The sequence below is a fragment of the Anaeroglomus insulsum genome, from assembly GCF_050689095.1.
Lineage (GTDB): Bacteria > Planctomycetota > Phycisphaerae > Sedimentisphaerales > Anaerohalosphaeraceae > Anaeroglomus > Anaeroglomus insulsum.
In genome coordinates this window covers 230687-288357 of sequence record NZ_JBOGCL010000001.1, presented here as the reverse complement: position 1 = coordinate 288357, position 57671 = coordinate 230687, and the positions used below count along the sequence as shown (strand labels likewise).

Genomic DNA, 57671 nt, shown 5'->3' with positions numbered 1-57671 from the left:
GTGCTTCGGAATAGCGTTCCGAAAGGAGCGGTAATACCGGATGATATCAGCGATCGCAGGATTGCTGATCAAAGATTTATCGGCGCGGGAGCGGCCTATCTCCTATCAGCTAGTTGGTGAGGTAACGGCTCACCAAGGCGATGACGGGTAGCGGGACTGAGAGGTTGACCCGCCACATCGGGACTGAGACACTGCCCGGACCTCCACGGAGGGCTGCAGTAACGAATATTGGGCAATGGGCGAAAGCCTGACCCAGCGACGCCGCGTATAGGATGAAGTCCTTCGGGATGTAAACTATTGTCAGGGGTTCGAAAGCCGTAAGGTTGATCAGCCCCAGAGGAAGTCACGACTAACTTCGTGCCAGCAGTCGCGGTAATACGAAGGTGACAAGCGTTATTCGAAATCACTGGGCTTAAAGGGTGCGTAGGCGGAGATGTAAGTGTCTTGTGAAATACCTTGGCTTAACCAAGGCATTGCTCGGCAAACTGCATTTCTTGAGGCAAGCAGGGGTGTGTGGAACTCTTGGTGGAGCGGTGGAATGCGTAGATATCAAGAGGAACGCCGAAGGTGAAGACAGCACACTGGGCTTGTCCTGACGCTGATGCACGAAAGCGTGGGGAGCAAACAGGATTAGATACCCTGGTAGTCCACGCCCTAAACGATGTCGACTAGGTTGTAGTGGTTCTGACACTGTTACAGCCGAAGCAAAAGTGTTAAGTCGACCGCCTGGGGAGTACGGTCGCAAGGCTAAAACTCAAAGGAATTGACGGGGGCTCACACAAGCGGTGGAGCATGTGGATTAATTCGAAGCAACGCGCAGAACCTTACCTAGGTTTGACATGTACGGATGCTGCCCTGGAAACAGGGTTAGTTACCTTCGGGTGAAACGTACACAGGTGCTGCATGGCTGTCGTCAGCTCGTGTCGTGAGATGTCGGGTTAAGTCCTTTAACGAGCGAAACCCCTGCCGTTAGTTACCAGCGGGTCATGCCGGGAACTCTAGCGGGACTGCCGGTGTTAAACCGGAGGAAGGTGGGGACGACGTCAAGTCCTCATGGCCTTTATGCCTAGGGCTTCACACGTGCTACAATGGCGACTACAGAGCGACGCAAGACCGCGAGGTGGAGCAAATCGCAAAAAAGTCGCCCCAGTTCAGATTGTAGGCTGTCAATTCGCCTGCATGAAGTTGGAATCGCTAGTAATCGCGTATCAGCTATGACGCGGTGAATGTGTTCCTGAGCCTTGTACACACCGCCCGTCAAGTGATGGGAGCCGGAAGTACCCGAAGTCGGGTTGTCAACCGCAAGGAGACGCCTGCCGACGGTAAGTTCGGTGACTGGCACTAAGTCGTAACAAGGTAGCCGTAGGGGAACCTGCGGCTGGATCACCTCCTTTCTAAAGGAAAACTGTTCGTTCGAGACATAGATTTGTCTCCTTATAAAAACGAACATTGTCAGGCGTGATCGCTGCTTTGGCTTAACTGTTGATTTTAAAAGGCCCTGCTCACAAGGCAGGGCCTTTTTTTATGCGCATAGGATGGCTCATTTGGGTATGAGTATTCTGTCTTAAACGACTTTGGTGTGAAGAAATTCCTTTTAATCCAGGTTCATCTGTTTACGTTGCCAGCTTCCAGTCCCACATTTACCACTGTGTTTTGTCCGTTGGGCAAAGTATTCGATAGCGTGTCCCCTCCCGCGGTGCGGCCATCCAATCGGCAACGGTGTCCCGCCATTTGAGATAATGAGCAGTTTTTTTATGGGCCGCCGCGGCTTCTTCGGATTCATAGGCTTCATACAGCATAAACTGGCACGGATTCTGTCCATGCTGGAGAATATCGAAACGCAGATTTCCCGGCTCCAGAACTGAGCCGCGATGGTTTTCGAGGGTTGCCTGAATAAATTCCTCGATATGGTCTGGCTTGACATGAACGGTCACACAAGTCACATGCATACGTAGTCTCTCCTGGAAGGATTAGTGATTGATGGATTTCCGATGTCCGGAACCCTCCCGAAATAAGTCAATCATCTGACGAATCGACGGAAAACCAAATAATTCTGTCTTTAATTGCGATGGATCGACAAATCGGCAGTCGGCGATTTCATCCGCCAGTTTTAAGTTGCCAAACTGTTCCACCCTGCACAAATAGCCCAGATCCATCGTATGATAGGTGACATTCATATATGGATATTGATTCGGGGAGGAAAACAGGTAAACTGTGTCCGTCACCTCTAAATTCAGCTCTTCCTTGATTTCCCGCCGGATGGCCTGCTCGGCATTTTCATAGGGGTCGATGAACCCGCCGGGCAAATCAAGGGTGCCTTTGCCGGGGTCTTTACCCCGCACGGTAACCAGCAGGCGGCCCTGGGCATCCGGAATAAATCCCGCCACGGCCGCGGCGACATTCAGATAAAATTCAAATCTGCATTCCGTACAGCGATAGGCCTTGACCTCGTGGGGAATGAGGGCTTGCCTGCCGCATCGGGGACAAAAGCGAAACGGAGACTTCTGTGAGCCGTGTTGTGTTTGCATGGGCTGTTTATATCCTCTCGTACGAATGATACGCATCATCATTTCAGCGTATCCTAACTCCAGATGACGGTTTAGGCAAGGTTTTATCAAGGGGCGGCAATGTGCCTTGACTGTTTCTGAAGCTGCTCAATGGCCTGGGCGATTTTATGCCGCTGGGCTTCGATGGTCGTCGGGTCGGTGGTAAAATGCATTAGGTCTTTGGAAATCGTTTCAGGGACCGTTAATAACTCAGCATATTGTTGATAAACGGTCTTGTCCAGGGACTCTTTCCTCTCTGTCAGCAGTTTTTTAAGCATCGTCAGATATTCATAGTCCTCAATTCCATCGCGGAGCATCTCCCAGCGGATGCTGTCCACCGGTCCGTCCAGCACCGGAGATGTCGGCTTGCCGTCAGCCGCCGCAGCCGGTGGATAAATAAACCGCCCATCTCCATTGCCCCACGCCAGCTTTTTGCCTGCCGGCGTCGAATAGCCGCTGGTCCAGCTCATCGGGTCCTGATAAGGATTTTGCGGATGAGCTGCATCCGGATACGCTGCCGAACTGGTCCAGTAATTGGTTTGCCAGATGAGAATGCCCTCGATATTGCGTTCCCAGGTCTGCCACAGCCACACCCGCAGCTCCGTGCCCGGATGATCGATAAACAGCGTACAAAACGGCGCCTTGGGCCCGCAGCAGATATACCACCAGAACCGGTCACCCTCTGCGCGCCGCTGCTGGGCCGCCGAGTGCCGGTACAGATAGGAAATGACGCAATAGATGTTCGGCCCGCCAAACAGCGGCGGTTCCGGCTGTTCGGTCAGCATCCGGCTAATCTTCGGGCAGGCCCGCTTGAGCTTGTCAAAGCCGTGTTTGACGAACGCGTATTGATGCGGATCCGGCTCGTCAAACCAGTAGATAAACGCCTTATCGGTCCAGCCCTTTTCATCCAGATGCTGCTGAATCTGACGGCAGTAGGACTCGAACAGGATGGCGTATTCAGGGTCGTCTTCAGTAAAGCCCAGCAGTTCCGGCTGGAAGATCTCGTGAAACGTGCCGCCGCCCATGCCGGGTATATGCAGTTGAAACGAATTAAAATGATAATCGTTCATCGCCCTGCTCATCGCCTTGTCCCAGGCGTCAAAATCCAGCACCGGCGCCAGCGTTTCGGCGGGGGCCAGCAGCTCCGTTCGCCGGATGGTTTCAAAATCACCGCCGACGAGGAGTTCCTCGCCTGTCTGTGCGTTTTTCAGTGAGACATTGTCAAACCACGTCAGTCCTGTGAACTGCCCATCATCCTGCCAGCGGGTGGCCCGCAGGTGAAGGCGAACCGAACAGGCTCCCTCGGGGAATTCCGTAAATGTTTCGGAAAATTCCTTCCAGCGTCCGCCGCTTTGCACCGGAATATCGCGGTTTTGCCCCGACATCCAATTCCCATCGGCGTCATAATGATTCAGCGTGACCAGGGCGGTGTCGTCGGGCAGGGCGTTGCGCCATGCAAAAGACAGCTTAAGCCCGGCTTTGGGAATCGCAATCAATGGTTTATAGGTCACGGTCGTGTTAGCGGTTTTGTCATCATCAAAAATGACGATCGCCGCATTCCCCTGATACGCCTCGTTGGTGACGATCCGGAGGTTGTCCCAGTTTTTAAAACGGGATGGCGGCGGGGATACCTTCGGCCAGGTGACCCGGATGGGATCCAGCGGCGCCGGATCAAAAGGGGAAATACGGTGGGCGGCGAAGCTGGCCAGATACTTATCAAGAACCAGTCGCTTGTCTTTTTCGTCTTTGAGGCCATGATACTCAAAGACAGTCGACGCCGAAAATCCAAAAGCGCTCGTGCAGCTTGCACGATCCGGCAGGGTAAAGTCATACACTTCGACGTGCAGCGGAATCGCTGCGGCATAATCCCCGGCCTTCAGGAGAATCTGCCCGCTGTATCGGCCTGCCGGCGCCGCCCGCGGCACGGACACCCGAATCCACAGCGGCTGGTTGCGGCCTGCCTTCAGGTCGATGGGATCTTTGAGCGGCGGCAGCGGGTCCGGCCACTCCCCGACGGTAGTGCTGATGTCGGTGGCCTGCGTGGTCGTTACATAATCCACACGCAGAATCTCCACCGCATCCGCGGCAAGGACTTCGCCCGCATCGCTTCGCAGCCGGCCCACTGCTGCTGACAGGCCGGTTAAATCAGCCGCCGGACGGATCACCAGTTGCACGGCTTCCGCTTCATTGCGGGCGGCGCGAACAAGAATGGCCTCCTGTTTGTCCTGCGGTATTGAGCTGTCCGGCTTAATCTTAATGCCCGATGAGACAGACCAAAGGGTGACGCCCTCCGACGAGCCAGGCAGCAGGAAGCCGCCTGCGGTATTTTGCCCGGCCGCAGAGCACACAGAGACCAGGACGATTGCCAGCGAGATGAGAGTTGAACGCATAATCCATTCTCCTATTACGAATTTCTTGACGATTCGCCGTTTTGCGGGGCTGTTTGGCAGTTGCTGCACAGGGAATAACATAACCGCTGGATAATGAAAAATCAATGCGTTTCAATTCCGCAGGCAAAAATTCTTCGGGCTGTCTATACCAGGGCAATTGCCGGGAATGGCAAAACAAAGCGGATGTAAAAGACTTATTGGATTAATGGTCGGTTTTAGGCCGCCCCTTTATCGTTGATACGGCCGAAGGAATGCCATCACGATGAAGAAATGTCCTGAATTAAATCATGGGTCAGTCTATAGTAAATAGAACCGCTTATGAAAACAGAATTATCGGATGTACCTCTGGCCGGTGAGAGGTGGATAATCTCTGATAGTATTGAATCCAATCATTTTTTCTGCAGGATTAGAGTAATTCGGTTATGGATTAGATCCTGGAACTGTGGCGTCTGTGCCTTAAACAAACCGGGGTATTTACGAACCAGCTTGAGATGATGCGTGTCGTTAATAACCCTTCTATGGATCACATCGGCTTTTGTGGTCACGCTTTGGAATAATTGGTCGTACTGCTTCAGACTCCATTGATTAAGCGTTTTGGCGGCGATAAATTGCAAATTGTTTTTTGCGACGTATTCTTTCATCATTTCATAGTCGAATAAGTACTGACTGTACGGAACATAGATGCATTTATAAAGGTGAAGCCCATAGGCAGAGTAATAAATCGGGCCAAAATCAAGGTAGACAAAACCTTTGGGCTTTGTCACACGAAGCATTTCAAGCAGCGCTTTTGACGGATCCATGAAGTGTTCAAAGGCATCAAATGAGACGACACAGTCGAATGTGCAGTCCTTAAACTCCATGTTTGTTACATCCATGATCTTAAAATCGATTTCATTTTTCTCAAGTTCCGGATTGGGTCTGATACTCAGATCAATTGCCGTAGCCTGGATGCCGTATTGTCGTTGAGCGACAATTGAGAACAATCCATCACCGGCTCCGGTTTCAAGAAGAGTCTCGGGCCTTCTGTCTTTGGGAAGAAGTTGAAGCAGAGTGTCTATGCGATGCTGAGCCAATTGCACAGCTTGTTCTAAGGTAATGTTTTTGCGAGGACAGACGTATTGTTTTTGGAGAGAGTCAAGTTCTTGCCACCCGAGCTTTTGATGATGCTTTTTGGCAAAAAGAAAAACAAGATAGGTACTAATATACTCAAAACAGACAGGTATTTTCCAGATGAGATTCAAGATGCTCTCAGGTAAAATGAGCTTCATTACTTTTTTGATTCTAATCCAAAGCATTATCGGGATACCCCTAAATGTTCTGCTCTTTCTTTTTATGCCAGCTTCTGCGAGAGAATATTCCGACATCCGCAGTCGTTTACGATGCTGTTCGATCCATAAGTAGTATTCCGCACCGGATTGTATTGTCTTTCATCGATCATTTCAATCCAATTTGTCCGATTCCTTGTATCCATCTGATTCGAATCGTATGCTTTCCGTATCGCGCCAAGGACACGGCCTGGGAGGGCTCAAACGGAACAGGCCGCAATGGGAAACGGAGACTTCTCTGAGCCGTGTTGTGTTTGCATGGGCTCTGTTTATCCTCTTGTCCGAATGACACGCGTCATCGTTTCAGCGTATCCTAACTCCTGAAGACAGTTTAGGCAAGGTCTTTTGAGGAAGACGACAAAGTCGACTTGTATTCTTCAAATCCAAAGGAGAACTGAGTTGGATGTGAGGGGGCTGTTGACTAGTAATCCCAAAGCATGGAGGTTTTATGGCGTAGAATCCCAAGAGAGGGTTTAGATACCTACCTGGCAGCAAAACATTGGATTTACATAATTGTACAGGCTTGCTGAATAACCAGGAGAATTTGGTCGAGATTAGAGGGTTCCGTTACGACGGCATCAAAGCCTTTATTCCGGAGGGCCTTTGATTCGTTTTCACCAAGTCCGGCTGCAATCGCGATGACCTTGGTGTCTTTGAGATCATCATTATCCCGAATATGGTTGCACAGCTGCTGGGCATCAATCTGGGTTGACATCAGATTAATCAGGATGACATTTGGCAGGAATTTCTGGGCCATCAAGCCTGCATCAAAGCTGTTCTGAGCGGATTCAATATCAAACGCCCCCTTGGAAGTCAGGGCTTCGGTCAGAGTCGTACAGGCTGTCTCGTTGCTGTCTATGAGTAATATCCGGACATGGCCTTTGTCGAGTCCGTCTGTCGGGATATTGTGAGCCTTCATAAAGCGGATCAATTCACTCAGCGGAATCCGGCGGTCCCGTGAGCCGGGGATCCGATAGCCGCGAAGCTGGCCGGAGTCGAACCATTTGGTCACAGTACGAGGAGCGACATTGCATATTTGAGCGACCTGGCCGGTCGTGAGAACATCTTTTCTTTTCAGCATAAAAAATACCCTGAAATGAAACAATTCATTATGCGGCTACTCAATCATTCCGCTGGAAACAGATTCGTCAAGAAAGGGGGCTCGATTAACGAAAAACCTTGTTTTAATGAATATAATGCCTTTGGGGTTAAAACGAGTCCGATAATATAAGAACCCAGAATATTTGTTGTAGAAATGGTTTTCGCTTGACCGAAATCAAAGAGTGGGTATGATAAAGGATAGACCCTTTGCGTAGAGGGTTAAATATAGATAGCGTTTCCGTCTGGCCGAGGATGATTTGGTTCGGAGGATGGAAACCAGCACAGCCGACCACGAAAAGTGGGCAGGCAGCAGAGCTTCATAAACATCGGTCTGCGACAAAGATGGGCGAAAGGCGGGACAAGAAGTGGTCCTGTCAAGTCCGAAATCGGTGTCGTGTCGGTGAATGTAGTCAGGACAGAGTTGTATAATAACAACGGCTTCGGCCAGGGTGCCGGGGAATGGGAAGCAACCCAATGAATGTATTCTATCGAACAGGCAGTTTCGGCTCCACCCACAAGAGCGGTCTGCCTGAGAAGGGGATGTTGCGCCTCAAGCGTTGCTGATACGGGTCTTGTTAAATTGACTTCATACCTTTGCTCATGCTGCTGTAACCCCTTGCGGGACCTGTGCATAAGACCGAATATGCAGTAGTAAAGGAAAGGTGCAGCATGGTAATATTAGCACAAGCGATGGGGGGAACTATCATCATCGGATTAATTTTGGGGCTTATCATAGGCGGTGTAGGCTCGCTTCTTCTGGTTCTTGGATTTGCCAAAACACGGTCCAAAAAGGTCGAACAGGAGATTCAGAATCGCATAGAGACAGCTCGTCGGGAAGCCGAAACGATAGTGAAAGAGGCCCGCTTGGACGCTGCCTCTGAGCAGATGAAAAAGCGTCAGGAATTCACTGCTGAAGTGGAGAAAAAAGAAAGCGAGCTGCGGAATCAGGAATTGCGTCTATCCAAAAGAGAAGACGTTCTGGAGCGACAAACCGAACAACTCATCCAGCGTGAAAAACAGGTCAAGCAATCCGAGCAGGAAGTACAAAGGCAAATCCAGAGCTATAATGCCAAAAATAAGGAGTTATCAACGGTTCTTGCCCAGCAGAAAAGTCAATTGCTCAAAATCACCGGGATGGATGTTGAGCAGGCTCGCCAGCTGCTGTTAACCAACCTGGAAGAAGAATGCGAGCGGGAGATGGGACAATTGATTTCCCGCAAAGTTGCTCAGGCGGAAGAACAGGCCGAGGAAAAAGCCAAGGAAATCATCAACCTGGCAATTCAGCGGTATGCGGCAGAGCAGACCTGTGAGGTCAGTGTTTCGATGGTGGATATCCCCAATGACGAGATGAAAGGTCGTATAATCGGTCGTGAGGGGCGGAATATCCGGGCGTTTGAAAAGGCGACTGGCGTTGACGTGATTGTGGATGACACGCCAGGTGTGATTGTGGTCAGCGGTTTTAATCCGATTCGTCGGGAAGTGGCCCGGCTGAGTATGGAGCGTTTGATTCAGGATGGGCGCATCCACCCGAGCCGAATCGAGGAAATTGTGGCCCAGACCAAGAAAGATGTTCACGCTAAGGTGATGCAGATTGGTAAGGAAGCGGCTGAAGAAGTGGATGTTCGTGGTCTGAATAATAAGATTCTTGGTATGCTGGGGGCGCTGCATTATCGTACCAGTTATGGGCAGAATGTATTGCGGCACAGCGTCGAAGTGGCGTTTTTGGCCCAGGTGATGGCCGATGAGTTGGGTCTGGATGGCACCATGGCCAAACGAGCGGGGCTGCTGCATGATATTGGCAAGGCGATGGACCGCGAAATTGAAGGCGGTCACCCGGCTATTGGGGCCAATTATCTGCGTCGGTTTAAGGAGCCGCAGATCGTGATTAATGCGGTTGAGGCACACCATGGCGATTGCCCGCCGGATAATCCGTATACGCCGCTGATTGCCGCGTCAGATGCCATCAGTGCATCGCGTCCCGGGGCTCGCCGTGAAACGCTGGAGCGTTATATCAAGCGACTTGAAAAACTGGAAGAAATTGCCGGCAGCTTCAAAGGCGTGGAAGGGTGTTTTGCGATCCAGGCGGGTCGTGAGATTCGTGTGATTGTGGATGCCAATCAGATTAATGATGAATCTGCAATGAAAGTGGCACGTGATATTGCCAAAAAGATTGAAGAAGAAATGACCTATCCGGGTGAAATCAAGGTGACCTTGCTGCGTGAAGTGCGCTGTGTGGAATACGCTCGGTAATCCTAAGGGGCAAATACGGGATGCCGCCTCCGGTGCGAGCCGGTCGGCTGCATTGCGTAAGCTGCCGCAGGGAGTTGGATGAAGCTGACTATTTTGTGTATCGGGGATATTGTCGGCCGACCTGGACGACGGGCCTTGGCGTTGCGTCTGTCTGGCCTGGTCAGGGAACGACAGATCGATTGCGTGATTGCCAATGCGGAAAATGCCGCCGGCGGGTCTGGGCTGACGCCTCAGATTTATGAGAAGCTGAATAAATATGGCGTTCATTTAATCACCCTGGGGGACCATGCATTTCGAAAAAAAGAGATTATCCCTGTTTTAGAAGGGAATACCAACATTGCCCGCCCGGCGAACCTGTCGGCCAGTGCAGCGGGTCGTGACTATGCGATATATCAGACAGGCCGCGGCGTATCGGTGGCGGTGATACCGCTGATTGGGCGGATTTTTATGAAGCCGGCGGATTGTCCGTATGCGAAAATAGATTCCATCCTGTCGCGTGTGGCCCAGCAGGCCGAGATTGTTTTTGTCGAAATGCACGCCGAAGCGACCAGCGAAAAAGTGGCGATGGGATATTATCTGGATGGCAAAGTGGCCTGTGTGTATGGGACCCATACGCATATTGTGACCGCGGATGAACGGATTCTGCAGAAGGGGACGGCGTATATTACCGATATCGGCATGACTGGATCGCATGATTCGGTACTGGGACGTAAAAGCGACTGTGTGATCCGTGCGTTTCGTACACAAATGCCGTACCCCTTTGAGCTTGCCACCGGTGATGTGCGAATGAGCGGTATTCTTGTGACAGTCAACAGCCATACGCGTACGGCTGAAAAAATCGAACGGATTCAATTGACTCTCGATGAGGCGGAAGCGATTGAGTACGACAATGACGACGGCCGTCCGGACTACCCCAATACGGGGTTTTATCCGTAAGAGGTCGTTTCTGCTCAGATGGCTGTCCGAGCAGAAAGCCAGTCGAATGGGCTGCCAGACGGGGCGTGGGGTGATTCCCCGTTCTTCAAACGTCGTCCATTCCTGAAATCAACCTGTTGATTTTTTGACTCCCCAGACGAATTCGTGTTACTTGTTAACGATGGGGGGTGTCTGTATGGTAGATCCGTGTGGTACAGGAGGTGTTTCGATGCAGGACCAATACAAGGCAAAACAGGTGAAGATTATGCAAAACAGTATTATTGCGAGGATATTGGCGTCCGTCGTTTTTATGCTCTGGATTTGTGCTTCTTCGTTTGCGATTTCACGCGAGGATTATCAGCGGGCTGAAACGCTCCGGGAAGCATCTTCCAACAAGGTTTTCAAAAAGACCATCCAGCCCAATTGGTTTGATGAGAATCAGAAGTTCTGGTATCGCAATAACTTGAAAGAAGGCAAGGAGTTTGTTCTTGTGGATTGCCGTGAGGGGACCCGTGGCCCGGCGTTTGATCATCAGCGTCTGGCGGAGGTGCTTTCGACGGTTTTATCAAAGCCCTATGTGGGGCAGAACCTGCCATTTGATACGATTGAGCTGCTTGAAGGAGGAAAGATTCTGCAATTTTACCTGGAAGGCAGGCGGTGGCGGTTTGATCTGGAGACGTATGAATGCCAGACCCCTGGCGGGGAAGCCGTGGCTGACCAGAAATCAGAGCCCGAACCTCCTGGGCGTCCCTGGCAGAGAAATCGCAGACCCCGACAGAATAACAGTACTCTGTCGCCTGACAGGGCCTGGGAGGCGGTGACCAAGGAGTACAATCTCTATCTGAAATCCACCCGGGACAGCCGTGAATTTCGAATCAGTCATGATGGTGATCCAAACCATTACTATGGCTGGCCGAGCTGGTCACCAGACAGCAAGGTTCTGGTGGCCTATCAGATTCAGCCTGGTGAGAACAAACCGGTTTATCGGATCGAATCCTCGCCCAAAGACGGCGGGCGGGCTTTGCTGCATTCCAATGATTACCTGCTGCCGGGGGATCGCTATGACATTCTGGAGATGAATCTGTTTTTCACCGAGACCAAGGAGCGGATCAAGGTCGATGACCAGCCGTGGGATGCGTTTGGTGTGCCGCGGATTCGCTGGGCCAAAGACGGCAAGAGTTTTCTCTTTGAGCATCCTTATCGCAGCCATCAGCGGCTTACGGTGGTGCGGGTCGATGCGCTGACCGGCCAATCGAAAGTGATTATTGATGAGCGGTCGGAGACCTTTGTGAATATCAATTACAATCCCGTCGAGCCGCAGTATCTGCAGGACACCGATGAGATTATCTGGTCGTCAGAGCGGGACGGCTGGCGGCATTTGTATCTGTATGACAGCAAGACGGGGCAATTGAAAAATCAGATTACCCAAGGCAACTGGATTGTGCGGGAGATTGTCCGGGTGGACGAAAAAGCCCGGACGATTGAATTCAAGGCCTCAGGGATGGAGGCAGACCGCGACCCATACTATATCCAGTATTATCGGATTGGGTTTGACGGTTCCGGGCTGGTCTGTCTGACGCCGGGACATGGGACGCACAGCGTACAGTTTTCGCCTGACAGGCGTGTTTTGATCGATACTTATTCCCGTGTCGATATGCCGCCGGTACATGAACTTCGCAAGGCGGACAATGGGGATCTGATTTGTGAATTGGACAGAGCCGATGCGGAGGAGCTGTTCAAGACCGGCTGGCGGGGGCCGGAACCATTCTGTGCCAAAGGTCGTGACGGCAAGACCGATATCTGGGGGGTTATCTGGCGTCCGCGTACGCTGGATGAGTCGAAGAAATATCCCATCATCGAAGATATTTACGCTGGTCCGCAGGATTCGTATGTGCCCAAAAGCTGGCGGGATTATGATGCCAACCAGTCGCTGGCGGAATTGGGTTTTATTGTTGTCCAGTGTGACGGAATGGGGACGCGAAACCGCTCCAAGGCGTTTCACGATGTCTGCTGGAAGAATCTGGCTGATGCCGGGCTTCCGGATCGCATTTTGTGGATCAAGGCGGCAGCGGCGAAGTATCCGTATATGGATATTGATCGGGTTGGCATTTTCGGAACCAGTGCCGGGGGGCAATCTTCCACGGGGGCGGTGCTGTTTTATCCGGAATTTTACAAGGTTGCTGTTTCCTCGTGCGGCTGCCATGATAACCGAATGGACAAGTCCTACTGGAATGAGCAGTGGATGGGCTATCCGGTCGGGCCGCATTATGAGCAGCAGTCCAATATTACCCATGCCGGCAAATTACAGGGACATCTGCTGCTGATGGTGGGCGAGCTGGATGATAATGTTCCGCCGGAATCCACGTTTCGACTGGCCGATGCCTTGATTAAGGCCAAAAAGGAATTCGAACTGGTGGTATTGCCGGGGGCGGGGCATACCTCCGGCGACTGGTTCGGCAATCGCAAGCGATGGGATTTCTTTGTGCGTCATCTGCTGGGCGAACAGCCTCCCCACTGGAATGCTGCCCTGCCTTAGTGTGCTGCGGGCAGGGGGAAGCGGTGATTACGCCATATTTTCCATGCACCATTCCAGAAGCCGGGTCTGATTTTTGTCCTGAGAATCCATGGCCTGGCGAAGCTGTTTGAGGGCTTCGGACAGGAATGGATTTTTGAGGGTCTGAGCCAGTCTGACCAGTGTTCGTGCTGCTGCACGCCGTACCGAAGCGACATCACAACCCATGGCGGCAATCAAAGAAAGGATGGCCTGTTCGGTTGATAATCCGTATTTGAGCAGTACATCCCCGGTTTCACCGTCTTCGGTGTAAGCGATTTCCTCAATGAGCCGCAGCGCGTCCAGATGGACCGGCAACGCAGTCCCCAGCACCTTGGCGAACATGTCGATATAATCCCGCAAGGGCTTAATCCAGCGATGATCTCGCGTGAATGCATGGAATACCAGGTCGTCGTAATCCAGGGGTTTGGGTTTTCCATCGGCGTCTCGATAGAGTCTGCGTCGTCCGTGATAATAGATTTCCACGGCGTCGAGCATGGCTTCCAGCAGCCCTTCACCGCTGAAGCCGGTAAATTTAATGCCGTTTGCAGGATAGTCCTTGTCCCCGAAATCATTGTCGGAGACGGTATGCTGCAGACCGTCCTGATGATGGGCGATCACAGGGGTTCCGCCGGCGTGGGCTTCCTGCTGACTGATGCCGCAGGGTTCGCCGACTTCGCCGCCGGAGGGCATGACAAAATACTGGCATCCCACGTAGAGATTGCGGTACAGGTCCGGAGTGAGATTGCCTTCGGGATAGTAGGCAAATCGCCCGGCCATGTCCGGACGTGACGCAATTCGCCGCAGATGAGCATCATATCGTCTGCCGTCAGGGCTGTCTTCAACCCGTCCACAGATGACAAACTGAATGCGCGGATTGGACTGGAGAAAATGTTCCAGAACGGTATTGCCGTTCATGTTCCAGGTTTCGTGGCGGACGTAACGGTTTGGGCCGTCAGTATAGACTTTCCAGTCAACCAGCAGTTCAAAGCCTTTTTGTTTGCTGATGCGGTGGAGCATGCCGAAGATGACATGGTCCAGGCTTTCGCTGTCGGGTGTCAGCCGGATATGGGGGTTATTCTGGAGGTCCAGTTTGGCCGTTTTCTTGGCGGCATAATATTTATAAAACAGGCGTCGGCGTGCGGAAGGCTGCCAGGTTTCGACAAGGCTTTTTTTGGTGCCAAACCAGAATCGCTGACGTGCGGCCATATTAAATCCATTGCGTCGGGCAAAGAACATCCCGAGCCGTTCTTTTTCGGCAAATTCCCAGACGTGATCAAACAGCCAGGTTTCTTTGAGCATACGCTCTTTCATTGCCCGGCTGACGGTGCCGATAAAATGAGAGCTTCGCAGCATGGTATGCATCAGATCGATTTGATGACCGTGGGGGCTGTAGCGATTGACGGCCAGATCGTAGTGGAATCGCGGGTCCAGCCCCAGGACATTGCAGTAATAATTGCGTTTGACCGGATTGGCCTCGTTGAGTGTGATTCCGTAGGAAGGATGCGGGTTGTGCATCATGCTGCCGACTTTGGTCTGGGCGAAATGCGGGTCGTCACGGTATTCTTTCCAGGTGGTCATCAAGGCGGCAACCAGCCAGGACGGCCATTCATTGGTCTGGATAATCGAAGGATAATAATTATAGGCCCGCAGGGCTTCCAGAGTGCCCTGTGCCAGGACGCGGGCACGGCGGATTTTGTCTTCGCCGGTCGTGCCGCTGTAGGGGGCGTCCAGATAGGCGGCATTTTCCAGATACAGGACTTCGATACGGGCACGTTTGCCGTGTTTGCGGCGGAGCAGGTTGGCCCGCAGGATGTTGACAATCTCCACTTTTCCCGGTGATGTGGTCTGGGTGGTGTCGTTGAAATCCGGAAACTGGATGGAGAACTGGTGGCCTTCGAATTTCGGGGCAAAATGGGACAGGATCTGTTTGCGGTTTTTCTCGTACAAGGGGGTTACCAGTACGACATGGAAGCCCAGTTCGCTGAGCACATCAGCGATGTCGGTGGTATAGATGCCGACGCCGCCGGAAGCCCCGCTAAAACGCGACTCCGGCGAAACCAGCACGATGGTTCCGATGGCGATGGATTGCAGGATATCGACCGCAGCACGGGTGAGGTCTTTGTCAAATCGGTCTTTTTCATTGACGGCAATCCGCATCAGGCAGTCGATGACTACCTGGCGGACGGAGGGGTTGGCGTCGCTGATTTCCCGCAGCAGCAGGCCGACGGACGCGGCACCGAAATCGTTTTCTTTGATCGACCAGTGAATCAGCAGGCTGAACAGCTCACTGAAACGGTCAAAGTCGGCCCGTTCGGGATGGCAGCATTCCGAAAAGACACGGGCGACATAGCAATGGCGAATGCGATCGGCTCGGCCGTACCGGAAGAATCGCCGGAACGAATCAAAGAGGACTTGTTTTTCCTGGATGGCCTGCTCCTTGGAGACGATTTCAAAGACACTGCTGGAAACCGGCTGGATGACACCGCCGAATCCCAGTTCGAGCAATTCGTGGCCGGACCAGAATTCCTTTTGTCCCCATCGCATTTTGCCTTCAACGTTGTTGTAGCGTTCCCGCATTTCATAGAATTCGCCGAATTCTATGCCTTCGACAGGCTGGCCGGTATCGGCGTTGCGAAGGCGGAAATTGTAGGTGCGGGCCAGGGCCTGCTGGCCGTCGAGCATCGGGTTGGGGAAGTTGAAGACGCACAGCAGTTTTTCTTTCTGGTAGCTGCGGACAAAGGCGGCAATACGGCCATTGCCGGTAGCAATGGGGGTCAGCGTGCCTTTGGTCAGTGCCGGATGTTCATCAGCAAAAGCGAACAGTCCTCGCAGGTAGGTGCCGAAGCCTCGCAGGTAAGGATAATGATTCAGGATATCCTGGCGAGCCAGGTTTTCGTCGTACCAGGGATGGGAAAAGCGGTTGTTGACCCAGTGCTTCCAGCATTCGGTATAAGCCATATCGAATCGGCGGGAGAATGAACCTGCCTCGGGGCCTGGCAATCGGCTGATATGGTACATAATCGGGCCGTAACTGCTGAAGACCAGCAGGGCTGCCGCCGGCCAAATCATGTTTTGGTAATTGCTGGCAGGGGATTCCTCGTCGTGACTGTTGAACAGGGACAGGGTTTGGCCGCCGTAGCGGTGCAGCAGCCGCTGAAGATAGTCGAGATTGTTATTGAGTCCCAGCGGACTGTGGACGGCCTGACCGCTGCGGATATTTTCGAGATTTTTGATGATGGCATTGTAGGGAATGGTTGCCGATTTAATCATGCGGACTTCGTTGGCGTGCCATTGTTCGCTGTAGGCCAGCAGAGCACCGGGAACGGCTTTCTGGACGCGGTAGGCAATATACATCAGAGCAATGTTCGGCTCATTGGTGCCGCGCAGATCAATCGGCTCAAATCCCTTGACGGTCACTTCGCCCAGCAGTTTGGGCATCTGAGCCAGGTCCGGGCGCACGGGGAAAACGGTGTCAAAGCCGTGACCGACATCGATACGAAGTCCAAATCCCATTCGGGTCAGGTCCGTACAGACATCGACCAGATATTCCACATTATCCAGGTCCCGCATATTGACCATGAAGCTGTCCAGCCATTCGTCCCATTCCCCATCCCAGCCGGCCCGACGGGTCAATTTGCCGTCGGGACCTGCAATGTAAACCGGCATGGCATACGGCCAGCTATGCCACGCGCGTGAAAAATGGCTTAGCACACACAGCAGGATTTTCATGCCGAGTTCATCCGCTTTTTGTTTGAGCCGCAGCAGGGCTTCAAGGCCGCCCAGGTCTCGCCGGACGGTGCGGCCGTCCCAGATGGAAAAGACCGACGGGTCCGGGCCGGCTTCTCCAGCCCAGCCCAGTTCCAGAGCTCCCAGCGGATAGATACGGGTGTAACCTTCTTTTTTGATGGAGGCAAGCTGTTCGGCCAGGTCGTCAAAGGTCCCATAGACAAAGGCGCCGGTTTCATCCCGCACAGGACGCATGTTGTCATCCAGTTTAAGGTTAAAGGTATCGGCGTACAGGCTCAGGACACGCTGGCCGCGTTCATCAGCGACGCGTTTGAGCAGGCCGTGGGAATTTTCGTCAAACTTTTCGAACTGCCAGGTTTTGCCGTCATCAAAGGACGTTTGGACGGAGTAATGAATCCATCCGTTTTTGCCGGGAAGGTGGGCTTCGAAGACCAGTTTTTCTCCCGTGCTGGCTTGTTTGTCAAGAACCATTGCCACAGGTTTCTTGCGGTGACCGTTGACTGACCATTGAATCCGGGCCTGAATATGCTTGAGGCTGATACGGGCGGGCTTACTGAAATGGACACGCACCGTCGGAGATTCTCCGCGGAAAAAGCTGCGATTGATGCGGGCAGTCGGGAAAAACGGCGGACGCTCCGTCAGTAAATCTTCCAGAATTTTGCTGATGCGCAGACACACCGACCGGCTGATGCCTTTATTCGGGTGAAACCAGTAATACAGACCCGCATAAAGCAGTCGCAGGGATTCCTGAGGATTTTGTTTGAGGCGGATGCGTCGAACCAGTTCATCGATGGCTGCGTTGACTGTATGGACGTGGTCGGAAATCAGCATACGGGACAGTTCGTCCAGCGCCGGGTCTGCGGCACGGGCTTTGAGGCGTTCAATCCACGGCCTGATAAACGGTCCATGGTCGTGGAAAATCTCGGTGCGGACTCCGTTATATCGGACACTCTGGCAGGCGGCATCGGTACTCATGGCATCGACGAAATGGTCCGGTGCCAGCCGTACGGCCTGCATGAGCTGGTTTTTCAACTCGTACAGAACAACAATGGTTCCGGCATCAAAGAATAGATGTTTAAATCCGGCGGCTAATTTTTTGACAGCGGTCAGATTGAATTTTCGATGCTCGGCATACAGCGTTGCTTCATGTATCACAATCGACCGCAGGTGGGGGCGGCGTTTATCTGAGTCCACCTGCGAGAATTTTAAAAATTCCACTGCAGATGCCGTTGTTCCGAAATAGGTCCAGAATTCCTGAAGGGATGAAATGGTATCCAGCTGAACCAGGACATTTTGCAGATAGCTTAAAGTCGAATCGTCGGCAAATGCATCCAGTTGACGAATGCTGGCTTCCAGAATGACCTTGTGGGCCTTGTAGAATTGCAATGCAGCATGGTGAATGCAGCTGATATGCAAATCGGCATGACACAGATGATACAACACCATCGCCAGGCAGCCGATAAGAAAGGATTCCCGCTGTACTTGCTCTTTGGGGTTGAAGTCCAGCAGCCGGGTATTGAACAGAATTTCGTGCGGCATCAAGGTTGGAGCCATCGGAACCGCCGGGCTGACGCGCAGACGAATTTTACGCGTGTTAAGATGGGCAAAAGCCTGGGGGTTGTATTTTTGTACGGTTTGCCAGGTTAATTCGAGGCACCGGTGCAAAAACAGGGCCTTGTCTCTGCCCAGACCATTCAACACCGCTAAATCGTTCTGAATTTCACATTGCCCCTGCGGGGTAAATGAAAAAACCGCAACTGTATCCAATCCTTTGACCTGCGACTTTTCGGCGCTCATGAATCATCCTCGTCAGGGCATCCCTTTGACCCGCAGACACACAGGCCTTTGATTATTTCTGTACAATATCATTGCAATTTGTCGTGATTTTGTCAAGAGGATTGGTATTGAATCGGGGAAATATACCGAATCAGTTTTGTGTGCTGCGAGGTTGGCCACAGCATGGATCGACCAGGACCATCGCTGTGTCGGTGGCGAACAATGTCGTTGAGCGTCAGAATCACGGGGGCAAAATTGAGGGATTATTCGGCTTTCAGCTGACGACTCATCAAATCGGCCAAGGCCCTATGCACACTCTTGTGACCGTGAATAATGGCATAGACAGCCTCGGTAATCGGCATTTCAACCTGATATTGTCTGGCCAGTCCCAGGACGGATTCGCAGGTTGCCGCACCTTCGACAACACTATGTGTCGCGGCCAGGGCTTCGGCAGCCGATGCCCCTTTGCCGATACGCTCTCCGAAGGAACGGTTTCGGCCTTTAGGTGACACGCAGGTGGTGACCAGGTCGCCAAGGCCCGATAATCCTGCGAACGTTTTCTCTTTGGCCCCCATTGCAATACCGAGCCGTTCAATTTCGGCCAATCCCCGGCTCAGCAGAGCGGCTTTGGCGTTGTCGCCGGCGCCGATGCCGTCGATGATGCCGGCGGCGATCGCAATAACATTTTTCATTGCGCCGGCCAGTTCCACGCCAACCACGTCGTCGTTGGTATAAACGCGGAACATGGAGGTATTAAAGGTATGCTGGATCTGTTTGGCCAGTTTGCCATCTGCGCAAGCGGCTGTTGCGGAGGCTGGTAGTTTGCGAGCCAGCTCGTCGGCAATCGTCGGCCCGGAAAGGACTGCCAGCGGATGGCTATCACTCAAAATTTGCTTTAAAATTTCGGTCGGACGAAGCAGGGTTTTGTTTTCTATCCCTTTGGTGGTGCTGACAATGGGCACTCCGGACGGAAGATGCGGTTTGAGCCGGGTCCAGATACCCCGCATATATTGACAGGGGACCGCGGAAACAATCATTTCCGCATGGGCCAGTGCCTTTGCATCATCCGCTTCGTATTGTAATTCTTTTGGCAACGGATAACCCGGCAGAAATCGGATATTTTCCTGTTTTTCAGCAATCTGGGCAAGCTGCGCAGCATCAAATCCCCACAGGGTTGTCCGGATACCGTTTTCACACAACAGCATCGCACATACACTGCCCATTGCTCCATCGCCAACAATTGTTACGGTTTTAAACATAGCCGGTATTTAATCACCAAATGGATAGAAAATCAAGGATTTACACAGATAATCAAAATGTGTATAATCTGCCTTTTATGAGGTATTATACCGGGTAAAAATAAGCGAGGAAACTGCACGTGCGAAAAAAAGAAATCAAATCACCGTTTAAGCCGCGGCAGCTTGTGCTGGCCTGTGTATTTATTGTACTGGTACTGGCGTTTTATGTTTATTGGTTGTTTCTGAAGCCCATTTCCCCCGATCCGCATTTTGCATCATTACGGATTGCCCATGCCGCCGCCAACCCGAATGGGCCGGAGGTGCAGAAAGCTCTGGCTGCTAATCATGCCGTGCGGTTTGATCTGCCCGGCTGTTCCAATTTGCACAAAGTCAGCGACTCCCTGTATCGTGGTGCCCAGCCGACCAGAGAAGGCTTTGAGAACCTCAAAAAACTGGGTATCAAGACGGTGGTTAATCTGCGGGGCCACCATTCTGATGAGGACCTGCTGGCCGGAACGGGACTGGATTATAAGCCGATTCCGATGGATACCTGGGAGGTGACGCCGGACAAGGTGCTGGCGTTTTTACGCATAGCCGCCGACCCCAATGCGGCACCGGTGTTTGTTCATTGTCAGCATGGCTCTGACCGGACTGGCGTTATGGTCGCAGCATACCGGACGATCATTCAGGAATGGAACCGGGATCGTGCCATTCGTGAAATGACCCACGGCGGATTTGGGTTTCATCCTCTCTGGACAGAACTGCCCGCCATGCTGCGCAAGCTGGATATTGAGGCAATCAAAAAAGAACTTAATGCCGATTAAGCAGAGGGTGTTAAAGAGTCCGGGGATTATTTACGGATAATGACCTGGGGGGTAAATGCGGTATGCAGAATAGCCCAGATTTCATTGGCATTTTCGCACTGCATGATATCCTGTCGAATGTGAGGATTGCTTATCACGCGGGCAATCAAGCCCAGGATTTGTACCTGCACATCGTCATCCGAGGCGGGAGTCAGGATTAAAAAGATCAGCCGGGCCGGCTTGTTGTCGGGCGAATTCCATTCGATCCCCTCCAGGGATCTGCCAAACACAACGATCGGGCTTTTTATTGCGGCAAGCCGTGCATGGGGAATGGCTATCCCTTCTTCCATAGCCGTGCCCATGGTGCTTTCACGCTCAAGCACATGCCGGCAGAGGTCTTCGATATCCAGCGAATCGTCAATGCCTGCTGCCAGGACGCAAAGCTCTTGTATCGCCTGTTCACGCGTTACCGCCTGCATTCGGGGAAGGATGGCCCGATGGAAAAAGTATTCAAGAATGCTGATTTCCCGTCGTTTGCGAAGGGAATACCCCAGCCAGGGCCCGAGGATCACTGACGACGCGACAGCACTGAAAACAATGGCCACAAACATCGGCTCGGTAATAAGCCGGTCTTCCATAGCAAGCATTCCGATCACAATGACCATGGCACCTCCGGGGGTGTGAGCTATGGCAATCGAGTTCAGATTGGATTTGGGCAGGCCGGTGGCAACGGCTCCCAGCCAGGCACCATAATATTTGCCCGCAATCCCCACGACTGTAATCAGCAAAACCAGAAAGACATTAAAACTGCCCAGAAAATCGACTTTCAGGCCAATATTGACAAAAAACAACGGCACGAATATCGCATACACCATTTGCGATATAATCTGACGGACATTTTCAGAAAGGGCCTTACTGCCGCCGGCCATAATTCCGGCAATGAAAAATCCAAACAGGGCATGAATGCCGATCTTCTGGGTGATGGCTCCGCACAAAAGCCCCAGCAGGCAGATGAATGTCAGCGAGATGCCCGGCTGGGGGAGCTGTTTTGTCTTGATTTTGGTCAGGGCGGTATCGGTCAGCGTCCTGCCGAGGGTCAGGCAACAGGCAGCAAAGCCGATCGTGGCAGCTGCAATCAGGATGATATGCAGGGCATTCAGGCCGGTCTGCATGAAAAAGCCGAGGATCAGTGTGAACAAGAGCCATCCAATCAGGTCGTTGACCGACAGTGCCGAGATAATCAGAAATCCCAGGTCGGTTTTGGATAATTTCAAATCGTGCATGGCCCGGGCGGTAATCGGTAAATCACTGATGGTCATGATGGTTGCCATGAACAGGGCGAAGATTATTCTGCGTTCCGGGTCGGCCAGAAAAGCGTCCGGCAGAAAATAACAGGGAATAAAGGCAATAATCATGGGAATAATGACGTCCCACAACGCGATAGCCAGAGCTTTGCCGCGCTGCCGCCAGGCGGAGGAAAAGTCGATCTCAAGGCCGGTTTCCAGCAGGAGGAATAAAACGCCGATCCACGCCACGGTTTCCAGCATATTCTGCTGAACCGGGTCTGTCGGGAAAATCGCATGCTGCCAGCTCGGCAGGAATCGGCCCAGAATAGTTGGCCCCAGCAGAATGCCGACCAGGATTTCAGCGGTCAGGGGCGGCTGCTTCCATTTGCGAAATAATTCTCCCAGCCCCCGGGCCAGGCCCAGCAGCACGAACAACTGAACCAGAAAAATAAAGATGTGGTGTTCGCTGAGATTCTGCATTGTCCTGTATCCCATTCACCAGGTTGAACGGATCCAGCCTGTATATCAACTGTATCGTCGGTCTGAAACCGTTATCGGAATAAAACGGATAATTGGGCTTTGATTTTCGGGTCCATGGCCTTCGGATTGGTCCAGACCGCCATTTCCAGTGTTTTTCGACAGGGGCAGGTGTCATCGCACAGACTGTCGCGGGTGTCCAGCACCGCCTTAATCAGGCTGATGGCGTTGTCGGTGGCGGCATTGAGATTGCCGATAATTTCCTTGAGCAGCAGCTGCTTGTCCGTTTGGCCGTGATGCTCCTGCCAGCAGTCATAATCGCTGACCAGAGCGACAAGGGCATAACACATCTGAGCCTCCCGGGCGAGTTTGGCCTCGGGCATAGCTGTCATCCCGATTAAATCCCCGCCCCATTTCTGATGCATGATGGACTCAGCCCGTGTGGAAAACTGGGGGCCTTCCATACAGACATACGTGCCGGCCGGGTGCACCGTCGTATGGATTTTTTGGGCTGCATCCTGAAGCCGTTTTCGCAGTCGCCCGCAGCAGGGCTGGGCCATCTCGCAGTGGACTGCTCCCAGGGCGTCAAAGAATGTGCTTTGGCGTCGGAAGGTTTTGTCGATGAACTGGTCTACGAGTACCAACTGCCTGGGGGCGTAGTCCTGCCGCAGGGAACCTACCGCAGCGCTGGCAATCAGGGCAGTAACGCCGATTTCTTTGAGGGCGAAGATGTTCGCTGCGTATGGCACGCGCGAGGGATTGAAGCAATGCCCCGGTCCGTGACGATTCAAAAATGCCGCTTGACCGCTGCCCAGTTTGCCGATACGTATCACATCACTGGGACTGCCGAAGGGGGTCTTGACTGTCTCTGTCTGTACGTCGGTAAGCTGATCGATAATAGCCTGCCCCAGTCCGGAGCCGCCGATAATTCCAATCATGGTTTTTTCCTCATATGGATTGACCCGCGGGACTTCCAAAGATGGACAAATCCGGTCTGGCCTGCGGGTCGGACAGATTATAATCCGGGGATTGGGTATGCTGCAATGATTTCAATCGCGGATCAGACAGGTCGAGCCGATACATGATCTGATTGTATTCATATCGGGGAGTCGCCTGTTTTTCATCTCCGGAAAAGGTGGTACAATAAGTTCCTTCCAGATATATCAGCCGGCCGTTATCCTGGTCAAAGTACGGGTGCTGTTTGGGATTATAAAACGAATACTTATTATGGGTGATGATTTTCACAGCGGCAGTCCATGGCCCGACGGGTGTGTCTGCCTCGGCGTACCACACTTCCCCAAGATTTGAGCTGTCGCCGCCGAACTGATTGAAGATCATAATCCATTTTTGCCTCCATCGATTCCAGCAGACCGACCCGCCATGCGGTGTAATCTGTTTTTTGCTGTCGCTGTCCACCATGTGCATGGCCTCATGTTCCTTCCGAAGGGCCTTTTGTGCAGCAGCCCTGGAGCCCAGACGATCGGCCAGTGTGCCGAAGGCGATCCATCGGCTTGAGGGTTGTCCCGCATCCTGTCCCAGTGCGGTCAGGACCTCATACTGATTGGGATCTCCGGCCTTGCTCAGTAAGGCCTCAACGCGCATTCGAACCGCCGCCGGAAAGGGGATCGTAAAATACCAGTAGGAAACGCCGTTGACCAGTACCGGTGTTGCATGGCCGCAGGCATGATAAGGCATCAGCTGTTCCGTGTCCCGCAGGATCGGCTCAAAGCACTGTTTGCTATCGTTAAAAATCCCGATTCCCCGCTCGTGGAATGAACCCAGATCTTTCATTCGGGCAAAGTGACACAGCATCCGCTGTTTGCCCTGGGGATCCTTGACGGTGATGATGCCGTCAATCCAGACCATTCCCGGCCCGTCGAGCGGAAACATCTTTTTACTGAAGCCGGATTCGTCGGCAAAATAGGTCAAGTTGACTCCCTTATCCGGGTCAAGTCCGCCTTTTTCCGGCAGGGTACTGACAGCCCCGGAGGTGGCAAATTGCCCCAGCCCATAGCTGACTCGTGCCGTATCCCCCCAGAACCAGTAGAGTTTGCCCTGATACAGGCAATTGTTGGCCGAATCCTGTCCGCAGACCTGGGCATTCAGCAGCGGCTGGTCAATCGGCACTTCCCGTCCGGCCAGGATGCTGTCCCGGTAAATCCCCTGGCCGGTGATGCGATACAGCCGCTGGGCAATCTGGGTTCGTTTGATCCTGATGATAGCGGTTTTGCCCGGCTGCGTATCCAGGGCGACTCCGCGCATTCCAAAACCATCGGCGGCAAATTCATAGCCTGGGCTTTCGACGAAGAAAAAGACCTTTTGTCCCATCAGGCCGGGTTCATAAAATGCCGCCATGCCGCCGCTGTCGGTATAAAGCCGAATCATGCTGGTTGTGCGAAGCTCCACCAGCGGCACACCCCGGCCGGTTTGCTCCTCCACGACATGGATGAAAAAATAATCCGAAGCAGCCGCCCGGCAGACCGAGGCAGGGGAGCACAGCATCACTGCGACCAGACATAGTGCGGTGTATCTGACGGGGTTCATCATTGACCTCTTTTTTTAGAATGCTTTCTCGTGCTGGGGTGCCGGGGTTGTTTCCGTTTCCGGCTGAACTGCTTTGGCAGCATCTGTTTTTTCAGTTGGGGCCGCAGCGTCCAGCTTCAGGTTGACAATCCGTCCCCTGGTCATCCGTTTGACCGACAGCTTCAGCTCGCCGCCGGACTGAATCATCTTCTCAAAGGCTTCCACATCCGCCACCGGCGCATCGTTGATATGGGTAATAATCTCAAACGGCTTGATTCCGCCGACGCTGGCTTTGCTGCCCGGTTCAATCTTGGATACGATAACGCCCGGGTCATCCGGGGTCAGGCGGAAGTACCGTCGAACTTCATAGGTCAGGTTGCGCACGGTCAGGCCCATGGCCTCAGACTTGAAGCGGTTGGCCGAGTTATAATGGGAGGGGCTTTCGGTAATCACCATCTCCTTCATTAACACTTGGCCTTGGCGGAAAATCTCGGCCTGAAAATGCGTTCCGAATCCAAAATCCGTCAGGGAGCGAATCACGGAATTTTCCGCGTCGGCCCAGGGGGTTGGCAGCTGGTCGTAATAGTCTTCCGACAGGTCGCTGAGCTGCTCCCAGGGGAACATTTCCCCGAAACCGCGGTCGTAATCGTCGAGGGCCACTTCCAGCGGGCGGGGCTGTTTGTCGATATGCAGACGAAGCAGAATATCGCCCACCTCCAGCCCGGCCTGGGAAGCCGGGGAGTTGTCGTAAACATACGAAATCATTGCCCCGATTTCGCCGTCGCGGGTCAAGGCGGATACCTGGTTAATCCGGGCCAGTTCCGCATCCAGCGGCTGCATTTCCACTCCCAGCCAGGCGATACGATTTTCGTCGGATTCCGCCAGCGGCACATTGGTCGCATCGAAGCTGGACGCCTGAGCCTTCATAACCGGCCCAAGATAACAGACCGCAGTGAGGGTCTGATTATACTCCGACATCCAGCGGTCTTCCTCGGACATGATTTTCTCTCGTCGGGACAGCGGCAGGGCGACCAGGCGTCCCTCCAGATCGAATAAATAGCGATTGTTGACCGCCCCGAGCAATTCCGGCTGAAGCTGCCGCCGCCACCCCAGCGCAAAGGAGGCGATTCGATATTGCTGAACATATACGGTTTTATTTTGCCCCTGAATCCGAACCTCAGCCCCCAACAGCAGTTTCTGGTCGTATGCCATGATGGGGTGGGGTGACAGGGCTGTCTGGACATTATGCAGCGGGCGATCAAGGCTGATTATCAGTCCGCCATAATCAGCCAGCGAACCTTCAAATCGGCCTTCCACCGGCAGACTTTTATGGGGATAAACCACGACCCGTTCCAGCCGCGCAGTCTGCTTGGGCGGCAATTTAGCTAAAATCAGGATATGGTTGGGGTCGATTAAAAGCCCGGCTTTGTTCATTTCCGTGGCGCTGCTGTCTTCTTCGCTAAAGCCGTATCCCCGGTAATTATCTTCGGTGTTCCGTGGGCTGCGGAAGTTCAGTTGAACGCGAAGGATTTCCCGGCTGATTTTACTCTCAAAGTCGGTTAGTTTTCGAGTCAATTCCTCCGCCGAAATCGCCGGCCAGTCCAGCGGCGACTGCTGCCAGGAGCCATCGACCGGCAGGGCCTGACCCATGCAAACCGCTGCGGCAATGCCGTTGGGGTCCAGAATCAGGCCAGTCGTCGTTGCTGCGATATAGGAAAATCCATCTTCCCGCAAAGTGGGCACTTCCTGCATCTTTTCGATGCTGATGCTCCATTGGCCGTTTTGCTCGGAATAGGATGCCACCTTGAAGGCCTTGGCGCTGCTTTTGGCAAATACTATTGGGCGGGCCTTCTGCAGAGGGCTGTCCAGCTGCAGGATGACGGCACTTTGTTCGAGAGGGTAGGCCGCCGGCCTGGCATCGATCAATTCATCCTGAAAACGAATACGGATTTTTTCCACAAAGCGGGGATGAACCATAATATCCGGCGTAATGACCTTGTCTGCCGACAGCACAAAGCCTGCCACTTCCAGCGGACGCTCCTGGCGAATCAACTGGCTGGCGTCGCCATAGCCGTGAATCTGGCCGCAGGAAGGACATCGCTGTCCCCAGCCGGCCACTTCCGGAGCTTCACCCTTGTCAAATCGCAGAGTATATTCCACCCGCACCAGCGAGGGTCGAACCTGTTGAATGATATCCGAATCCGACACAGCGGCTGCTGCCAAACCCTGCAGTCCCACCGTCAGAATGAATCCATAGATTATGACCTGTTTCATAGAAGCCCTTTCCTGGGTAAAAGAGTATCAAATCAATGTTTTTCGTAATCCCGTGAAAACTCCAGCACGGCCTGCTGCATCAGGCCGTTGCGCAGCACCGTGAAGACGCAGCGATTTTTCTGCTGGACGGCGGCAATGGCCTCCGCGTGAATGGCCCGGACATCATCCAGGGTCTTGACGTCCCGCCCGTCGATTTTCAGGATAATATCCTGCTGCCGCAGGTTGGAATTGGACGCATTGCCCGGATACTTGATGCCGAAGATAAAGACCCCTTCCTTGCGATAATAATACAGGTCAGGATTTTCAAATTGGTTGATGGCCTTGACCGTGAAATCCCAGCGCGGGCAATCCAGTTCGTCGCCCTGAACCTTGCCCTTTTCCGTCGGAATCAGCTGGACTTTGATCGTTTCCTGATTACGTACCAGTTCAATCTCGACAGCCTTTTCCTTTTCCAGCAGCCCCAGCGTGCGCCGCAGCACAGGCAGGTCTTCTTCCGTCATTGCTGTGACAGGCTTGCCATCAATACGAACAATTCGATCACGGGCTGCAATTCCGGCCCTGCGAGCCGGACTGTCCGGGTCGGTCTCGGCAACAATAACGCCCTCAGTGGCATCAAAGTAAATATTACGGTTAAAATCCCGGAGCGGCTGAAGCTGCAGACCCAGCCAGCTCCAGTTGACCTTGCCGAATTGACGAAACTGCGGCACGACATGCTGGATGGTCTCGCTGGGGACAGCAAATCCCAAATCACCGCCTATCAGTCGGGCCAGTGTGTTAATGCCCACAATTTCGCCTTTGGTATTGACTAAGGGACCGCCGGAATTACCCGGACTGATCGACGCATCCGTCTGCAGCCACAGGCTGTATTCCCCTTCGGGCAGATACCGATGGGTACAGGAAATAATCCCGATGGATACACTGCGGGACAATCCCCACGGTGCCCCCATCGCCATCACAAAATCGCCCTCCTTGAGGACTGTCGAATCCCCCAGCTTCGCCGTCGGCAGGGCAGTGGTGTCGTTTTTGCGTTCCAGTTTCAGCAGGGCCAGGTCGGTGTCTTTGTCCGACCCGATGACAGTCGCATAATAGGATTTACCGCTGTACAGCAGACACCGGATTTCGACGGCCTTGTCCACGACATGCCAGTTAGTCAGAATCTCGCCTTCCGGGGAGATAATCGTACCGCTGCCGGCCACTTCCTGGGTGATTTTCTTGCCGCTTTCGTGATTTTCGCTGAGGCACTTGATATACACCACCGCCGGAAAGACCTTATCCTTGGCCGCCTGAACGATCTCGCGAAAATCCAGTGATATCTGGTCCTGGGCAACTTGTCCTGCCCCCGGCTGGCTGAGCATGATGCCCCCCAGCACAATACAGGACCAGATCTTGAATCGTTGACCCATCACAACGCTCCTTTCTGAGTCTCTGGTTTTCCAATCTGAAAATTCCATGATGCATGTATGGGATTCTGATAACCACTGTACTGTATTATAGCATCCAGATGGATGATGGCAAGCCGAGAATCTGATGTTCTGTCAATAAAAAAAGAGACACGACTCGCTCAGAAATCGTGTCTCCTTTGGAATGTGCAGAAAGAATTTATTCGACCGTCACACTCTTGGCCAGATTGCGGGGCTTGTCCACATCATAGCCCTTGAGCACCGCGGCATGGTAGGCCAGCAGCTGCAGCGGCACCACCGTGACCATCGGCTGCAGCGGTTCGCAGACATCGGGCACATAAATCAAATGATCCGCAAAGGCGCGGATATGTTCATCGCCTTCGGTGGCCACGACAATGGTCTTGCCGCCGCGGGCACGAACTTCCTGAATATTGCCCAGAATCTTTTCATATTGGGAGCAGCGAGTCGCGATAAACACCGCCGGCATCTGGTCGGTGATCAGGGCTATCGGCCCGTGTTTCATCTCTGCCGCAGGCAGGCCTTCGGCGTGAATATAGCTGATTTCCTTAAGCTTCAGCGCCCCCTCCAGTGCCACCGGGTAATTAAATCCGCGTCCCAGGAACAGCCAGTTGGGTTTATCGATATTGGCCGCCGCAATCTGCTTGATATACTCGGATTGTGACATAATCGACGCCACTTTGTCGGGAATCAAAACCAGGTCATTGAGCAATTGCTGGGCCGCATCGCAGCTCAAATGACGCCGGCGTCCCAGTTCAATCGCCAGCATGGCCAGAACCGCGACCTGAGCGGTAAACGCCTTGGTGCTGGCTACGCCGATTTCCGGCCCCACACGCAGATACACCCCTGCGTCGGTAGTGCGGGCAATGGTGGAGCCGACGACATTGACAATTCCCAGTGCCAGCGAGCCGCGTTCCTTGGCCAGTTCAATGGCCGCCAGCGTGTCGGCGGTTTCGCCGGACTGACTGATGGCAATGACCACAGTGCCCTCTTCCAGGATTGGATTGCGATAGCGAAATTCGCTGGCGTATTCCACTTCCACGGGAATCCTCGCCAGTTGCTCCAGCAGAAACTCCCCCACAATTCCCGCATGCCACGCCGTCCCGCAGGCGGTCACAATAAAGCGTTTGGCTCGGGTTAGTTCGCGGAAATAATTCTGCAATCCGCCCAGAATCACCCGCCCGTTTTTCAGATCAATACGACCGCCTAAGCAGGTTTCAATTGCCTTGGGCTGCTCGGCAATTTCCTTCTGCATGTAGTGGTCAAAACCTTCCAATTCAATCTGATCCAGCGAAATCTCAATTTCCTTGAGTTCTTTCTGGACCTGCTGATTACTGATAGTCTTGGTATAAAAGCCGTTATCGCCGACAGTCACCATCTCGCCGTCGGACAGGTAAATGGCCTGGGTGGTATGCTCGACAATTGCCGCAGCGTCCGAGGCAATAAGATATTCGTTTTCGCCGACACCCAGAATCAGCGGACTCCCCTTTTTGACGCCGATCATCATATCCGGACAATCCGAACATAAAATCGCAAGCCCGTAAGTGCCATGGACTTCATTGAGTGCCTGCTGGACTGCCCATTCAAACCGATGGCAGTTCTGGGGGGCCTGTTTGCCATCTTTGGTTTTCTGATTGGCGTAAAAATACCCGATCAGGTTGGCCAGGACTTCCGTATCGGTTTCACTCTGGAAGGTGCATCCTTCTTTTTGCAGCCACTTTTTCAGCGTGGCATAATTTTCGATAATCCCGTTATGCACCAGGCAAATCTTGCCGGTGTAATCGACGTGCGGATGGGCGTTTACGGTATTGGGTTTGCCGTGGGTAGCCCAGCGGGTATGCCCGATACCGATGCTGGCCGTGTTGGCAGGACGGGGCAGCAATTCCTCCAGGGCGCTGATCCGGCCGCTGGTCTTGAAGATCTGAAACGAATGATCCTCTTCGACAAGGCAGATGCCTGCGGAGTCGTAACCTCTGTATTCAAGACGTTTGAGCCCTTCAATCAAAATGGGTTGTGCTGTTTTCTGGCCAAAATACGCAACAATTCCACACATAATGCGTCCTTTATCAATAGAATAGTACCTTATTTAGTGCGGCTGAAGTATTATCGGTAAATTGCGATGGCCTGTAAAGTTAAATTCTGACGCCTCCAAATCATCAGCAAAAAGAGAGTTATCCACCACAACTGCAAACCAGTCAGGTCCGATAATGACAAATAACAGGGGCCAATTGATCCGCCTGTTTTGGTTCTTGTGCCCAAACGGCAGGTTAAATTAGAGAATTTCGACGGCCAGGAGGGTGATATCATCGACTTCGGCCCCGCTGCGGCGCCAACGCGTGATGGTATTTTCTAAGGTAGACATCATCGACATCACAGGGCTGTCGCACAGATTCAAAAACAGCTCGGTGAATCGGAATGTGCCGCTGTGATCTACTTCGCCTATCAGCGGTTCCACGCCGTCGGAGTAAAGCAGTATTTTGTCGCCGGACTGAACCGGAACCAGCACCTCTTCGAATTCCATCTCGTCAAAGACGCCCAACAGACCCCCGCGGCTATGCAATTGCTGTGGCGTCTGGCCCGGACGCAGCAGGAGCGGATAGGGATGGCCGGCGCGGGCGAATGACAGTTCCATGGTATCCGTATTCAGCTGGCAGCAGCAGGCAGTGGCGAACAGGCAACCCTTGAGTTGCTGCTGAATCATCTGCCGGTTGAGATGGTTCAAAACCTCACGGGGGCGGAAAATATGATACTGATTGCCGTGTGTTTCACGCAGTACGGTGGTATGTTTGAGAAACATTGTCAACAGAGCCGCGGGCACCGAGTGGCCTACCGCGTCGGCGATGTAAAAGCCGATGTGAGTCTCATCGAGGCGGACAGCGTCGAAGATATCGCCTGAGACCCACTCTGCGGGATAATAAATGTGGGCAAAGCGAACCCGGTTGGTAGCTGGCAGTGTCTGGGGCAGAAAATTCCGCTGGATGGCACCGGCGATTTTGAGCTGCTCCTGAAGCTGACGCTGCTGTTCTTCCTGCTGGGGAATTTCGGCCAGAGCCGCGGCGAAGCACATTGCCGATTCAATGCGAGCCCAGATTTCTTCGATGGACGAACTGCGAATTCTGGAGGCCAGGCGAAAACGACTGAATTCCATCGATACCGGCCAGTTGAGCAGAATGACCGGGATGTTGGCCTGGTCCAGCCGGCGAATCTTGTCGTCAAGCTGTTTCCAGTTGATGAGGTGGACATCACCGGCATCCAGCAGAACTGCACCCGGTTTGAAGGTCTCGGGCTGAGCGTTAAAAAAGCCGTTCAGGTCAATCAAGCGTCCGGACCATTGACGTGCGGAAAGACGTGTGCGAACCGTATCGGTCAGGTTTAGACGATCAGAGACAAATGTCAGGGTCGGGGCATGGCCGGAGGCGATGATCCCTGTGTCTGTCGGAGGTAGTTCTGCCATTGTGTATCGAACCCGTATATTGTACCGCCACAAAGACTGCAACGAATCCTTCGTGTTGCCTTGGGCGGATTCATCGTATCCCAAATCATAATCATGCCCGATAGCCGATTTGCTTGCCGGGGATGATTCTTTTAATGCATCGGCCCAAAGCCAGGGGAACTTAATCATAAAAAAGGTCCATAGTGCAAGATTATGACAGGTTATAGGACGCAAGCAGTAAAAACCTCAGAATCCGCAAATCAGGCGAAGATGGCAGAGCCGATCCGGACCATCGTGGCGCCCATTTCGATGGCGATTTCGTAATCCTGGCTCATGCCCATGCTCAGGTGGCGGAATTTGGAGCCGGCCACTTTTTCGGTGCGAATCTCCTCGAACAATTCGCGAGCCCGAGCGAAGCAGCCTCGGACGATGTCTTTGTCCATGGTCAGCGGTGCCATGGTCATCAGGCCTTCCAGGCGGAGATGGGGCATGGACTGAATCTGTTCGACCAGATGCAGGGCCGCACCGACAGGAACACCGTATTTTTGCGGCTCGCCGGAACAGTTGACCTGCAGCAGAACGGGAGCATGGATAGCCATCCTGGCAGCGGCAGTGTCGATTTCTTCGGCCAGACGCAGCGTGTCGACAGAATGAATCAGTGAACAGACTTGCAGGGTGGCTTTGACCTTGTTGCGCTGGAGGTGTCCGATCATGTGCCAGCGGATCCGTGACGCCATATCGGCCTGGCCGCTTGCACCCAGTGACTGACTGACCTGGTCGGCGATCTGCTTGAGGTGCTGAACGCGGTTTTCTCCCAGTTCCGTGAAGCCGGCCCGCACGACCTCCAGAATCTGTTCAGGCGCAGCCGTTTTGGTGACGACAATCAGACGTACGCTGTCGGGCTTGCGCCCGGCTTTGACGCTGGCGGCAACAATGGAATCCTGAATCTGTTTGAGTCGGTCGGCAATCTGGCTCATTGCGATATCCTGACACAGGACAATCAGGGTAAAAACTTCGACGGATTTTTCAGCTTGGACGGAAGGTATTCAGTGACGACGTATTCCAGACCGTGCTTGGCGAATGCCTGCTGTTCGACACGAACGCCCATATTCAGCATTTGGTTTATCGCTGCCTGCCAGGGTTTGTAGTGTTTGACGAAGGGGTCGTTTTTCAGGGCGTCCTTGGCCCGCTTGATATCCACATCCTTGAGAGGATGGGTCGGCAGCTGGTAATCGATGACATCCTGCGGTGTGACGCCCAGGAAGGTGGCTTGCGGCACACAGAAGTATTCGTTGAGGTGAGCCGCATTCCCGGAGCCGACTTTCAGGGTGCGGTAGATGTTGAAGTAACCGTACGGATCGCCATCGACAAACGCATACACCGGAATTCTGAGTTTGTCGGCAAGTCTGCGGATAAACCGGCGGCATGCCCGAGTCGGAACGCCGCCCATGCTGATCAGGATACAGTTGGTTTTCTTCCAGTAGTCGTATTTAACCAGCCGCTGAAACGCACCTGCGGTCTCAATGGCCAGAATGAACTTGGCATCGGATTCAAAATCGAGCTCTTCGACATCGGTGGGAATCGAGTAGGCCCCGGAACCAAACTTGGTGCAGTCAATTTTGAGTTTCTTGCCGGAGGCGTCTTTGTCGAAGACAAAAAGCTTGCCGGCCACGTCGCCGCCTTTTTCTTCCGGGACAAATTTTAACTGCTCGCGGTTGACGCCGAACATGGCCTCGATATCATCCATGATGGTATCGGATTCAGGCTGCTCGGCAAAGGCTGCCTTGCCCCAGTTTTTCGAGATGTAGTAGGCCTCTCTTTTGGTGGCCATATCGTTTTTTTCAATCAGCTCTTTGCTCAGAGCCATCATCTTGAGTGTCTGGGCAAAAGTCTTTACCGTGGATACCGTCAGGGTCCTGTTTTTGATTTTATCCTGAATCTGGAAGTGCCCTTTTTTCTCGAGGTATTTGACGTTGGCCAGCGAACGCACAGGGGTACTCATCGTCGGTTTCTGATTGGCCATGATTTTGTCATAGACCCCGCGTGCATTCTTTTGAATATCGTCAACGACATTATGTTTCTTTGCCATATTATATGTCTCGTGTTAATTCGCGTCCTGAGGCGATGTCCTTTGTTTATCCTCTCAGGCCTCTTTGTGCCTGATACATCCTGTCTAATGTATGATAAAATCGAGTTCTTGGCAAGGGGGATTTAGGTCAGGATGGACGTATCGAGCTATTTTTCTTGGCACCCAAAGAATCCGAGTGATTTGTGACTAAGTGCTTTGCATTTCAATACTTGCCTTTGCGATCGGGAGTCTTGATGGTGCTGTCCCAAAAGGGGATACGCCAAACATCAATGCAGTAGGCCCGTATAAATACGGATATAAATTTAAGAGAGTATTATGAAAAAAGCCTCAATTTTTCCTTAAATTTTGACGATACAGGATTGACAAGAGCATTCGAAGGGACTATATTTGATAATTGAATACTGCGGTTGCTTCGGCGTATAGAAGCAGTCGAAGTCATAAACCTCGGCGAGGCTACGTGGCTATCCGTTTTCCCCCCCAGACGGACCCACCACCTCGCCATTTTTTTTGTCATTTCAAATAGCGGACAATAAATGTCTTGTAAACAATTGTTTATTGCCCCATAATGTGGACGTGAACCGAACGCGTTCGCGGGCCGTCGAATTCACAGAAGAACAGACCCTGCCAGGTTCCGAGTACAAGCCTGCCCTTGCTTAGGATAACCTGCCTGCTGCAGCCTACCAGGCTGGATTTGACATGGGCGTCGCTGTTGCCTTCGCAGTGCTGATAACCCGGCAGGTTCTGCGGCAGGAGCTTGTTGAGGGTCAGCAGGATATCATGGCAGACATCGGGGTCGGCGTTTTCATTGATGGTAATCCCGGCCGTTGTATGTGGACAAAAAACGGTGACAATCCCATCCTGGATGCCGCTTTTGGACACGACCTGTTCAACCTGACGAGTGATGTTAAGCAATTGATTGCGGCTGGACGTGGATATAGATAATATTTGCTGTGTCATATTCATATATATACCTTTACATTTCTTGTTCTCAATCTGGCCGCTATTTTATCAATCGGACAGGCTGCACTGAAGTAAAAATTGACGTGCGGCGGAAAGGGGCTTAGGCCCGGCTATCGGCGTCATAACATTCTGTTGGACATTTACTTAGGATATTTATAGATAATCCTTGACGGTCCGGACAGATGTAGGTTATCCTTGTTCAATTCGTGACAATTTCAACAATTAAGGATATTATATGTCACAAGCAGTCTCTATTATCTGCCATGTCTTTGGTGGTCTTGGAATCTTTCTGCTGGGTATGAAGAACATGTCCGATGGGATGCAGGCGGTGGCGGGTGAAAAAATGCGCAAGCTCATCGGCCTGACCACGAATAATCCGCTGCTGGGGGTCGGTTCGGGTCTGGCAGTCACCAGCCTGATTCAATCCAGTTCAGTGACGACAGTCATGGTTGTCGGTATGGTCAATGCGGGTCTGATGACCCTCAAGCAGTCTATTGGGGTGATTTTGGGGGCCAATATCGGTACCACTGTCACAGCCTGGATTATGGCCTACAGCCTGGAACAATGGGGGCTACCGATAGTCGGTTTTTCCGCCTTATTTTATTTGTTTTCCAAATCCGATCGGATTCGATTCTTTGCAGTCTTTGTGCTGGGGCTTGGGATGGTCTTTTTCGGATTGGATTTAATGAAACAAGGGCTGACACCCATACGCACAATGCCGGAATTTATTGCCTGGTTCAGTAAGTTTCAGGCCGACAGTTACTGGGGAATTGTCAAGTGTATCCTGGTGGGGGCGGCGGTCACTGCCATCGTACAGTCCTCGTCGGCAACAGTGGGTATTACGATGGCCCTGGCGGGAACCGGAATTATCGGTTTTTCATCAGCAGCGGCCCTGGTTCTGGGAGAAAATATCGGTACGACGATAACCCCTGTTTTGGCGTCGCTGGGCACCATTGCCAATGCCAAACGATCGGCCTATGCTCATGTTTTGTTCAATATCCTGGGGGTGCTCTGGATTACACCGCTGTTTTTTATACTCACGCAGGGGGTTGTCTGGTTTATTATGCATGTTTTAGGGTGTCAACATCCCGAAGACGCGGTGTATACGGATATTGCGGTCACTTATCCTTATGCCGAGAAGGCAATCGCAACGGCGCATACCGGTTTTAAGATATTGAATGTGCTGGTATTTCTGCCCCTGGTGGGGATTTATACGCGTTTTTTGACCTGGCTGGTGCCGGACAAGGTTCAGGCGGAAGTCCCCAAGCTGACGCATCTGGATGTCCGCCTGTTTGATACCCCGATTATCGCCCTGGAACAATCCGAAAAAGCAGTCATACAGATGGGAAAGATGTGTCAGGCGGCTATGGCGGTTCTGGGCGAGGCACAGCAAAGTGATACGATTGATCGCAACCGCATCGAGACAATATTCCAGACGGAAAATGATCTGGATGTCATGCAGAAAGAGATCACGGAGTTTCTGGGAAGTGTCATCCGGGGAAATCTGTCGCACAACATGATTCACGAGAATCGGCGGCAGGTCCGCATGGCGGATGAATTTGAATCCATCAGCGATTATATCGCCAGCGTCATCAAGCTGCGGCTCAAGATGCACAATAACAAGCTGCATTTTTCGGGGGAAGCCATGCAGGAGATGCAAGCCCTTCACGCCAAGGTTTCAGAATTTCTGGGTGCCATTGTTTCCGCCGTCATAGACGGTGTTGCGAATCCCTCTGAATTTTTGAGTCTGTCGCATACCAGGAACAATACCATCACCAGCCTGGTTAAAGAAAGCCGCACCAAGCATCTGGCGCGTGTGGAAGCCGGTATGGCCCCGCCGCAAAAGAGCCTGATTTATACGGACCTGCTGACTTCTTATCGACGCATCAAGGACCACATTCTGAATATCGCAGAGGTTGTTGCGGGCGAAAAATAAAATTGAGCGGATCGAGATACTCAGAGTGCGTGCCGGCCCAGCCCCCCACACAGGGCTTTATTATGACACGGTTTTACATTTGTTCCGGGACGTCGATGCCCAGCAGCCGGCTCATGCCATGACGGATGGTGCGGGCGGTCAGGTCGCACAGCAGCAGCCGAGCTGTACGGCTTGGGCCTTCCGTCTGCAGAACCGGGCAGGCATTATAGAAGCGGCTGAAGGCAACGGCCAATTCATACAGGTAGTTGGTCAAATAGTTGGGCCGGCAGTCGGTGGCGGCGTTCTGGATGGACTGACCGTAGCGAATCAGGTGCTTGGCCAGGTCAATTTCGGCCGGGTCGGTCAGGGTGATGTGCGTGATGGCCGATAGCTCGGCCTGCACATCGAGATTCTGGTTTTGAGCCTTGCGTTCGATGGATTTGATGCGGGCGTAGGCGTACTGCATATACGGGGCGGTGTTCCCGTCCATGGCCAGCATTTTGTCAAAACTGAAGATATAATCGCTGTCGCGGTTGTTGGAATAATCGGAATATTTGACGGCGCCGATGCCGACAGCGGCAGCAATCTGAGCCTTCTTTTCTTCGGGCAGCTCGGGATTCTTTTGTTCGACGACGGCCCTGGCCCGCTGAATGGCTTCGTCCAGCAGCTCGGCCAGCTTGACCGTGCCCCCGGTGCGGGTCTTGAAGGGTTTGCCATCGGTACCCAGCATGGTGCCGAAGGTCACATGTTCGAGTTTGACGGAGTCGTCGGCCCAGCCGGCCATTTTTGCGACGGCAAAAAGCATCTTGAAATGCAGGGCCTGGCGGGCGTCGGTGACGTAGATTATCCGATTGGCGCAAAGGTCTTTCAAACGGAAACGGAGTGCGGCCAGGTCGGTGGTGGCATACAAAAAGGCACCGTCGGACTTCTGGATAATAAACGGCAGGGGGGCGCCTTCCTTATTGGTGAATCCGGGGGGGAACACGCAGATGGCGCCATCGGATTCAACGGCCAGGTTGCTGTCCTGAAGGTGCTTGACCACAGCGTCCAGTTTATCTGCATAAAAGCTTTCTCCCCGTTCGTCTTCGGCTTTCAGGGTAATATGCAGGGCCTCATAAATGGGCAGGTAGTGCTTGCGCGATTCGCTGACGATTTGTCGCCAGAGCGTCAGCGTCAGCGGATTTTGGCCGGTATGCAGTTCGACGACCCGCTGACGAGCTGCACTGCGAAAGGCCTCGTCTTCATCGTCAAGTTTTTTGGCTTGTTGATAAAACGCTTCAAGATCGGCGATATGGATATGGTGCAGGGCCTGTTCAATCGCTGCCGGATCGCTGCTGTGAGTGGCCGCGGCGGCTTTCTGATAGAGATACTGCACCAGCATGCCAAACTGGGTTCCCCAGTCGCCGATGTGGTTTTGGCGGATGACGTTGTGGCCGAGGGTTTCGAGCATCCGGCAAATACAGTCGCCGATGATGGTGCTGCGGAGATGGCCGACATGCATCTGTTTGGCGATGTTGGGGCCGGAGTAATCGACCACGACGGTTTGCGGATGCGGTGTCTTTTCGATGCCCAGATTCGCGTCGCGATGAATCTCCACAAGGGCGGCAGCCAGAAATTCAGGCCTGAGCCGCAGGTTGATGAATCCGGGGCCGGCGATTTCGGGGGCCAGGCAGAGGTCATCCAGCTTTAATTCGGCGACGAGCTTGTCTGCGAACTGGCGGGGATTGGTCTTGAGCTGCTTGGCCGCGGCCATAACGCCGTTGACCTGGTAATCGCCGAATTTGGGGTCGGTAGCCGTCCGGACGACGGCAGGGCAGTGGGGCAGACCGCTGATCTTGGTCAGGGTGTCGCTGATGCGCTGTTCGAGTATGTCAAGTACAGGTTTCATATCATCCTGTTGAATGGGGTATATATACTGATCCTACTTGAAGTTTTCTGTTTCGCCGCGGCGAAAGAGCTTTGGGCCGCCAGCTTCCATCCATCGATCACCGCGGCTGCGTCGGGTAACGTTACCCCGTGAGTACACGCGGCTTAAAACGGCCTTTGGCCGTCGCGGAATAATCAGCCCCGTTGGGTGTTGGATTTCGACCTCTCCACCGTAAACGGGGGTAAGCCGTTTAATCAACCTGCTTCTGGGCCGTCCTTAATGTCTTACGCGGGTGTCTTTTTCTTGATCCGCTGCCAGCGGACTTTTTTGGCGTCACCCCAGAGCATTTCCAGGTCGTAATAAGCCCGCATTTCCGGGTCAAACACATGCACAACGACGTTGATATAGTCGATCAGAATCCAGCGTCCTTGTTCATACCCGGCACAGGCATATTTTTTCAGATCATATGCTTTTGCCATATCGCTGATTTCATCGGCGACGGATCTGCCCTGCCGGTCGCTGGTGCTGGTGGCGATAACGAAATAATCGGTGGCCGGGGATACCCCCTTGAGGTCCAGGACGACCACGTCGGTACAGTGCCGATCATGGGCCAGCCGGGCCGCTTCAATCGCAAACTTCCGTTCCGGAGTTGTTTTTGTCTTTGCCAATCGTGCATTCTCCAATTCAATACCGCAATAAAAAAGGGACGCCCCGAACCGGGACGTCCCTGTACTATAACCGATACGGATTAGATCGTCAATGGATTAGAAATTCAGACCCATGCCGAGCTTTTCGGCGATGACGGGGCCGAATTTGACGATCACGCCGGAGAAGACGACGCTGACCATCGTCATCAGCTTAATCAGAATGTTCAAGCTGGGACCGGAGGTGTCTTTGAACGGATCACCCACGGTGTCGCCGACGACAGCGGCCTTGTGCGGCTCGGACTTCTTGCCGCCAAAGTTGCCTTTTTCGATGAACTTCTTGGCGTTATCCCAGGCACCACCGGCATTGTTAAGCGTCAAAGCCAGCACAAAACCTGCGGTCAAGCCTCCGGTCAGCAGACCCATCACGCCGGCAACACCCAGCAGAAGACCTGTCACCACAGGGATGATAATGGCCAGCAAGCTGGGCAGAATCATTTCACGCTGGGCACCCGCCGTGGAGATTGCGACGCAGCTGGCATAATCCGGCGTGTCTTTGCCTTCCATAATCCCGGGTTTCTCACGGAACTGGCGACGGACTTCTTCGACCATCGAACCGGCGGCACGACCGACGGCCTTCATGGTCATCGCACAGAAGATGAACGCCATCATCGCGCCAATGAACAGGCCGCAGATGAGTTTGGGGTTCATGATGTTCAGGTTGTAGGCGTTCACGAAATCCAGAATCGAGGCGTTGGTGTTGCTCAGCAGGATTGCACCATCGGTTTTGATGGCATCAAAGGCCGCCTGAGCTTCCGCCGAGGGCGTTACGCCTTTGAAGAAGCTGACTTTACCAACAGTATAGATGCCGGAGCCTTGTTCGGCCAGACGGCCCACCCAGATACGAATTTCTTCGATATACGCAGCCAGCAGAGCCATGGCTGTCAGAGCTGCTGAACCAATGGCAAAGCCTTTACCGGTGGCCGCAGTGGTGTTGCCCAGAGCATCGAGGGCGTCGGTACGTTTGCGGACTTCCGGAGGCAGATGCGACATTTCGGCGTTGCCGCCGGCGTTATCGGCGATCGGACCGTATGCGTCAGTGGCCAGGGTGATACCCAGCGTGGACAGCATTCCGACTGCGGCAAAACCGATGCCGTACAGACCCATCGCGAAATCCTTAAAGCCGCCGGCAAACATAAAGGCCAGGATGATACCGATCACAATGGTGACCACCGAAAGGCCGGTGGAGTACATCCCTGTTGCGAAACCGTCGATGATGGTGGTTGCCGGGCCCATTTTGGCCTGATTGGCGATGCCCTTGGTCGGGGCATATTCGTCAGAGGTGTAGTATTCGGTGATCTGACCGATGATGACACCGGCCAGCAGACCGGAGACGACTGAACCAAAGATACCCCAGCTGATCCAGTCGGTGGTTGCCAGAATTGCCAGAACGATCAGGATGCCGATCGAGCTGCCCAGGGTACCCATCAGCAGGGCTTTGAGCAGGTTTTTCTGGGTCGCGTCTTCCTTGCAGCGAACCAGGAAAATGCCTGCAATGGACAGGACGATACCGATGGCCGCGACCAGAAGGGGGGCCAGCACGGCTTTAATCGGGTGCATTCCGCTGGCATTGACTGCGCTCAGCGGCAGGGCAGCACCGAGGGCGGCGGTGGCCAGAATGGAACCGCAATAGCTTTCGTACAGGTCGGCGCCCATACCGGCGACGTCACCGACGTTGTCACCGACGTTGTCGGCGATGGTGGCGGGGTTACGCGGATCGTCTTCCGGGATACCGGCTTCGACTTTACCAACCAGGTCAGCACCAACGTCAGCAGCCTTGGTGTAGATACCGCCGCCAACGCGGGCAAACAGGGCCTGGGTTGAAGCACCCATACCGAAGGTAATCATGGTGGTGGTGATTTCAACCAGCTTGTGGCTGGCTTCCATATTTTTGGGAACCAGCGTCAGGCCCAGAAAGGTCAACCCTTCAGCCATATGGGTGGCGCTGTAAACCCATTTATCGAGGAACAAATACCACAAGGAAATATCCAGCAAACCAAAACCGACAACCACCAGACCCATCACGGAGCCGGACTGGAAGGCAACTTGAAGACCTCGGTTCAGGCTTTCGCTGGCACCCTGAGCGGTACGGTTGGAGGCATTCGTGGCTGTGTTCATTCCCAGGAAACCGCACAGGCAGCTGAAAATACCACCGGTCAGGAATGCCACCGGCACAAACGGATTCTGGATGCCTTTGTACGCCAATATGGCGAAGATGATGACCAGGACGGCGAAAACCATCGCCACGACCTTGTACTGCTGTCCAAGGTAAGCGAAGGCGCCTTTACGAACTGCCGCGGCAATTGTGATCATCGTTTCATTGCCCGGCGAAGCCGTCATCATTTTCTTGTAGAAATACATCGCAAAGCCCAATGCGATCACAGATGCGGCCAGGGCTGCCAGAGGTGCTCCCCATTCTGTACCGAAAGACGTTTCGGCGGCAGCTTCAGAGGCCATTACCGGACTCGACAGAGCCAGTAAGGGTAGAAACAACCCCAATGATTTTGTTAATCTTTTCACGACTTTTTCCTTTCAAACAAAAATATTGTTTTAATAGTAACAAAAAATTTCGACCAATCTTACTGATTTGCCCCCCGATTGCAAGCATTTTCCGGGCAAGAAACCCAGGCCGATTTTCTGTTTTTCTGAAAAAGATATTATAGGTCTAAAATAAGGTCCAATAAAACAGTCTCAATTACGTGTGGTAATCCGCGTTAATCGTTACGTATTCACGACTTAAGTCGCATCCATAGCAGAAATCGGAGGATTTGCCGACTCCAAGATTGACGACAATGGTATGCTCTTTCTGCTTGATAATCCGACTTACTTTCCCTGCGTCAAAATTCACAGGTTGGCCGTTACGAAAGACGGTCACGCCGCCGATAGAGCAGGTCAGCTTCTTCTCATTGAGCATGACGCCAGAAGAACCTACGGCACAAATAATTCGGCCCCAGTTGGGATCACCGCCGTGAATGGCGCACTTAACCAGATCATAATTGGCTACGGCTCGTGCAGCGATAAGGGCTTGTTCTTTTGTTTTTGCGCCATTTATCACAACCGTGAACATCCGTGTGGCACCTTCTGCGTCCAGTGCCATTTGTTTTGCCAGGTCTGTACACAATTCTATCAGGGCCTGAGCAAATTTTTTGAAAGCGCTGTCGCTTTTGGTGATGGTTTTATTGCCGGCCTGTCCACTGGCAAGCAGGATAGCGGTGTCGTTGGTGCTTTGGTGGCCATCGACGGTCAGACGGTTCAGGGATTGGCCGATTGCCAGCGATAAAGCCTTTTGTAACATGGCTTTAGAGATTGCGGCATCGGTGGTAAAAATGCCGATGGTAGTGGCCATGTTGGGGCCGACCATGCCGGCGCCTTTGACCGTTCCAGCCAGGGTGATAGTCTTGCCGCCGATGGTGATGGTTTTGCAGGCCTGTTTGCAGCGGACGTCGGTGGTCATGATGCCTTTGGCAAAGGCCAGACCGGCAGCCGCTGAATCGCTCAGCTTGGCGGAGGCTTTTTCAATGCCTGCAGTGATTTTATCGATGGGGAGCTGGTGGCCAATGATGCCGGTGGAGGCCAGCAGGACCTGTTGCGGTTTGAGGGCCAGCATCTGGGCGGTTTTGCCACACATGGCACGGGCTGCGGCCAGACCGCGGGTGCCGGTGCAGGTGTTGGCGTTGCCGCTGTTGACGATGACAGCATAGGTTTTGGCGGTTTTGACGTGTTCTTTGCAGACGGTGACGGCGGCTGAGACGACTTTGTTGGTGGTGAACATCGCCGCCGAAACGGCTCCGGTGGGGCAATATATCAGGGCCAGGTCGTTCTTGCCCGATTTTTTGATCCCGCAGTAAAGCCCCGCGGCCAGAAAGCCTTTGGGGGCTGTAATTGTTTTATTGGTCATTTCCGTTACTCCTGTTTTCTATCAAGGTATAAATTCCCTCTATTGTGATGCAAACACAGCGACTTCGCAAGTAAAACTTGCGATAAATATGGCAGCTATAAGCTTCATTTAAAACGGTGTGGTTCAAGTTGAAATGTGTCATTCGCCCAATAAACTCAGAAGATTGCACAGGTTGCTCCATTCCATTAGCTTTTGGCGGTGTGTTCTTGGTTTGAATGGCGGCAATTTCTTCGGGCGATGACTCTTTCCTGACCAGCAGAAAGGGTATTACAACTCCTGATGATTAGTTGACCTCGGGTCGTCCAGCGGGCCAGGGCCATTGGTGAGCCTGCCGCGGATGGCCATTTCACGGAACGGGGCGGATGGGTCGTAGAAGGTTTCGCTGGTATCGACCTGATTGAGGATAAAGCCTTCCTTGTGGTCTTCCATCTGGTCGATGATCCGGCCGTCGGGCTGGATGAAACAGGATGGATACGGGCTGAACCACGCCGAGGAGTTGGTCATGCTGATCCAAAAATGGTTGCAGGCCGCGTGAGTCTGCATGGTCTGCCGCATGATGTGGCTGTGGACGCTCTGGCCGGTCTGGCGGGCATTGTAAAACGATTGAAAAATGCACTGTACACCTTGTTTGTAGAGATCCCGATAGATTTCTGGAAACCGCAGGTCAAAGCAAATCAGCAGGGCACACCGCACACCGTTCAGGGTAAACAACACCCTTCGGTCGCCCGGCGTGTAATACTGCAAATCGCCCTCGGTGCCGAAGCGTTTGTCATAGCGGTCGGCGATCCGGCCTTCCGGCGTAATCAGATACAGACAGTTGTGCGGCTTATTCGGCGGTGTCAGCGGGTGTGAGCTCCCCAGAACCACCCAGATGCCCAGCTTGGCTGCCAGAGCCATGATGTCCAGGGTCTTATCTTTGAGCAAGGCCCAGTCGTAATCGTCGAAGGTGTAAAAATCCGTCCCCGCATACCCGCTCAGGGCACATTCGGAAAAATGCACGATGTCGGCGTTGTTTTCCGCCGCCTCGGTCATCTGCCGGCGTATCCATTCGGCATTGGCCCGTATATCCCCGGCGACGGGGAATTGACAGGATGCAATGGTTATAATGCCGTGAGTAGTCATTTATTTAATCAGAAGCTTCCACTTCGATAGAATGGTTTCATATTCAGGGATTTGGGAGAATTCTTTCAGCCATTTCTCAATATATTTCATATCGAGGGTGGTTTTGTTTTTAGCTAAAATGCTTTTCACATCTTCTTCATCAATTGCCCGACCGGCGATCATTTTATGAATGATTACATCTTCACACGATGCAAACTTCACCGGATAGTTTTCGATAAGAACGGATCTTGTGTTTCGGATTGCCTGGGCCTCATATTCTGAAAATGAAAAAATGAAATCAATTCGTATTTTTGAGACAGGATCTTCTATGGGGAAGACCATAGTTTGTTGTGCGAAATCTTCTGGATTCTCGGTCAGTGATACTAATTTGAGTTTCTGACAGAGGGACGCAATTTTGGAGAATTGGTCGGTGTGAAGGCCAAGTGTAATATCAATATCTCGAGTTAGTCGTGGTCTGCCATATATCAAAACAGCTTGACCTCCTATAATCATATAAGGGATATTGTCCCGGTCTAACTGTTGGGATATTTTTTGAATCAGTTGTTCAATCATTGCCCTGCCCTGTTGACAGCGCTGGCAATTTTTATATCGACCTCAATGCCCTCCAGCATGTTATCGGGACCAATCGCGCCAACGGATACAGCTTCTTTATGAAGCATATCAAAAATTGCAGCCGCCTCCCTGTACGTCAGGTCTTCCCGGGCGTTCAGTCTGTAATAAAAATCATCCAGCAGATGTTTATTTTGTATCATGGTCCGCTTTAACTCCCTGTAATAATTTAAATTATATCACAAAAGAAGCTGTTGTACAAGTTACTTCAATCCCAGCGTTTCATCGAGTCCGAAGAGGATGTTCATATTCTGGATCGCCTGGCCGGAAGCACCTTTGATGAGGTTGTCGATGACCGAAAAGACCACGACCTTGCCCTTGGCGAAGGTGGGGAAGATGTGGACATAATTGGTCTTGGCAACGTTTTTAACCGCCGGCGGGGTCGACAGAATCTGTACGAATTGTTCGCCCTTGTAGAAATCCTGATAGATTGTCTTAAGTGTATCCGGCGAAATCGGGGCAATCGGGTCGCAATAGGCGCTGGTAAAGATGCCGCGGTCAAATGGTCCGACATGCGGCTGAAACAGCAACTCGACGGGCTTGCCTGCCACATCCGAGGCGACCTGTTCCATCTCCGGCATGTGTCGATGGACGCCGACACTGTAAGCATACATATTTTCATTCATATAGGGGAAATGGAAGCCCGGTGTGGGTTTCTTGCCGCCGCCGGAAACGCCGGAAACAGAACTGAGGACAATCCCGGTCGGCTTAATCAGGCTATTTTTCAGCAGGGGGGCCAGTGCCAGACTTGCTCCGGTGGGGTAGCATCCGGGGTTAGCAACCAGCCGGGCGCCCTTGATCTGGTCACGGAACAATTCCGGCAGACCATAGACCGCGTGGGCGAGGTTTTCCTTGTCTGTGTGCGGCTCATAATATTTCTCATACGTGGCCAGGTCGCGGATGCGGTAATCGGCGCTGAAATCCACCACCTTGACACCAGCGGCCAGCATCTTGGGTACCATGCTCATCGAGACCTTGTGCGGCAGGCAGCACAGGGCAACGTCAGCCAGCTTGCCCAGCTTATCCAAATCCAGCGGTTCAATCGTCAGGTCGCAACGGCCGGCCAACTGGGGATAAATATCTGCCGCCCGACCAAATTCCTGCTGAGCAGTCAGGTAGGTCAGTTTTGCTTCAGGGTGCCGCAGGAGTATTTCTATGGATTCCACGCCGGTATAACCGCCGGCACCAATAATTGCCACGCGAATCATAAATATCCTTTCCTATAGAGTATGCCAGATGAAATTAAAAATCCGGAGGGCCAAAAAAGCAAACCATTTTTCAAAAACCGGTCCCGGTCCACACCTGCCGGGACAATAAAAAAGGCCGCCCGAAACGGACGGCCTTGTAACATACAACGATAGAAAACGCGTTTAACGTTTCGAGAACTGGAAGCGTCTGCGGGCGCCGGCTCTGCCGTATTTCTTTCTTTCGACTGCACGGCTGTCACGCGTCAGGAAGCCGCCATCGCGAAGCTCTTTGAGGAATGCCGGATTATAGTTCTTCAACGCTCTGGCAATGCCCTGCATGACCGCACCGGCCTGGCCGGTGACGCCGCCGCCATCGACATTGACATAAACATCAAAATCCGTCAGACCGTTGATGGATTTCAGCGGAGCTTTGACCGAATTGCGGTCTTTTTCCAGCTTAAAGTATTCTTCCAGCTGGCGGTTGTTGATACTCATCTCCCCTTTGCCGGGTTTGATGCGAACGCGGGCAACGCTGGTTTTACGTCGGCCAACGCCCCACCAGAATCCGCTCTTGGGGGCGGCAGGGACTGCCGGGGATGATGCGGTTTTGCCGACCAGAATATTCGGGTCAATCAACGGGCTGATGTTTTGATTTTCCGTCATAACCTCTTTATATCCTTCAATAAAAGATTATATTTCCAATTTCTGCGGTTGCTGAGCAGCATGCGGATGCTCGCTGCCTTTATATACTTTCAATTTCTTGAGCATCTGATGGGTCAGACCATTGTTCCTGGGCATCATGCGTTTGACAGCCAGCTGAATGATCCGTTCCGGATGCTCTTGGAGCCAGTCCTGGAATTTAATCGTCTTCTGGCCGTTCGGGTAACGCGAATAGGTCTGATACACCTTGGTCTGCGCCTTGTTGCCGGTAACGCGGACCTTTTCTGCGTTGATGACGATCACAAAGTCGCCGGTATCTACAGACGGAGTGTAGATGGGTTTGGTTTTGCCCATCAGGATCATCGCGATCCGGGCAGCCATCCGGCCCAATACCTTGTCACTGGCATCCACCAGATGCCACTTGCGTTCCACCGTCTCTTTTGTCGGCATATAACATTTCATAGAGATAGTACTCCCAAAGATTCCTTTAGAAAGCGGCTTATTATAACGGACAAACCGGCTCTGTCAACCGTTTTTGGGGAAAAAAGATGGTGATAACAAAAAAAGTAGCTAAGTTCCTCCTCGCTGAATGGACACAAACCGAAACGTCGTGATATACTGAAAAGAATCGTATAGTAACATATAAAATTTATCCTTTTAAGCATAAAATACATCACAGCTCCTGATATGGAGGAAAAATGAATAACAAGCCAGGACAACGAAATACAAATAATCAATTATTCCTCAATGCTGTGGAAGCGTCCAGCATGAGTGTCAATCCCTTACTACTTCAGATAGTTTGCCTTTCATTCACTGTACTTTCCCCAATCCGTGTAAGCGTCAGTAAAAATCACATATTTGCGTAATTTAGTAAAAATTCCGTCCAAAAAGTCGATTCTAAATGAGTATAGATTCAGAGAGGAATATGGATAGCATGTGGCAACGCAGGTGAATGAGGGTGGAGGGGTGCTAAAACAGTTTTAAGTCTATTAATAATATGGGCTTGCAGTAAAATGGAGTGAGGCGGCCAGTATCCATAGAGAATTGGAATAGTAATGTCTTCAAAAGGAAAACAGATGCACGAAAAAATATATACCCCATCGATATATAAAAGATATTCTATGGTTATGGCTTTAGTTGCTTTTCTTTTTATAATGGCCGATCTGAGAGCGGATACGCTGACGATAACCGATGGCGTTGCGACTTACACCAGTCTGTCCAATACGACAGTCAACATGACCGGTGTCTCGGAATTGCACCTGACCAGTGCCACGGCTCCATTGACCGGCTGTACGATAAATCTGGACTCAGTGGATTCATTTTTGTTTCTGGAAAATGTCAAGCCTTCGACGGCAAACTCGACTTACCTGAGCCAAATTAGGGTTAACGGTGCCAATGCAGTCTTGGGGACGAATGTCCGGGTGGTGGAATATGCCGCCGGGGCGGTCATCATCCCCCAGTCCTCAACGTTTCAACCCCTGCAGGTCTTTACCGAAGAGAATTTTCAGGGCAATTCTGCTTATTTAAATCAATACGCAGCCTATAATACCAGTTCTTTGGGTCCCCTGGCATCCTCGATCAGTTCTTTTATTTTAAAGCGGGGTTATACCGCCACATTTGCCCAGAATGAAGACGGCACCGGCTACAGCAAAAATTATGTGGCGCAGGACTGTGATCTGGAAATCGGGGTTCTGCCGGGCAAGCTCAATGATAAGATTAACTTTGTCCGCGTTTTCCCCTGGCGCTGGGTCAGCAAAAAGGGTATTGGCGGTAATATCGGCTCCAACCTGAATATCAAGTGGTGGTATAACTGGAATCTCGATCAGAATTCCACCCTGGACAAGGAATATGTCCCCATACGTCAGAACCGCTGGTGGCCGGGCCTGAATCAGAATTGGCAGACCCGCGGTGCCAGTCATCTGCTGGGCTATAATGAGCCGGACAATACCAAAGAGGCCAATATTGCCGTCAGCGACGCCATCTGGTCATGGCCGGACCTGCTGGGGACCGGGTTGCGTGTGGGGTCGCCGGCCACGACAGACGGCGGGCGGAGCAGTTGGCTGTATCCGTTTATTCAACAGGCCGATGCCGCTGATTTGCGGGTTGATTTTGTGGCTGTGCATTACTACTGGTGCTACAATCCTTCCAATCCCAGCGGTGCTGCAACGCAGATGTACAATTTCCTTAAAGAAGTCCATGACAACACAGGTCGCCCCATTTGGGTGACGGAGTGGAATAATGGGGCCAACTGGACCGGATGCGGTGATCCGACTTATGCCCAGCAGGCCGCTGCTGTCAATGCGATGATTACCATGCTGGATAATACCCCCTGGGTGGAGCGATATGCGATTTATAACTGGGTTGAAGATGTCCGTCGGGTGGAATGGGATGATGGCTGGCCAACGGATGCCGGCATCGTCTATCGTGACAAGGTCTCTCCGATCGGCTACCAGCAGGAAGTACCAGGTTCCGGACGAAGTACCAATACGATTTATCACTTTGACGCGAATTTCCGGGACAGTTCAGGCAATGGCAACAATCCGCTGAGGTATGGGGCTCCCAAACTGACCGCAGGCCGAAACGGGACAGTCCTTGTTCTGGATGGGACTGATGATTACCTGGTGCTGCCAACCCATATCGGGGAATGTACGGATTTCACATTTGCTGCCTGGGTCTATTGGAACGGCGGCAACGCCTGGCAGCGTATCTTTGATTTTGGAAACAATACCACACAATATATGTTTCTGACGCCTTCCTCGGTCAGTAATACGCTGCGTTTTGGGATTACGACCTCAGGCAACGGCTCCGGCGAGCAGCAGGTCAATACCACGGGTTTACCTGTGGGGCAGTGGACGCATGTAGCAGTAACCCTCAACGGCAATGTTGGAACGATTTATGTCAATGGTGTGCCGCGGGCAACCAATACCTCGATGACGCTTAATCCCTCGGATTTTCAGCCATCGAACAATTACATCGGCAAGAGTCAGTGGCCCGATCCGCTGTTTAATGGCATGATCGATGATGTAATGATTGCGGATTATGCTCTGGATGCTGCCCAGATCGCCGAGCTGATGACGACAACTCAGCCGAGGCAATTTATCACGGCACCGCTGAATATCGTTGCCAGTGCTGCCGGGGCGGAGCAGTCGGGCAATCCTGCGGTCAATTCCTATGACCGCAACCGAGCAACTCGGTGGGCCAACGATGGTACGGTGGCTAATGCCTGGATTCGATATGATCTGGGTACTGTTGCCCAAATCAATCAAATCAAAATACGGTTTAATAATGGTGCAACTCGCACCCACCCCATTCGAATCGATATTGACGGCACGGAGGTCTTCCGCGGTAATACCACGACGACCACCGGCTACTGGCAAACCTCATTTGTTCCCGTGCGTGGTCGTTATGTTACGATTACCATGACCGGAAACAACAGTGCCGGCAGCGGCTGGTTCAGTATTCTCGAATCGCAGATATGGAGTCCTCGCAATGAGCCGCCGTCGTTTTATACTGGCTCGTTTAATAAAACCGATGCCCTTGAAGGCACGCCGTATTACGGTACGCTTGCTGCGGATGCCAGCGACCCGGAAGGCGGAGTGCTGACATTCAGCAAGGACGCGGGGCCCGCCTGGCTGAAGGTGTCGCCGGATGGGACGCTGTCGGGCATTCCACAGGATTCGAACGTCGGTGCCAATGGTTTTGTGGTGCGCGCCGTCGATACGCAGGGATTTTACGATACTGCTGAGATGACCATTCAGGTAGCCAATCTCTATTCAGGTGTGCGAGGACTGGAAGATTTATACGGTCTTGCTGCCCGATGGCTGATGCTGGATTGTGTGGATATTCCCGCCTGCCAGGGGGCCGATTTGAATGGTGACCGGAATGTCGATATGTCGGATGTCTCGGTGCTGGCCAATCACTGGCTGTGTGACCAGGCCCTTGAACTGCATCTGAAATTGGATGACGCCGGCGGTGCAATTGCCACGGACAGCTCGCTGTATCAGCGTTCGGGTCTGCTGGTCAACGGTCCAGTCTGGACTTCCGGAGCGACCGGCGGAGCCTTGAGCCTGGATGGGACGGATGACTATGTCGTGATTGCCGATTATCAAGGTGTAGCGGGTTCTGGTTCGCGGACCTGCATGGCCTGGGTGAAAACCTCGGCAACGGGACTGGATCAGATCATTACCTCCTGGGGGACTGCCCAAACCGGTCGCAAGTGGATGTTTCGAATCCAGCCAACCGGGGAACCGGCGGCGGGGGTCTGGGGCGGCTTTGCCAAAGGCAATGTGTCTGTTGCGGATAATCAATGGCATCATATTGCCGTGGTTCTAAATAGTGATGAAACGCCGTCGGTGGATGAAATTCAATTCTATGTGGATGGACAATTACAGGTTACCGTGGCAAACAATACCCAGTCTGTCAATACATCCGACAGCGAACAGGTTTATCTTGGGGTTCTGGATACGGGGACGCTTCAAAACTATTTCAGGGGTTTGCTGGATGATGTCCGGATTTATAGCCGGGCATTGACAGCCCAAGAAATTGCGGCACTGGTTGAATAATCCTATTGTCTGGCGAAAGCCGGGCTGACCTGGGGTGTTCTCTTATACAAGACATATCTTGGCAGATATTGGCACATTTTATAATTTGTAATCTTTTGCTCTCCGGATTATTCCTGATTGCGTTAACATAGGCAAAAAAGGTATAATCCTACGGTAGTGTAACGAGGGTGACGAAAAAATTCTTCGGAGGACTGAGAATACGATTACCAACAATGCAAACCTGTCTTGAGAAGGGGGGCATCTTTTGTTCTTTCATATACTCCCCTTTGTTGTTTGGCATGTATAACCAAGGAGTATGATTATTCCAGGACGGCCACAGGCCGTTCTATGCCGCGCGTACTCACGGGGTAACTTTGCCCTGCGCCGCCGCGGTGATAATGCTGTTTCTGGAAGCTGGCGGCTAAAAGCTTTTTAGCCGCGTCGAACCGGGAAATTTCAAGTAAGATCAGTATAAATGATAACAGGAGACGATATGAAAAAAGCAATTTTGGTCTGGATGGTGTGTATCACTGCTTCTGTGATGTATGCCGGGTCGCTGAATCCGCCGGCAGCGCCAGGGGCGACGATGAAGACATTGACGGAAGTAGAGCCGCGGATTGCCGTCAATGCCGACAATACGCCGGGAGATCCGAACAATACCTACATTATCTCCCAGCCGGGTTCGTATTATCTGACGGGTAATTTTGTCAGTAACTTTAAACACGGCATCCTGGTCAAGGCCGACAATGTGACCCTCGATCTGATGGGATATCAGATTAAATCGAGCTGGTACAAATCACAACCCTCGCAGAATACCACATTTCATGGCATTAAGATTCAGGATCGATGCAGAAATATTACCATACGCAACGGCACGATTTTCAGTGATCGCCTGGTCAACAAGGGCTTTTATCATGGAATCGCCGCAGATGCCGGGACGGTTATCGATTCTGTTCGGATTATGAATGTCGATATTTTCGGCAGCCGATATGACGGCATTAATCTTTATGATGCGACGGAAGTCCTGGTGGAGATATGTACGATAAAAAATTGTGTCGGTCATGGCATGATGATTGGTCAAAAAAGTGTTGTGAAAAATTGTGTTGTATCGGGCAACGGTAATTCTGCAGATACCAATGTGTTTGGTATTTATATTCGCAGCGGTTCCATGGTCACTGGGAATACCATCTGTGGAAATGGTGTTTCGGCGACCTGTAACCGCACCTCTGCCATTGTTGCGGGAGAGGGCTGCACTATTGCCGGCAATACAATCACTGATAATGGTTATCTGGCTGCTGCAGAGGTCTATGTTATCAGTGCCTATTCCGGCTGTAAGGTTGCTGATAACATTGTCAGGGACAACGGGGCGTCTGCAGAAGATGTGGTTATTGCTATTGATGCCGGAAGTGGCTGTACTGTTTCCGGAAACACTGTTTCAGACAATGGCTCTGATTGCGGATATCTTGTTTATGGCATTAATGCCGGAAGCGGGTGTACTGTAACGGGCAACACCATTACCGACAACGGGTCTTCTGCAGCAAATACAGTATGGGGTATGGCGATTGGTTCCTATAGTCTGATTAATCAGAATACCAGTTATAGAAACGGTTTAGGCGCCCATTCGGCACTAAGTCTCTATGCTGCACCAGGCTGCGTTGTGGGACAAAATGTGGCACCTTAAAACATGAGGAGATTTCAATTATGAATAATCAATATGGACTTGTTTTGGCGACGATCCTGCTGCTGTCGGGTATTCCAACCTTCGCTGAAAATATTGACCCTTACAACAACGGGGCCCAGTATGGCTGGAGTGAAAATACCGGGTGGTTAAATTTGGAGCCGTCGGTCGGCAGCGGAGTTCAGGTCTCCGATGACAAGCTGCTGGGCTGGATCTGGGGCGAGAATATTGGCTGGATCAACCTGTCGTGCGAAAACACCGACTACTGCGGTACGGTGGAGTTTGGGGTGGTCAATGATGGCAAGGGAAACCTGTCGGGTCTGGCCTGGGGCGAGAATGTCGGCTGGATCCATTTTGACCCTGTCGTACCCGGCGAAACCCGGATGAATGAATACTGCGTGCGAATCGGCGACGATGGCACATTTTCCGGCTGGGCCTGGGGTGAGAATATCGGGTGGATTCACTTTGATGGGACGGCAGCCTGGGGTGCTCAGGCCTGCGTGGTGACGCTGGAAGACCTCGAACGTTTTGCCGACTACTGGCTGCAGAGCGGTTTGGTGCCGGCGGAACTGGACGGGCAACCGGGGGTCAAGATGGGAGATTTCAGTGTATTTGCCCGCTACTGGCTGACTTTCTGCCCGGACGGCTGGCGGTTGAAGTAGTCTGGGTACAGATGTCTGATCATGCGATGGATTAAATAGATACCCATTACGAAAGGGAATTACAATGGATAGAACAAACACAACATGGTTCATGTTTTTGGGATTGGCGATGGTTGGGGTCATTATTTTCAGTACGGCCTATGTTACCGGCGGCGATCTGAATCCCAACAATACCCCATCTCCGACCATGCGGACGCTGGATGAACTCTACAAGAATATTCAGCCAGGTCTGCCTTCAGATTGGCTGCCGTATCCCAAAGAGCAACAAGTTACCGGAGCTGGCGCAATTCACATGGCTGTCAGAGGACAGGTTCAGGGCGATATCCAGGGCAGTTGTACGGCCGGTCCAAAAGAGCGGAACAATACCAGTGTTGTCGTTGGGCTTGGCCATGAAATTCTCGTTCCGACGGACGCTGCTTCCGGTCTGCCCTCTGGGCGTCGTCAGCATAAGCCGTTGATTGTGACCAAGTATATCGATAAATCGACACCTCTGCTTTATACCGCTCTGGTGAATAATGAAAATCTGACCCGGGTGGAATTACGATTTTATCGCACCAACGACAAGGGCCTTGATGAGTTATACTACATCATCCGTCTGACCAATGCCCGAATCAATGACAGCAAAATCGCCGGGCCGAATATTGAGCAGATCAGTTTTGTCTATCAGCGAATCGAATGGGTATGGATCAATGGAGAAATTACTGCCACGGACGACTGGGAAACCAGTCCTGTATAAAGGGCGGAAAATAACAGACCAGTCTTTGCTTGATTTTTTTATTGTATTTTCCAGACAATACGATATAGTAAAAAAAAGACATAACAAGTATTGTGTATGGAAAATGCGGACAATCAGGACGGTGTTGCCCTGATACAGCCGCTTGATCGTTTTATCAGGAGGTTATTGAGATGGTTACACGAATGTTATTGGTTGGTTTGGTTGCAGTGTTGGCGGTTGGTTGTTCTAAAAAAGAACCCACAAAGCCAGCCGCTCCGGCCGCCCCGTCCCAGACGCAGGTTGATCAGACTGCTGCGGAAGCTCAGAAGGCGGTGGATCAGGCCAAGCCGGAAGTTGAGAAAACGGCTGCCGATGCACAGAAGACGGCCGAACAGACCACTGCAGAGGCAAAGGCTGCTGCTGAGAAAGCTGCTGAAGATGCAAAGAAAGCTGCAGATCAGGCCGCTGCAGATGCCAAAAAGGCTGCCGAAGATGCCGCCAAAGGCATTCAGCTGCCCAAGTAACATTTCGCAACTTACACTTTTTACCGACAGGATTGAAACGAAATCCTGTCGGTTTTTTTGTGCGATAAAGAGGTTATTTTTTATCATTTATTAGAGAGATGTAAAACTATTGAGCTATACACCGCTTTCTGGTATAACCGTGCGGGAATATCTTATTGGAGGTACAATCTCAGTTTGGAAAAAATGCGTGAGCAGTTGCAGGTTCTCAAAGAACGTGCGGTTCTGGTTGGTGCGTACACCCGGGACCGTCAGGTTGATATCAATAAAACCGATCCGCTTGCTGAGTTGACCAGTCTGGTTGAGACCGCCGGAGCGGTCGTGGCCGGACGCGTCCAGCAGCGACTCAATCGGATTCATCCCGGTACGTATATCGGTTCGGGCAAGGCCGAAGAGCTGGCCGAGAAGGTCCGGCAGCACAACGCCGATGTGGTGATTTTCGACAACGACTTGTCCCCCGGCCAGATTCGTGAACTGGAGAAAATCATCAAGGTCAAGGTTCTTGACCGCAGCGAACTGATACTCGACATCTTCGCCACGCGGGCCCAGACCAAGCAGGCCCGGCTGCAGGTGGAACTGGCTCAGCTTGAATATACCTACCCCCGTCTGACCCGGATGTGGTCGCACCTGGATACAGTGACCGGCGGGGCGAGTACCTCGGCGGGAGCGGTCGGCGGGATTGGAACCCGCGGTACCGGCGAAAAGCAGCTTGAAATCGACCGCCGGTTGGTGAGCAAACGCATTACCGAGCTCAAACGCGAGCTGGAGATTATCGATCGGCGAAAACTGCGGGAAATCGAGGGACGCAAGGATTTTTTCACCATTTGCTTGGTTGGCTATACCAACGCGGGCAAAAGTACGCTGATGAATGCCCTGACGGATGCCGGAGTGTATGTTGAAGATAAGCTCTTTGCCACGCTGGATACCCGTACCCGCAAATGGCGGCTTGACTCGGGTGTGGAGGTGCTGCTCAGCGATACGGTCGGATTTGTCAGTCATCTGCCGCATCATCTGGTCGCTTCGTTCAAGGCGACCCTGGAAGAGGCTCTGGGGGCGGACCTTCTGCTGCATGTGGTGGATGCATCCAGCCCGCAGGTCTTTGAGCAGATTCACAGTGTTCAGCAGGTCCTTCAGGAAATCGGCTGCGGGGGAAAACCGGTTCTGACGCTGCTGAATAAGTCCGATTCCATCTGCGACATCAAGCTCTTTGAAACTCTGCAGACAGTCCATCAGGATGCGGTGGCCATCTCTGCCCGTACGGGGATGAATCTGGATAAATTGTCCGCTGTTGTTGCTGAAAAAGTGCGCGGCGGGAGAGTGCGTCTGCGGCTGCGTCTGCATCCCGGCCAGGGCAGGCAGATCGCTTTTCTGAAGGCCAATGCCACGGAACTGACCGAACAATACGAAGGTGAGGATGTGCTGATTGAAGCGACGCTGGGCAAAAATCAGATGCTGTCGCTGCAGAAGATGGGGGTCGTGGAGTATGAACTTATTTGATTGACAGTGTTTTGGGATTGAATCGGCCTGCGGATGATACTGTATCATGATTATGATTTGACTGCGTGCAATTCCTACCGGGTGAAGGCGGTTGCGGCCCGGGTTTATATGCCGGAAACGGAGGAAGATATTGCCGAGATTTTTTCCGATCGCAGCAGGTCCCGCGTCATCCTCGGCGGGGGCTGCAATGTGATCCTGTCCAAAGCCTATTACGACCAGGTTGATTTTGTCATTTTCAACAGTGCCTTTTCGGCCTGTTCAGTGCAGGGGACGATGCTCATTGCTCAAGCGGGTCTGTCTCTGAAAATACTCAGCCAGACGGCGCTGGAAAACGAATTGTCCGGGCTGGAATACTTTTATGATGTTCCTGGTTCAGTCGGCGGGGCGGTGTTTATGAATGCCGAAACGCTTGGCGAATCGTTCAGTGACTGGATCGAAAGCGTGACTTTTTTTGATGCAGGAGAGTTATCGTTCAAGACACTGCCCAAACAGGACCTTGCCTTTGGGTATCGTCAGAGCCTCTTCCAGCAGCATTCCGACTGGGTCGTTGTCCGGGTCCGGCTGGTCCTGCCGCATGGCGACAGCAGGGCGATCCATAAAAAAATGATGGATAACCTGGCCCTTCGTCGCCAGAAGCAGCCGTGGGATCTGCCCAGTGCCGGCAGTGTTTTCCGGCGTCCGGCGGGGCGGTTTGTGGGGCAGATGATCGAAGCACTGGGCCTCAAAGGTTATACCTGCGGCGGGGCGATGGTTTCGCCTAAACATGCAGGCTTTATCGTCAACTACAACGGTCAGGCGACCGGACGGGATATACTTGAGCTTATTGCTGTGATTCAGGAAAAAGTGTATGCCGCCTATCAGGTCAAACTGGACCTGGAGCAGCGGGTTATCTAACGCAGGTCGCTGGCGGTTTTGAGCCACTGGGTGGTGAAGAAGTTCATGTCGTGCAGGCAGACCATGCCGTCGCCGCCGACGGGAACCATATCCGCC

Annotated in this window: 40 protein-coding genes and 1 rRNA gene (2 of these 41 running past the window's edge); 13 read left to right on the top strand and 28 right to left on the bottom strand. The window is 52.5% G+C overall.

Annotated elements, in window-relative coordinates; translation table 11 throughout:
- Nucleotides 1-1394, top strand: a 16S ribosomal RNA gene (locus tag ACQ9LF_RS01185) (it extends 139 nt beyond the left edge of the window).
- A gap of 246 nt (nt 1395-1640) precedes the next feature.
- On the opposite strand, the gene ACQ9LF_RS01180 is transcribed toward ACQ9LF_RS01185, so the two are convergent.
- The 5 genes from ACQ9LF_RS01180 to ACQ9LF_RS01160 form a co-directional block, all read right to left on the bottom strand.
- Nucleotides 1641-1949, bottom strand: coding sequence for an antibiotic biosynthesis monooxygenase (locus ACQ9LF_RS01180; protein ID WP_462487528.1), 309 nt, complete (start codon nt 1947-1949; stop codon nt 1641-1643).
- A 21-nt stretch (nt 1950-1970) separates the two neighbouring features.
- Nucleotides 1971-2528, bottom strand: coding sequence for an NUDIX hydrolase (locus tag ACQ9LF_RS01175; protein ID WP_462487527.1), 558 nt, complete (start codon nt 2526-2528; stop codon nt 1971-1973).
- A gap of 86 nt (nt 2529-2614) precedes the next feature.
- Complete coding sequence (locus ACQ9LF_RS01170; RefSeq protein ID WP_462487526.1) at nt 2615-4936, bottom strand: DUF4091 domain-containing protein; 2322 nt, start codon at nt 4934-4936, stop codon at nt 2615-2617.
- A 389-nt stretch (nt 4937-5325) separates the two neighbouring features.
- Nucleotides 5326-6231, bottom strand: coding sequence for a class I SAM-dependent methyltransferase (locus tag ACQ9LF_RS01165; protein WP_462487525.1), 906 nt, complete (start codon nt 6229-6231; stop codon nt 5326-5328).
- Between the two features lie 535 nt (nt 6232-6766).
- A complete protein-coding gene (locus ACQ9LF_RS01160) occupies nt 6767-7342 on the bottom strand; it encodes a helix-turn-helix domain-containing protein (protein ID WP_462487524.1) in 576 nt (191 codons plus the stop codon).
- Nucleotides 7343-8031: 689 nt separating this feature from the next.
- On the opposite strand from ACQ9LF_RS01160, the gene rny reads away from it, so the two are divergent.
- From rny to ACQ9LF_RS01145, 3 genes are all read left to right on the top strand, one after another.
- Nucleotides 8032-9612 carry a ribonuclease Y gene (gene rny / locus ACQ9LF_RS01155; protein ID WP_462487523.1) on the top strand — a complete coding sequence of 527 codons (1581 nt, stop codon included), beginning with the start codon at nt 8032-8034 and terminating at the stop codon, nt 9610-9612.
- 78 nt (nt 9613-9690) lie between these two features.
- Complete coding sequence (locus ACQ9LF_RS01150) at nt 9691-10548, top strand: TIGR00282 family metallophosphoesterase (RefSeq protein WP_462487522.1); 858 nt, start codon at nt 9691-9693, stop codon at nt 10546-10548.
- A 244-nt stretch (nt 10549-10792) separates the two neighbouring features.
- The gene (locus ACQ9LF_RS01145; RefSeq protein WP_462487521.1) at nt 10793-13063 is read left to right on the top strand and encodes a S9 family peptidase; all 2271 of its coding nucleotides are present in this window, start codon (nt 10793-10795) and stop codon (nt 13061-13063) included.
- A 27-nt stretch (nt 13064-13090) separates the two neighbouring features.
- Here the strand turns inward: ACQ9LF_RS01145 and ACQ9LF_RS01140 are convergent, their stop codons facing one another.
- Complete coding sequence (locus ACQ9LF_RS01140; RefSeq protein ID WP_462487520.1) at nt 13091-18625, bottom strand: glycogen/starch synthase; 5535 nt, start codon at nt 18623-18625, stop codon at nt 13091-13093.
- Nucleotides 18626-18867: 242 nt separating this feature from the next.
- Nucleotides 18868-19863 carry an NAD(P)H-dependent glycerol-3-phosphate dehydrogenase gene (locus tag ACQ9LF_RS01135; RefSeq protein WP_462487519.1) on the bottom strand — a complete coding sequence of 332 codons (996 nt, stop codon included), beginning with the start codon at nt 19861-19863 and terminating at the stop codon, nt 18868-18870.
- Nucleotides 19864-19982: 119 nt separating this feature from the next.
- On the opposite strand from ACQ9LF_RS01135, the gene ACQ9LF_RS01130 reads away from it, so the two are divergent.
- The gene (locus ACQ9LF_RS01130) at nt 19983-20666 is read left to right on the top strand and encodes a fused DSP-PTPase phosphatase/NAD kinase-like protein (RefSeq protein ID WP_462487518.1); all 684 of its coding nucleotides are present in this window, start codon (nt 19983-19985) and stop codon (nt 20664-20666) included.
- Nucleotides 20667-20692: 26 nt separating this feature from the next.
- Here the strand turns inward: ACQ9LF_RS01130 and ACQ9LF_RS01125 are convergent, their stop codons facing one another.
- From ACQ9LF_RS01125 to ACQ9LF_RS01080, 10 genes are all read right to left on the bottom strand, one after another.
- A complete protein-coding gene (locus tag ACQ9LF_RS01125; RefSeq protein ID WP_462487517.1) occupies nt 20693-22411 on the bottom strand; it encodes a cation:proton antiporter domain-containing protein in 1719 nt (572 codons plus the stop codon).
- A gap of 71 nt (nt 22412-22482) precedes the next feature.
- Nucleotides 22483-23346 (bottom strand): S-methyl-5'-thioadenosine phosphorylase, encoded by an 864-nt coding sequence (gene mtnP, locus ACQ9LF_RS01120; protein WP_462487516.1) that lies wholly within the window; start codon nt 23344-23346, stop codon nt 22483-22485.
- A 10-nt stretch (nt 23347-23356) separates the two neighbouring features.
- Nucleotides 23357-24955, bottom strand: a complete 1599-nt coding sequence (locus ACQ9LF_RS01115) for a hypothetical protein (RefSeq protein WP_462487515.1) — start codon at nt 24953-24955, stop codon at nt 23357-23359.
- Nucleotides 24956-24967: 12 nt separating this feature from the next.
- Entirely contained in the window at nt 24968-27205 is a 2238-nt protein-coding gene (locus ACQ9LF_RS01110) for a PDZ domain-containing protein (protein ID WP_462487514.1), read from the bottom strand.
- A 32-nt stretch (nt 27206-27237) separates the two neighbouring features.
- Nucleotides 27238-28608 carry a trypsin-like peptidase domain-containing protein gene (locus ACQ9LF_RS01105; RefSeq protein WP_462487513.1) on the bottom strand — a complete coding sequence of 457 codons (1371 nt, stop codon included), beginning with the start codon at nt 28606-28608 and terminating at the stop codon, nt 27238-27240.
- Nucleotides 28609-28804: 196 nt separating this feature from the next.
- On the bottom strand, nt 28805-30676 hold the full coding sequence (gene glmS / locus ACQ9LF_RS01100; protein ID WP_462487512.1) for a glutamine--fructose-6-phosphate transaminase (isomerizing): 1872 nt from the start codon (nt 30674-30676) through the stop codon (nt 28805-28807).
- Nucleotides 30677-30895: 219 nt separating this feature from the next.
- On the bottom strand, nt 30896-32245 hold the full coding sequence (locus ACQ9LF_RS01095; RefSeq protein WP_462487511.1) for a PP2C family protein-serine/threonine phosphatase: 1350 nt from the start codon (nt 32243-32245) through the stop codon (nt 30896-30898).
- A 71-nt stretch (nt 32246-32316) separates the two neighbouring features.
- A complete protein-coding gene (locus tag ACQ9LF_RS01090; protein WP_462487510.1) occupies nt 32317-33033 on the bottom strand; it encodes a YggS family pyridoxal phosphate-dependent enzyme in 717 nt (238 codons plus the stop codon).
- A gap of 23 nt (nt 33034-33056) precedes the next feature.
- Nucleotides 33057-34145: a DNA topoisomerase IV subunit A gene (locus ACQ9LF_RS01085; protein ID WP_462487509.1), complete on the bottom strand. Its 1089-nt coding sequence runs from the start codon at nt 34143-34145 to the stop codon at nt 33057-33059.
- A gap of 552 nt (nt 34146-34697) precedes the next feature.
- Entirely contained in the window at nt 34698-35108 is a 411-nt protein-coding gene (locus ACQ9LF_RS01080; protein ID WP_462487508.1) for a secondary thiamine-phosphate synthase enzyme YjbQ, read from the bottom strand.
- Nucleotides 35109-35340: 232 nt separating this feature from the next.
- Between ACQ9LF_RS01080 and ACQ9LF_RS01075 the strand changes: the two genes are divergently transcribed.
- On the top strand, nt 35341-37041 hold the full coding sequence (locus tag ACQ9LF_RS01075; protein WP_462487507.1) for a Na/Pi cotransporter family protein: 1701 nt from the start codon (nt 35341-35343) through the stop codon (nt 37039-37041).
- A 73-nt stretch (nt 37042-37114) separates the two neighbouring features.
- Here ACQ9LF_RS01075 and argS read toward each other — a convergent pair whose 3' ends face one another.
- The 10 genes from argS to rplM all read right to left on the bottom strand — a co-directional run bounded on the left by argS (nt 37115) and on the right by rplM (nt 47529).
- Nucleotides 37115-38908 (bottom strand): arginine--tRNA ligase, encoded by a 1794-nt coding sequence (gene argS, locus ACQ9LF_RS01070; RefSeq protein WP_462487506.1) that lies wholly within the window; start codon nt 38906-38908, stop codon nt 37115-37117.
- Nucleotides 38909-39171: 263 nt separating this feature from the next.
- Nucleotides 39172-39555: a ribosome silencing factor gene (rsfS, locus tag ACQ9LF_RS01065; RefSeq protein WP_462487505.1), complete on the bottom strand. Its 384-nt coding sequence runs from the start codon at nt 39553-39555 to the stop codon at nt 39172-39174.
- Nucleotides 39556-39651: 96 nt separating this feature from the next.
- Nucleotides 39652-41952: a sodium-translocating pyrophosphatase gene (locus tag ACQ9LF_RS01060; RefSeq protein WP_462487716.1), complete on the bottom strand. Its 2301-nt coding sequence runs from the start codon at nt 41950-41952 to the stop codon at nt 39652-39654.
- Nucleotides 41953-42286: 334 nt separating this feature from the next.
- Nucleotides 42287-43489: a bifunctional glutamate N-acetyltransferase/amino-acid acetyltransferase ArgJ gene (gene argJ, locus ACQ9LF_RS01055; protein ID WP_462487504.1), complete on the bottom strand. Its 1203-nt coding sequence runs from the start codon at nt 43487-43489 to the stop codon at nt 42287-42289.
- Between the two features lie 267 nt (nt 43490-43756).
- Nucleotides 43757-44611, bottom strand: coding sequence for a carbon-nitrogen hydrolase family protein (locus tag ACQ9LF_RS01050; RefSeq protein ID WP_462487503.1), 855 nt, complete (start codon nt 44609-44611; stop codon nt 43757-43759).
- On the bottom strand, nt 44612-45163 hold the full coding sequence (locus ACQ9LF_RS01045) for a nucleotidyl transferase AbiEii/AbiGii toxin family protein (protein WP_462487502.1): 552 nt from the start codon (nt 45161-45163) through the stop codon (nt 44612-44614).
- A complete protein-coding gene (locus ACQ9LF_RS01040; RefSeq protein ID WP_462487501.1) occupies nt 45160-45363 on the bottom strand; it encodes a hypothetical protein in 204 nt (67 codons plus the stop codon). The genes ACQ9LF_RS01045 and ACQ9LF_RS01040 overlap by 4 nt, the downstream gene beginning before the upstream one ends.
- A gap of 60 nt (nt 45364-45423) precedes the next feature.
- A complete protein-coding gene (argC, locus tag ACQ9LF_RS01035; protein WP_462487500.1) occupies nt 45424-46428 on the bottom strand; it encodes an N-acetyl-gamma-glutamyl-phosphate reductase in 1005 nt (334 codons plus the stop codon).
- A 162-nt stretch (nt 46429-46590) separates the two neighbouring features.
- Nucleotides 46591-47070, bottom strand: coding sequence for a 30S ribosomal protein S9 (gene rpsI, locus ACQ9LF_RS01030; RefSeq protein WP_462487499.1), 480 nt, complete (start codon nt 47068-47070; stop codon nt 46591-46593).
- 27 nt (nt 47071-47097) lie between these two features.
- Nucleotides 47098-47529 (bottom strand): 50S ribosomal protein L13, encoded by a 432-nt coding sequence (rplM, locus tag ACQ9LF_RS01025; RefSeq protein ID WP_462487498.1) that lies wholly within the window; start codon nt 47527-47529, stop codon nt 47098-47100.
- A 659-nt stretch (nt 47530-48188) separates the two neighbouring features.
- Between rplM and ACQ9LF_RS01020 the strand changes: the two genes are divergently transcribed.
- The 7 genes from ACQ9LF_RS01020 to murB all read left to right on the top strand — a co-directional run bounded on the left by ACQ9LF_RS01020 (nt 48189) and on the right by murB (nt 57575).
- A complete protein-coding gene (locus ACQ9LF_RS01020; RefSeq protein WP_462487497.1) occupies nt 48189-51629 on the top strand; it encodes a LamG-like jellyroll fold domain-containing protein in 3441 nt (1146 codons plus the stop codon).
- A gap of 472 nt (nt 51630-52101) precedes the next feature.
- Complete coding sequence (locus tag ACQ9LF_RS01015) at nt 52102-53289, top strand: right-handed parallel beta-helix repeat-containing protein (protein WP_462487496.1); 1188 nt, start codon at nt 52102-52104, stop codon at nt 53287-53289.
- A gap of 20 nt (nt 53290-53309) precedes the next feature.
- The gene (locus ACQ9LF_RS01010) at nt 53310-53948 is read left to right on the top strand and encodes a hypothetical protein (RefSeq protein ID WP_462487495.1); all 639 of its coding nucleotides are present in this window, start codon (nt 53310-53312) and stop codon (nt 53946-53948) included.
- Nucleotides 53949-54012: 64 nt separating this feature from the next.
- Complete coding sequence (tssD, locus tag ACQ9LF_RS01005) at nt 54013-54684, top strand: type VI secretion system tube protein TssD (protein WP_462487494.1); 672 nt, start codon at nt 54013-54015, stop codon at nt 54682-54684.
- Nucleotides 54685-54854: 170 nt separating this feature from the next.
- A complete protein-coding gene (locus ACQ9LF_RS01000) occupies nt 54855-55187 on the top strand; it encodes a hypothetical protein (RefSeq protein WP_462487493.1) in 333 nt (110 codons plus the stop codon).
- 183 nt (nt 55188-55370) lie between these two features.
- Nucleotides 55371-56681 carry a GTPase HflX gene (gene hflX, locus ACQ9LF_RS00995; RefSeq protein WP_462487492.1) on the top strand — a complete coding sequence of 437 codons (1311 nt, stop codon included), beginning with the start codon at nt 55371-55373 and terminating at the stop codon, nt 56679-56681.
- Between the two features lie 33 nt (nt 56682-56714).
- Complete coding sequence (gene murB, locus ACQ9LF_RS00990; protein WP_462487491.1) at nt 56715-57575, top strand: UDP-N-acetylmuramate dehydrogenase; 861 nt, start codon at nt 56715-56717, stop codon at nt 57573-57575.
- Here the strand turns inward: murB and ACQ9LF_RS00985 are convergent.
- A protein-coding gene (locus tag ACQ9LF_RS00985; protein WP_462487490.1) for a family 43 glycosylhydrolase crosses the window boundary here: on the bottom strand, nt 57572-57671 show its end. The gene runs 1859 nt beyond the window's last position; the window shows 100 of its 1959 coding nt (coding positions 1860-1959); its start codon lies off the right edge, out of view; the stop codon is at nt 57572-57574. The genes murB and ACQ9LF_RS00985 overlap by 4 nt on opposite strands.

Coding starts and splice junctions, on each gene's coding strand:
- ACQ9LF_RS01060 (WP_462487716.1), bottom strand. CDS start 41,952: ATGTATTTCTACAAGAAAATGATGACGGCTTCGCCGGGCAATGAAACG.
- ACQ9LF_RS01095 (WP_462487511.1), bottom strand. CDS start 32,245: ATGATTAAGTTCCCCTGGCTTTGGGCCGATGCATTAAAAGAATCATCC.
- ACQ9LF_RS01000 (WP_462487493.1), top strand. CDS start 54,855: ATGGTTACACGAATGTTATTGGTTGGTTTGGTTGCAGTGTTGGCGGTT.
- ACQ9LF_RS01080 (WP_462487508.1), bottom strand. CDS start 35,108: ATGAATATGACACAGCAAATATTATCTATATCCACGTCCAGCCGCAAT.
- ACQ9LF_RS01110 (WP_462487514.1), bottom strand. CDS start 27,205: ATGAAACAGGTCATAATCTATGGATTCATTCTGACGGTGGGACTGCAG.
- ACQ9LF_RS01170 (WP_462487526.1), bottom strand. CDS start 4,936: ATGCGTTCAACTCTCATCTCGCTGGCAATCGTCCTGGTCTCTGTGTGC.
- ACQ9LF_RS01105 (WP_462487513.1), bottom strand. CDS start 28,608: ATGGGTCAACGATTCAAGATCTGGTCCTGTATTGTGCTGGGGGGCATC.
- ACQ9LF_RS01075 (WP_462487507.1), top strand. CDS start 35,341: ATGTCACAAGCAGTCTCTATTATCTGCCATGTCTTTGGTGGTCTTGGA.
- argC (WP_462487500.1), bottom strand. CDS start 46,428: ATGATTCGCGTGGCAATTATTGGTGCCGGCGGTTATACCGGCGTGGAA.
- ACQ9LF_RS01115 (WP_462487515.1), bottom strand. CDS start 24,955: ATGATGAACCCCGTCAGATACACCGCACTATGTCTGGTCGCAGTGATG.
- ACQ9LF_RS01085 (WP_462487509.1), bottom strand. CDS start 34,145: ATGGCAAAGAAACATAATGTCGTTGACGATATTCAAAAGAATGCACGC.
- ACQ9LF_RS01010 (WP_462487495.1), top strand. CDS start 53,310: ATGAATAATCAATATGGACTTGTTTTGGCGACGATCCTGCTGCTGTCG.
- argJ (WP_462487504.1), bottom strand. CDS start 43,489: ATGACCAATAAAACAATTACAGCCCCCAAAGGCTTTCTGGCCGCGGGG.
- argS (WP_462487506.1), bottom strand. CDS start 38,908: ATGAAACCTGTACTTGACATACTCGAACAGCGCATCAGCGACACCCTG.
- ACQ9LF_RS01020 (WP_462487497.1), top strand. CDS start 48,189: ATGGTTATGGCTTTAGTTGCTTTTCTTTTTATAATGGCCGATCTGAGA.
- murB (WP_462487491.1), top strand. CDS start 56,715: ATGATACTGTATCATGATTATGATTTGACTGCGTGCAATTCCTACCGG.
- ACQ9LF_RS01125 (WP_462487517.1), bottom strand. CDS start 22,411: ATGCAGAATCTCAGCGAACACCACATCTTTATTTTTCTGGTTCAGTTG.
- ACQ9LF_RS01040 (WP_462487501.1), bottom strand. CDS start 45,363: ATGATACAAAATAAACATCTGCTGGATGATTTTTATTACAGACTGAAC.
- rpsI (WP_462487499.1), bottom strand. CDS start 47,070: ATGACGGAAAATCAAAACATCAGCCCGTTGATTGACCCGAATATTCTG.
- ACQ9LF_RS01145 (WP_462487521.1), top strand. CDS start 10,793: ATGCAAAACAGTATTATTGCGAGGATATTGGCGTCCGTCGTTTTTATG.
- ACQ9LF_RS01160 (WP_462487524.1), bottom strand. CDS start 7,342: ATGCTGAAAAGAAAAGATGTTCTCACGACCGGCCAGGTCGCTCAAATA.
- mtnP (WP_462487516.1), bottom strand. CDS start 23,346: ATGATTGGAATTATCGGCGGCTCCGGACTGGGGCAGGCTATTATCGAT.
- ACQ9LF_RS01015 (WP_462487496.1), top strand. CDS start 52,102: ATGAAAAAAGCAATTTTGGTCTGGATGGTGTGTATCACTGCTTCTGTG.
- ACQ9LF_RS01175 (WP_462487527.1), bottom strand. CDS start 2,528: ATGCAAACACAACACGGCTCACAGAAGTCTCCGTTTCGCTTTTGTCCC.
- tssD (WP_462487494.1), top strand. CDS start 54,013: ATGGATAGAACAAACACAACATGGTTCATGTTTTTGGGATTGGCGATG.
- ACQ9LF_RS01045 (WP_462487502.1), bottom strand. CDS start 45,163: ATGATTGAACAACTGATTCAAAAAATATCCCAACAGTTAGACCGGGAC.
- ACQ9LF_RS01150 (WP_462487522.1), top strand. CDS start 9,691: ATGAAGCTGACTATTTTGTGTATCGGGGATATTGTCGGCCGACCTGGA.
- hflX (WP_462487492.1), top strand. CDS start 55,371: ATGCGTGAGCAGTTGCAGGTTCTCAAAGAACGTGCGGTTCTGGTTGGT.
- ACQ9LF_RS01050 (WP_462487503.1), bottom strand. CDS start 44,611: ATGACTACTCACGGCATTATAACCATTGCATCCTGTCAATTCCCCGTC.
- ACQ9LF_RS01180 (WP_462487528.1), bottom strand. CDS start 1,949: ATGCATGTGACTTGTGTGACCGTTCATGTCAAGCCAGACCATATCGAG.
- rplM (WP_462487498.1), bottom strand. CDS start 47,529: ATGAAATGTTATATGCCGACAAAAGAGACGGTGGAACGCAAGTGGCAT.
- ACQ9LF_RS01090 (WP_462487510.1), bottom strand. CDS start 33,033: ATGAGCCAGATTGCCGACCGACTCAAACAGATTCAGGATTCCATTGTT.
- rny (WP_462487523.1), top strand. CDS start 8,032: ATGGTAATATTAGCACAAGCGATGGGGGGAACTATCATCATCGGATTA.
- ACQ9LF_RS01135 (WP_462487519.1), bottom strand. CDS start 19,863: ATGTTTAAAACCGTAACAATTGTTGGCGATGGAGCAATGGGCAGTGTA.
- ACQ9LF_RS01165 (WP_462487525.1), bottom strand. CDS start 6,231: ATGCTTTGGATTAGAATCAAAAAAGTAATGAAGCTCATTTTACCTGAG.
- glmS (WP_462487512.1), bottom strand. CDS start 30,676: ATGTGTGGAATTGTTGCGTATTTTGGCCAGAAAACAGCACAACCCATT.
- ACQ9LF_RS01140 (WP_462487520.1), bottom strand. CDS start 18,625: ATGAGCGCCGAAAAGTCGCAGGTCAAAGGATTGGATACAGTTGCGGTT.